General features: G+C 50.5%; 48 protein-coding genes (1 of these 48 cut by a window edge). 22 read left to right on the top strand and 26 right to left on the bottom strand.

Annotated features, from left to right (window positions below):
- The 4 genes in view from C2M34_RS09505 to C2M34_RS09490 are tightly spaced (at most 35 nt apart) and all read right to left on the bottom strand, a layout consistent with a single transcriptional unit that may run on beyond the window.
- Positions 1 to 545: the 5' portion of a glutamate cyclase domain-containing protein gene (locus C2M34_RS09505; protein WP_105258631.1), read on the bottom strand. The gene continues 313 nt to the left of window position 1, outside the view; the window shows 545 of its 858 coding nt (coding positions 1-545); its start codon is at positions 543 to 545; the stop codon falls past the left edge of the window.
- Positions 533 to 1261 (bottom strand): 5-oxoprolinase subunit PxpA, encoded by a 729-nt coding sequence (locus tag C2M34_RS09500; protein WP_105258630.1) that lies wholly within the window; start codon positions 1259 to 1261, stop codon positions 533 to 535. The genes C2M34_RS09505 and C2M34_RS09500 overlap by 13 nt, the downstream gene beginning before the upstream one ends.
- Before the next feature lie 8 nt (positions 1262 to 1269).
- Positions 1270 to 2064 carry a putative hydro-lyase gene (locus C2M34_RS09495; RefSeq protein ID WP_105201267.1) on the bottom strand — a complete coding sequence of 265 codons (795 nt, stop codon included), beginning with the start codon at positions 2062 to 2064 and terminating at the stop codon, positions 1270 to 1272.
- A gap of 35 nt (positions 2065 to 2099) precedes the next feature.
- Positions 2100 to 3905 (bottom strand): glycoside hydrolase family 3 N-terminal domain-containing protein, encoded by a 1806-nt coding sequence (locus C2M34_RS09490; protein ID WP_105258862.1) that lies wholly within the window; start codon positions 3903 to 3905, stop codon positions 2100 to 2102.
- A gap of 280 nt (positions 3906 to 4185) precedes the next feature.
- Between C2M34_RS09490 and C2M34_RS09485 the strand changes: the two genes are divergently transcribed.
- Positions 4186 to 7044: an FAD-binding and (Fe-S)-binding domain-containing protein gene (locus C2M34_RS09485; RefSeq protein ID WP_105258629.1), complete on the top strand. Its 2859-nt coding sequence runs from the start codon at positions 4186 to 4188 to the stop codon at positions 7042 to 7044.
- On the opposite strand, the gene C2M34_RS09480 is transcribed toward C2M34_RS09485, so the two are convergent.
- The 5 genes from C2M34_RS09480 to C2M34_RS09460 all read right to left on the bottom strand — a co-directional run bounded on the left by C2M34_RS09480 (position 7041) and on the right by C2M34_RS09460 (position 10737).
- Positions 7041 to 7406, bottom strand: a complete 366-nt coding sequence (locus C2M34_RS09480) for a DUF1232 domain-containing protein (RefSeq protein WP_105258628.1) — start codon at positions 7404 to 7406, stop codon at positions 7041 to 7043. The genes C2M34_RS09485 and C2M34_RS09480 overlap by 4 nt on opposite strands.
- 211 nt (positions 7407 to 7617) lie before the next feature.
- A complete protein-coding gene (locus tag C2M34_RS09475; protein ID WP_158677975.1) occupies positions 7618 to 8823 on the bottom strand; it encodes an ATP-binding protein in 1206 nt (401 codons plus the stop codon).
- The gene (locus tag C2M34_RS09470; RefSeq protein ID WP_158681416.1) at positions 8816 to 9505 is read right to left on the bottom strand and encodes a response regulator transcription factor; all 690 of its coding nucleotides are present in this window, start codon (positions 9503 to 9505) and stop codon (positions 8816 to 8818) included. Before C2M34_RS09470 ends, C2M34_RS09475 begins: the two co-directional genes overlap by 8 nt.
- A 2-nt stretch (positions 9506 to 9507) precedes the next feature.
- Positions 9508 to 9882 (bottom strand): DUF3019 domain-containing protein, encoded by a 375-nt coding sequence (locus C2M34_RS09465; protein ID WP_105258627.1) that lies wholly within the window; start codon positions 9880 to 9882, stop codon positions 9508 to 9510.
- Positions 9883 to 9897: 15 nt separating this feature from the next.
- Complete coding sequence (locus C2M34_RS09460; protein ID WP_105258626.1) at positions 9898 to 10737, bottom strand: MipA/OmpV family protein; 840 nt, start codon at positions 10735 to 10737, stop codon at positions 9898 to 9900.
- 379 nt (positions 10738 to 11116) lie between these two features.
- On the opposite strand from C2M34_RS09460, the gene C2M34_RS16005 reads away from it, so the two are divergent.
- Both C2M34_RS16005 and C2M34_RS09450 read left to right on the top strand, forming a co-directional pair.
- Complete coding sequence (locus C2M34_RS16005) at positions 11117 to 16690, top strand: S8 family serine peptidase (RefSeq protein ID WP_105258625.1); 5574 nt, start codon at positions 11117 to 11119, stop codon at positions 16688 to 16690.
- 155 nt (positions 16691 to 16845) lie between these two features.
- Complete coding sequence (locus tag C2M34_RS09450; RefSeq protein ID WP_105258624.1) at positions 16846 to 17520, top strand: M15 family metallopeptidase; 675 nt, start codon at positions 16846 to 16848, stop codon at positions 17518 to 17520.
- Here the strand turns inward: C2M34_RS09450 and C2M34_RS09445 are convergent.
- The 3 genes from C2M34_RS09445 to C2M34_RS09435 all read right to left on the bottom strand — a co-directional run bounded on the left by C2M34_RS09445 (position 17496) and on the right by C2M34_RS09435 (position 19335).
- The gene (locus C2M34_RS09445; RefSeq protein ID WP_105258623.1) at positions 17496 to 18308 is read right to left on the bottom strand and encodes an alpha/beta fold hydrolase; all 813 of its coding nucleotides are present in this window, start codon (positions 18306 to 18308) and stop codon (positions 17496 to 17498) included. The genes C2M34_RS09450 and C2M34_RS09445 overlap by 25 nt on opposite strands.
- Positions 18309 to 18408: 100 nt before the next feature.
- Positions 18409 to 18867, bottom strand: coding sequence for a hypothetical protein (locus C2M34_RS09440; protein WP_105258622.1), 459 nt, complete (start codon positions 18865 to 18867; stop codon positions 18409 to 18411).
- 3 nt (positions 18868 to 18870) lie between these two features.
- Positions 18871 to 19335: a hypothetical protein gene (locus C2M34_RS09435; protein WP_199774433.1), complete on the bottom strand. Its 465-nt coding sequence runs from the start codon at positions 19333 to 19335 to the stop codon at positions 18871 to 18873.
- A gap of 419 nt (positions 19336 to 19754) precedes the next feature.
- Here C2M34_RS09435 and cspE point away from each other — a divergent pair, with 419 nt between their 5' ends.
- Positions 19755 to 19967 carry a transcription antiterminator/RNA stability regulator CspE gene (cspE, locus tag C2M34_RS09430; protein ID WP_105189283.1) on the top strand — a complete coding sequence of 71 codons (213 nt, stop codon included), beginning with the start codon at positions 19755 to 19757 and terminating at the stop codon, positions 19965 to 19967.
- A 264-nt stretch (positions 19968 to 20231) separates the two neighbouring features.
- On the opposite strand, the gene C2M34_RS09425 is transcribed toward cspE, so the two are convergent.
- From C2M34_RS09425 to C2M34_RS09415, 3 genes are all read right to left on the bottom strand, one after another.
- Entirely contained in the window at positions 20232 to 20864 is a 633-nt protein-coding gene (locus C2M34_RS09425; protein WP_105201256.1) for an acyl carrier protein phosphodiesterase, read from the bottom strand.
- Between the two features lie 183 nt (positions 20865 to 21047).
- Entirely contained in the window at positions 21048 to 21218 is a 171-nt protein-coding gene (locus C2M34_RS09420) for a hypothetical protein (RefSeq protein ID WP_158677988.1), read from the bottom strand.
- Between the two features lie 357 nt (positions 21219 to 21575).
- Positions 21576 to 23102 (bottom strand): arylsulfatase, encoded by a 1527-nt coding sequence (locus C2M34_RS09415; protein ID WP_105201254.1) that lies wholly within the window; start codon positions 23100 to 23102, stop codon positions 21576 to 21578.
- A gap of 243 nt (positions 23103 to 23345) precedes the next feature.
- On the opposite strand from C2M34_RS09415, the gene C2M34_RS09410 reads away from it, so the two are divergent.
- Positions 23346 to 24842: an arylsulfatase gene (locus tag C2M34_RS09410; RefSeq protein ID WP_105213796.1), complete on the top strand. Its 1497-nt coding sequence runs from the start codon at positions 23346 to 23348 to the stop codon at positions 24840 to 24842.
- 62 nt (positions 24843 to 24904) lie between these two features.
- On the opposite strand, the gene C2M34_RS09405 is transcribed toward C2M34_RS09410, so the two are convergent.
- From C2M34_RS09405 to C2M34_RS09385, 5 genes are all read right to left on the bottom strand, one after another.
- A complete protein-coding gene (locus tag C2M34_RS09405) occupies positions 24905 to 25357 on the bottom strand; it encodes a methyltransferase family protein (RefSeq protein WP_234398787.1) in 453 nt (150 codons plus the stop codon).
- A 30-nt stretch (positions 25358 to 25387) separates the two neighbouring features.
- The gene (locus tag C2M34_RS09400; protein WP_158681415.1) at positions 25388 to 27562 is read right to left on the bottom strand and encodes a tetratricopeptide repeat protein; all 2175 of its coding nucleotides are present in this window, start codon (positions 27560 to 27562) and stop codon (positions 25388 to 25390) included.
- Positions 27563 to 27778: 216 nt separating this feature from the next.
- The gene (locus tag C2M34_RS09395) at positions 27779 to 28564 is read right to left on the bottom strand and encodes a hypothetical protein (RefSeq protein WP_105258620.1); all 786 of its coding nucleotides are present in this window, start codon (positions 28562 to 28564) and stop codon (positions 27779 to 27781) included.
- Between the two features lie 67 nt (positions 28565 to 28631).
- Complete coding sequence (locus C2M34_RS09390; protein WP_105258619.1) at positions 28632 to 29795, bottom strand: BamA/TamA family outer membrane protein; 1164 nt, start codon at positions 29793 to 29795, stop codon at positions 28632 to 28634.
- Between the two features lie 94 nt (positions 29796 to 29889).
- A complete protein-coding gene (locus C2M34_RS09385; protein ID WP_105201249.1) occupies positions 29890 to 30297 on the bottom strand; it encodes a hypothetical protein in 408 nt (135 codons plus the stop codon).
- 206 nt (positions 30298 to 30503) lie between these two features.
- Here C2M34_RS09385 and C2M34_RS09380 point away from each other — a divergent pair, with 206 nt between their 5' ends.
- Positions 30504 to 34445, top strand: a complete 3942-nt coding sequence (locus tag C2M34_RS09380; RefSeq protein WP_158681414.1) for a rhombosortase-dependent M36 family metallopeptidase — start codon at positions 30504 to 30506, stop codon at positions 34443 to 34445.
- Positions 34446 to 34501: 56 nt separating this feature from the next.
- On the opposite strand, the gene C2M34_RS09375 is transcribed toward C2M34_RS09380, so the two are convergent.
- Positions 34502 to 35455, bottom strand: a complete 954-nt coding sequence (locus C2M34_RS09375; RefSeq protein ID WP_158681413.1) for a HEAT repeat domain-containing protein — start codon at positions 35453 to 35455, stop codon at positions 34502 to 34504.
- 273 nt (positions 35456 to 35728) lie between these two features.
- Here C2M34_RS09375 and C2M34_RS09370 point away from each other — a divergent pair, with 273 nt between their 5' ends.
- From C2M34_RS09370 to C2M34_RS09325, 10 genes are read left to right on the top strand one after another with little or no spacing between them, the layout of a single operon-like run.
- Positions 35729 to 36415 (top strand): thermostable hemolysin, encoded by a 687-nt coding sequence (locus C2M34_RS09370; protein WP_105258616.1) that lies wholly within the window; start codon positions 35729 to 35731, stop codon positions 36413 to 36415.
- Positions 36412 to 37845: an AMP-binding protein gene (locus tag C2M34_RS09365; protein ID WP_105258615.1), complete on the top strand. Its 1434-nt coding sequence runs from the start codon at positions 36412 to 36414 to the stop codon at positions 37843 to 37845. The genes C2M34_RS09370 and C2M34_RS09365 overlap by 4 nt, the downstream gene beginning before the upstream one ends.
- Positions 37846 to 37851: 6 nt before the next feature.
- A complete protein-coding gene (locus tag C2M34_RS09360; RefSeq protein ID WP_105213787.1) occupies positions 37852 to 38541 on the top strand; it encodes a TenA family transcriptional regulator in 690 nt (229 codons plus the stop codon).
- On the top strand, positions 38538 to 39323 hold the full coding sequence (locus tag C2M34_RS09355) for an SDR family oxidoreductase (RefSeq protein WP_105189269.1): 786 nt from the start codon (positions 38538 to 38540) through the stop codon (positions 39321 to 39323). Before C2M34_RS09360 ends, C2M34_RS09355 begins: the two co-directional genes overlap by 4 nt.
- A 3-nt stretch (positions 39324 to 39326) precedes the next feature.
- The gene (locus C2M34_RS09350; RefSeq protein ID WP_234000072.1) at positions 39327 to 39989 is read left to right on the top strand and encodes a tetratricopeptide repeat protein; all 663 of its coding nucleotides are present in this window, start codon (positions 39327 to 39329) and stop codon (positions 39987 to 39989) included.
- A 15-nt stretch (positions 39990 to 40004) separates the two neighbouring features.
- The gene (locus C2M34_RS09345; protein WP_105258614.1) at positions 40005 to 40679 is read left to right on the top strand and encodes a response regulator; all 675 of its coding nucleotides are present in this window, start codon (positions 40005 to 40007) and stop codon (positions 40677 to 40679) included.
- A complete protein-coding gene (locus C2M34_RS09340) occupies positions 40676 to 41962 on the top strand; it encodes a sensor histidine kinase (protein WP_105258613.1) in 1287 nt (428 codons plus the stop codon). The genes C2M34_RS09345 and C2M34_RS09340 overlap by 4 nt, the downstream gene beginning before the upstream one ends.
- Positions 41947 to 42288 (top strand): cupredoxin domain-containing protein, encoded by a 342-nt coding sequence (locus C2M34_RS09335; RefSeq protein ID WP_234398808.1) that lies wholly within the window; start codon positions 41947 to 41949, stop codon positions 42286 to 42288. Before C2M34_RS09340 ends, C2M34_RS09335 begins: the two co-directional genes overlap by 16 nt.
- On the top strand, positions 42285 to 43013 hold the full coding sequence (locus C2M34_RS09330) for a hypothetical protein (protein ID WP_105258611.1): 729 nt from the start codon (positions 42285 to 42287) through the stop codon (positions 43011 to 43013). Before C2M34_RS09335 ends, C2M34_RS09330 begins: the two co-directional genes overlap by 4 nt.
- A complete protein-coding gene (locus tag C2M34_RS09325) occupies positions 43001 to 43690 on the top strand; it encodes a hypothetical protein (RefSeq protein ID WP_105258610.1) in 690 nt (229 codons plus the stop codon). The genes C2M34_RS09330 and C2M34_RS09325 overlap by 13 nt, the downstream gene beginning before the upstream one ends.
- A 60-nt stretch (positions 43691 to 43750) precedes the next feature.
- Here the strand turns inward: C2M34_RS09325 and C2M34_RS09320 are convergent, their stop codons facing one another.
- The 4 genes from C2M34_RS09320 to udk form a co-directional block, all read right to left on the bottom strand.
- Positions 43751 to 46966, bottom strand: coding sequence for a S41 family peptidase (locus tag C2M34_RS09320; RefSeq protein WP_105258609.1), 3216 nt, complete (start codon positions 46964 to 46966; stop codon positions 43751 to 43753).
- A gap of 119 nt (positions 46967 to 47085) precedes the next feature.
- The gene (locus tag C2M34_RS09315; RefSeq protein ID WP_105201236.1) at positions 47086 to 47853 is read right to left on the bottom strand and encodes a substrate-binding periplasmic protein; all 768 of its coding nucleotides are present in this window, start codon (positions 47851 to 47853) and stop codon (positions 47086 to 47088) included.
- Positions 47854 to 48255: 402 nt separating this feature from the next.
- Positions 48256 to 49479: a NupC/NupG family nucleoside CNT transporter gene (locus C2M34_RS09310; protein WP_105201235.1), complete on the bottom strand. Its 1224-nt coding sequence runs from the start codon at positions 49477 to 49479 to the stop codon at positions 48256 to 48258.
- A gap of 14 nt (positions 49480 to 49493) precedes the next feature.
- Positions 49494 to 50123 carry a uridine kinase gene (gene udk / locus C2M34_RS09305; protein WP_105258859.1) on the bottom strand — a complete coding sequence of 210 codons (630 nt, stop codon included), beginning with the start codon at positions 50121 to 50123 and terminating at the stop codon, positions 49494 to 49496.
- A gap of 304 nt (positions 50124 to 50427) precedes the next feature.
- On the opposite strand from udk, the gene C2M34_RS09300 reads away from it, so the two are divergent.
- The 3 genes from C2M34_RS09300 (at position 50428) to C2M34_RS09290 (ending at position 53247) form a co-directional block, all read left to right on the top strand.
- Positions 50428 to 51660, top strand: coding sequence for a phosphopentomutase (locus C2M34_RS09300; RefSeq protein WP_105258608.1), 1233 nt, complete (start codon positions 50428 to 50430; stop codon positions 51658 to 51660).
- A gap of 11 nt (positions 51661 to 51671) precedes the next feature.
- Positions 51672 to 52373, top strand: coding sequence for a purine-nucleoside phosphorylase (deoD, locus tag C2M34_RS09295; protein WP_105201233.1), 702 nt, complete (start codon positions 51672 to 51674; stop codon positions 52371 to 52373).
- Between the two features lie 217 nt (positions 52374 to 52590).
- Positions 52591 to 53247 (top strand): HEPN domain-containing protein, encoded by a 657-nt coding sequence (locus C2M34_RS09290; RefSeq protein ID WP_233998381.1) that lies wholly within the window; start codon positions 52591 to 52593, stop codon positions 53245 to 53247.
- Between the two features lie 121 nt (positions 53248 to 53368).
- Here C2M34_RS09290 and C2M34_RS09285 read toward each other — a convergent pair whose 3' ends face one another.
- The gene (locus C2M34_RS09285; protein WP_105258607.1) at positions 53369 to 53797 is read right to left on the bottom strand and encodes a GNAT family N-acetyltransferase; all 429 of its coding nucleotides are present in this window, start codon (positions 53795 to 53797) and stop codon (positions 53369 to 53371) included.
- A gap of 165 nt (positions 53798 to 53962) precedes the next feature.
- On the opposite strand from C2M34_RS09285, the gene C2M34_RS09280 reads away from it, so the two are divergent.
- The 3 genes from C2M34_RS09280 to C2M34_RS09265 all read left to right on the top strand — a co-directional run.
- A complete protein-coding gene (locus tag C2M34_RS09280) occupies positions 53963 to 54679 on the top strand; it encodes a hypothetical protein (protein ID WP_105258858.1) in 717 nt (238 codons plus the stop codon).
- An 893-nt stretch (positions 54680 to 55572) separates the two neighbouring features.
- Positions 55573 to 56472, top strand: a complete 900-nt coding sequence (locus tag C2M34_RS09270; RefSeq protein WP_105258605.1) for an OmpA family protein — start codon at positions 55573 to 55575, stop codon at positions 56470 to 56472.
- A 155-nt stretch (positions 56473 to 56627) separates the two neighbouring features.
- Positions 56628 to 57671, top strand: a 1044-nt coding sequence (locus C2M34_RS09265) for an Ig-like domain-containing protein (protein WP_234398786.1), incomplete at its 3' end; no start/stop codon positions are given.

Here is a 57671-nt window from a genome sequence, read left to right as displayed (position 1 = left end):
CCTATTTCATTACCGCCATCGCCAATAGCTATGCTGGTGCAGGGTGCGGTTTCAATAAAGGGATCGAAACTGGCACAGCCATGGCTGATATCCTCGCCACGCATATTGCAATAGCCGCCTTGCTGATTAAGCCCTGGGCGCTCTATGGCGAGCACACAGCCGACCTGCTCAGTAGCGAAGTACTGCTGTGCCAAGAGCTTTGCCTGGGGCAGATCGTTTAAGGGCAGTTGAAAACAATTAAAATCTTCACTTAGCTTGCTGTAAAGGGGGTTGCCACAGACCAACACAGGTTCTTTGCCAAGCGCCTTGAGAGCCAAATACAGGGCAATGGCGCCGACTGGCCCATCGGTTTCAAAGGTGCCGGCAACCCAAAAGCCGGTGCCGATCAGAATTTTACCTTCGGCCTGATACAGGGCTTTTGCGCTGCGCTGCACATAGCCCGGCTGCAGAGCCGGTTGTATTTGTGCCATACCACGCAGGTTGCGCGCCACCAAGAGGTCTTCGATGTGGCGACTGAGTTGCAGCTCTTTGTTTAACGGGCACATAGGGCGCGGATCTCGATAATGGCGTTGACCGCTTCCAGGTTGTCGCCGTGAACACACAGGGTGTCGGCTTTTAAAGGCAAGGTTTGACCGCCATGGGTTTGCACCGTACCCTCACTGACCAGTTGCTGCACCTGCTCTAACATCTCGGTTTTGGTTAACACACTGCCGGCCTGATTGCGCGGCGTCAGGGTACCGACGTCGGTATAACGACGATCGGCAAAGGCTTCCAACAACAGGCTGACGTCTTGCTTGGCCGCTAGTTCGCTGTAATTTTCGGTGTTGTTGCCCGCTAAAATCATTAACTTAAGGCTTGGGTCATATTGAGCCACGGCTTGCAGCACGCTGACAAACAACGACTCATTGGCCATCATATCGTTATACAGGGCGCCATGGGGTTTAACATATTCCACTTGCAGCCCTTGTACTTTGGCCATGCCAGTCAAGGCGGCAATTTGATAATGAAGATCGGCGATCAGTTCGGTGGGGCTCAGTGCCATGGAGCGGCGGCCAAAGCCTTGGCGATCCGGATAACTGGGGTGAGCGCCAATACGCACGCCATATTGTTTTGCCAACGCCAGGGTGCGTTGCATTACCAAAGGGTCACCGCCATGAAAGCCACAGGCGATATTGGCCAAGTCGATATGGGCCATGGCCAGTTCATCCTCGCCCATGGTCCAGCTGCCAAAGCTCTCGCCTAAATCACAGTTCAGTAACATGCTGCCTCCTAAAACGTCGCCAACGAGGTATTTTTGATGTCGAGCACCAGCATATGTCCTGGGCTATGGGTAATGCAAAAGTCCGGGCGGGCATTGCTAATGGCCACTTGTGGGGTGACACCACAGGCCCAAAATACCGGTACTTCTCCCGCCTTAATGCTGACCGCTTCGCCAAAGTCGGGGCGATCAATGTCCTTGATGCCTATGGCTGCCGGATCGCCAAAATGCACCGGCGCACCGTGCACACTGGGATAGCGACTGCAAATTTGGATGGCGCGAATGGCATCCTTGGGTTTCATCGGGCGCATGCTTACTACCTGATTGCCGACAAAGGGGCCGGCGCCGTTGCAGGCTTGATTGGTGATATACATGGGCACATTTTTATGTTCGCTGATATTGCGGATTTCTATGCCATCGGCCAGCAGCGCCTCTTCAAAGGAAAAGGAGCAGCCGATTAAGAAGCTCACTAGATCATCGCGCCAGATATCAATAACTTGAGTCGGTTCATCTATCAACTGGCCGTGTTCGAACACCCGATATTTTGGCAGATCGGTACGAATATCTAGGTCTTTAGCCAGAGTAGGGTGGCCCAGGGCGCCTGTTTCGGTTTGTCCCAGCAAGGGGCAGGCTTTGGGGTTGGCCTGACAAAAGCGTAAGAAATCGTAGGCGTATTTTTGCGGCAGAATAACCAGGTTTGCCTGGACAAATCCCGGCGCAAAACCCGATGTATGACCTGTGTAATCACCACCACGGATCAGCTTGCGGATATCCGCAGGGGTGTTTAGCGAGGCATTGGTATCCATTTTTATACGCCTTATCTGTAAATTAACAGCCTAGATCATTGTTTAATAGTAACAGGTAATTGTCCGCTTGGGATTTGTTGTCCAAGCAACACCTTGGCCAGGGCGCTAAAGGCTGGACCTTGCACCGTTTCGCCGTCATCCACGTCTATGTTATAAGCGTAGGTGGCCAGTATGGCATCGGCATAAGAGCCAAAGCGGGCAATATCATAGGGCGCGCGCAGGCTCACAAAAACCGTGGGCTTTTGTGTGTTTTTGGCCTGCTTTAATAAGCGCTCCAGGGCGTCTGGTTGCTGCGCCTGACTCAGGGCAAATGCGGCAATGGCATCGCTGTCGTCCATACCGCCAATTTCCACCGCGCTTTGCGCCGGGCTGGCATTTCCGGCGATGACAAGATCAACTTCTTCTATCAGCGCCTGCGCCTTAACGGGATCATGGCCTTGCAGGCTCAAGCAGTGGAATTGGGTGTCTTTCAAGTATGCTTGTAGCGCTTGCTCCAGGGCCATGCACTTGCGGGTGTCGGGCATAATAATGGCCACGCTTTTGGCGTTTTTAAGCATGCTCGCAGTGTTCTTGCCATTCTTTATATCCGTGATGGCGGCACTGGCAAGCTCAGCCTCTAAAGCACGATGCTTAGGGTTACCTAGCACTTGCTTGGCGACGGCCTGCTGTTTACTCAGCTTCTTGTGGTGTTTGGGCAGTAACTGATAGCTGGCCTTAAGCGCCATAATCCGGGATGCGGATTGCTCAAATTCTGTGGCATCCAGCTCGCCTGTTTGCACCGCTTTTTCTAGGGCATCAATGAGCGCGTTGAGCTTGGCGATATCGTCTTGGTTACGCACGGCTATGGGCATCAGGGCAATATCCACCCCGGCCTTAAAGGTGTTGATCACCGCATCTTCGGCGCTAAAAAAGTGGCTGATCCCGGCCATATCCAGCGCATCCGTGATGGTGACGCCGCTATACCCGAGCTCATCGCGCAGCAAGTCGGTCATAATGGCGCGGGACATGGTCGCCGGTTTGATCATGGTATCGCCGTCCTTGCTGACAAAGGTACTGTTGTCGAGCGCCGGATATTGAATATGGGCGGTCATGATCATGCCTGGAGCATGTCCGGCATCGATAATCTGTTTAAAAGGCGCTATATCCTGGGCCATCACCTGCGCCTTATCATGGGCCACCCGTGGCAAGCCGGTGTGGCTGTCGACATTGGTGTCGCCATGGCCGGGAAAGTGCTTTAACGCAGCTATCACCTGGTGCCGCTGGTAGGCATCGACCTGAGCGCCGCCAAGCTCGGCCACAAGCTGAGGGTCTTCACCGAAGGAGCGAACATTGATCACCGGATTATCCGGGTTCATATTCACATCGACCGTGGGCGCATAATTGAGGTTAATGCCCAAGGCGTTCAGCTCAGTGGCAATCACTTCGGCACTGCGGCGGGCAAAGTCGGTGCCATGGCGCGCATAGGTAGCGCCGATAGACATATTGCCGGTCATGGCGGTGCCTAATTCCCGGGGAATACGGGCAACCCGGCCACCTTCCTGATCGATACTGATAAAGAGCGGGGCACCAAGCTCACTTTGCTGTGCCGCTCTTTGCAATTGCTGGGTGAGTTCGACCATTTGTGCGCTGTTTTCAAGGTTTTCCGCAAACAGGATCACACCGCCGATTTGCTGCTGCGTCAGCAGCTCTGCCAAAGGCGCTGGTAAGGTGGTCATAGGCGCACGGCAGCGGGCGCTGCTAATATCCTTATCTTCGCAGTAGTAGCGAAAATCCAGCATGAGTTTTTGGCCGATTTGCTGTTTTAGCGTAAGCGCCGGGGCGGCTAGGCTAGATGCACTCATAAATACACATCCTAAAGTGGCGAATTTGGCTAGTCTGTTGGCTTGCAGGCGAAGCGTCAAGGCACTGACTAGGCGGCGGAAAATCATGGCGAGCTCCCTTGGAATAAAGTATTCAAGATTCTATAGTTATTAATACCATGAGCACAAGCGCTTTAGGCGCGGCTAATACACAGCATGGCCATCTATTCTTTATATATCAGTACTGATCTATGAATACGAGTTTAATAATATTTTATTCCCAGCTATGCTAGGGCAACCATGTTATAGCTAGTGCCTCATTATGTCAGAGTCCCCTAAGGCTATGGAAGCCTTCATTGATGCCATGACCACAGTCCTCGGCCGCGAGCAAGTGATCACAGATTATGCCTTGCGTTATGCCCTGGGCACGGATGCCAGCTTTTATCGCTTAACGCCTCAATGTGTGGTGCTGGTCAAAAGCGCCGAGCAGGTACAAAAGGTGTTGTTAAGAGCCGGAGAATATAAATTACCTGTCACCTTTAGGGCCGCCGGCACCAGTCTTTCCGGTCAGGCCATTAGCGATAGCATACTGGTACTGCTCAGTGATGATTGGCAAGATTATAAGGTGGGCGAGGATGGCAGTTGGATCAGCCTATCGCCTTCTTTGGTCGGCGCCCGAGTGAACCGCATTCTGGCTCCTTATGGGCGCAAAATCGGCCCGGATCCGGCCTCTATCAATAGCTGTAAAATCGGTGGTATCGCTGCCAATAATGCCTCTGGCATGTGCTGCGGGGTGAAACACAACAGTTACCACACCTTAAAGGACATGGCGATTATCCTTGCCGATGGCACCTGCCTCGATACCGCTGATGAGCAATCCAAGGCGGCGTTTCGGCAAAGTCACGCAGCGCTGCTCAATGCCCTTGAACAGCTGGCGCAGCAGGTGCGTGATAACCAGGGGTTAAGTGAGCGCATCGCTCATAAATATCGCTTAAAAAATACCACTGGCTATGGCCTTAATGCCCTGGTGGATCATCATGATGGCATAGAGATCATTAAACACCTGATGATAGGCTCTGAGGGCACTTTAGGCTTTATCGCCAACATTACTTACAACACGGTTATTGAGCCTGCCTTTAAACGCACCGGATTATTTACCTTTGCCGATGTCGACAGCGCCTGTGCCCTTATTGAGCAACTAAACGCCTTGCCCATAGCCGCGGTGGAAATGCTGGATAAAAGGGCGCTTTTATCGGTGCAGGGGCATGCGGTGATGCCGCAAAATGTCGCCGATTTCCCCTCTGAGGCCACGGCCTTGCTGATCGAAATTAGCGAAGAAAATCAGCAGGCACTTGATGGGCTGACGAGCTCGGTCAATACCATTTTGGCGCAATATCAAGAGCAGCTGGTGCATAAGTATCCCTTGAGCGACGATGCCGAGCTGGCACAGGCGCTTTGGAATGTGCGCAAGGGCACCTTTCCGGCGGTGGGAGCGGTGCGTAAAACCGGCACTACTGTGATCATTGAAGATGTGGCCTTTGCCTTGGCGGACTTAAGCCGGGGCATTAAGGCGCTGCATCACTTGTTTGATAAGCATGGCTACACGGAGGCCATTATTTTCGGTCATGCCCTGGCCGGGAATCTGCATTTTGTCTTTACTCAGGCCTTCGATAGCCCAGAGCAGATTGAGCGTTACGAGGCATTTATGGCCGATGTGGCGCATTTGGTGGCGGTGGAACTCAAGGGCTCTTTAAAGGCGGAGCATGGCACCGGACGTAATATGGCACCCTTTGTGGCGCTCGAATGGGGCGATGAGGGCTATGCTGTTATGCAGCAAATTAAGCAGTTATTTGACGCTCAGGGGATTTTAAATCCCGGGGTGATCATCAACGCCGACCCTCGCGCTCATGTGCAGCATGTTAAAGCCATGCCCGCCAGTGATGCGCACATAGATAAATGTATCGAATGTGGTTTTTGTGAGCCTGTGTGTCCATCCAAGGAATACACCCTTACGCCACGCCAGCGCATCAGCCTGAAACGCCATGAGCAACAATTGCTTAATCACGAGTTCAAAGACAAGGACGCCTATCGACGTCTGGCCGCTGTGCAACAGGGTTATCAACTTCTGGCCATAGTCAGCTGTGCCGCCACCGGCTTATGCGCCACTCGCTGTCCAGTTGGCATTGATACCGGAGCCTATATCAAGTCGCTGCGCGCCAAGCAGATGGCTAACAAACCTGTGATCACTAAAATCGCCAACTGGAGTGCAAATCACTTTGCCATGACCAGCGCTCTGGCACGAGTGGGTGTGCGCGGCGCTCATTTAAGCGCCAAACTGCTGGGGGCGCAGCGTCTTGAGCGTTTTAGTGCCCAATTGCAGCAGCGTTTTGGTACGCCGCTCTACTTTAGTGCCTGGCCCAAGGCGCAGCATGGCGAGCAGACTAGCGGCCAGGTTATCGACGGCGATAAGGTGGTGTATGTGCCCAGTTGCGGCAACCGTATTTTTGCCAATGCCACCGAGCAAAGTGTGCAGCAGACGCTGCAAAGCCTGTGCGACAAGGCAGGGCTGACCCTGGTAATACCCGAAGAGATAGCCGAGTTATGCTGTGGCATGCCCTGGCAAAGCAAGGGACTGGCGGAGGTGGCCACACAAAAACAGCAGCAATTACAGGAAATCATCACGCAATTGAGCGAGCAGGGGCGCTGGCCCGTGGTTATGGACGCCAGTCCCTGTGCCCTGCAAAGCCAACTCCAAGAAAAGCAAAGCCAGCACGAAGAAAGCAGCCCAATTCGGGTGCTGGATAGCCTAGGTTTTGCCAGCGAATATTTATTGCCTCGCCTAGCAATTGAAACCAGCGACCAGCCTTTGTGGCTACATATTACCTGTAGTTCGCAGCATTTGGATGCTGGTAGCGCCATGCTGAACGTGGCCAGGGCGCTTAGTTCCAAGGTCAGCACTACGGAGGTGAGTTGTTGTGGGTTTGCCGGTGATAAGGGCTTTACTCACCCCCAGCTAAATGAGCATGCTTTACGCCATGTTAGCGCCAGCAAACCCCAAGGTTGTACTGTGGGCTACTCTAACAGCCGTACCTGTGAGATTGGTCTAACAAGGCACAGTGGAGTGACCTTCTCTTCCCTGCTGGCTTTGTTGGATGAGCGAGCGGCGGCACTCGCTAGCTAGACGAGGGAGCGAGCCTTAAGCAGTAATTGGTGGGCTTTGAGTTCGGCAAGAACCTTGACCCTGGCATCGATAAAGGCAAGCAGGGACACGGCGGCCACGGCCAGCAATAAAATGTCGTCTAGTAAACCTAGGCTTGGGTATGTATCGGTGATCAGGTCGTAAGGAAAAGCCACATAGGCCAGAGTTGCGCATAAAGCGAGGCGGTGTAACGGGGTGCAGGTATCGCCACTGATGGCGTAGTACAGCAGTAAAATACGTGCTAGTACTGCGTGTGCCAAATTACAGAGCCAGCTTGTTGCTGCCTGTACGCCATGTGCCCTTGAAGCTTGAGCGCGTTCAGGTGTAACGGTTCTCTTGTTCATTTTTCCCCTCCTGCTGAAACAAAGTTAGCTCGGGAGGGGAGAAAATAATATTACAGCCAGTTACGCCATCGCTCTAGCGCCAGGCGTGGTCGAGTTAAAGGGCACAACAGTAAAGGAAATGTCTAACCAAGTTGATTCCTAACTATCCAAGCGCAAATACAGGTCTTGGTATTTGAGCCATCTCGATAAGTTGGCTTGATGAAAAGCTGGGCTAGATTTCGATTTGTCGCGGCCAGCTGATGCGAATATGGGCGCCACCGGTTTCGGGATGTTTGCCCAAAGTCATCTGTCCCCCATGCCATAAACAGATGCGCTCGACTATATAAAGTCCCAGGCCGTAACCACTGGCCACCGCGCTGTCTTTGGAAGATGAAAAGGGCGCTAACAAGGACACGGCGTCGTTGGGCAGGCCCGGACCGTCGTCGTAAACCTCAAGTACTTGCATCTGCTCCTGTTGTTGAAGCCTTAAGATCACTTGATGTTGAGCATACTTAACGCCGTTAAAAAGCAGGTTCTGCACTAGGATGGCAAAGCTATTTGGTTCGCAATAGAGCTTGTCCAAGGCCACCTTAGTCTCGATATTGACATCGGTAAAGAGCTGATTCTTTTTCGCTTCTTGATTAATAAACTCTTTTGCATCAAGTGCCTGCAGTTGCAGGGGTTGAGTTAGGTATTCGACCCGGGCAAAGTCCAGGTACTGGCACAGGCGGTTTTCTATCTCGTCGATATTACGTGCCATGGTGCGCTGAATTTCTTCATCGAGTTCGCTGTGCAGGGAGAGAATAAAGCGCATGCGCGACAGCGGCGTGCGAATTTCATGGGAAATGATCCGTGATAAGTCTTCGTGCAGTTGAATAAACTTGCTGATGCGCTCGGCCATATCGCTCAGGGTTTGCGCCAAGGGGTAGACGGTTGAACTCGGCTTTACCTTGGCGCTAAAGGCTTTCTTTTCTCTGGCGAAGCGTCGAGAGGCGCGCTTTAGTTCAGCCAAGTCTTTGAATACTGGCCAGATAAAAGACATCACAAGAAGCGCAATGGCACTATAGACTAACAAAAAATAGATGCTGTGCTCATCCGGTGGCGGCGCCACGGTAATGGGGCCGATGCGATACACAGTATCGGCCTTATCGCCGCTGCCAAGAACATAAACGAAGTTGCCCTCGCTTTGGATCACGGTCAGCATTTTCTGCTCGTTAAGTTGTTGTGCCAAGGCCGGTGGTAAGGCCAGATCCTGGCGCGCTAAACTAACCAGGTTGTCGCCCTTGTTATCAATGAGCGCTGGCCACTGGCTTACCGGCAGGGCGATGCTGGGGGATTGTTCAAATACATAGTTTTGGTAGATCTGCCCAAAGGCGATCAGCGCTGCGATAACACTAACAATGATAAATACGTAGAGGCGAAAAAACTGCTTACGCATCGTGCTCGGTCGGTACTTGCAGCAGGTAGCCTTCGCCACGAATAGAAATAATGTCCAGCCCTTCAATGCCATGATCGCGAATTTTGCGGCGCAAACGGCTCACTTTAAGATCGGCGGCGCGATCCAGGCCGTCGTATTCTCGGCCAATGATTTCCTTGAACAAGGTTTCCCGCGACAAGGGGGTGGGATAGTGCTGGATAAAAAGACTAAACAGCCGCACTTCATCGTCATTGAGACTGAGCTGTTGCTCTTTACAGTGTAAAAGTCGGTGTGTGGTATCGAGTTTTAATTGTCCTATGGCCTTGGTGGCCTCACCTTTGCCGCTTAAGCGCAGACTATTGTTAATGCGCGCTAGCAGTAGTTCGGGGCGAATAGGTTTGATTAAATAATCATTGGCACCCAGATTAAGCCCTTTTATTTGCGAGCGATCCGAATCGAGAGCCGTTAAAAATAAAACCGGGCAACTAAAGTGTTTTTTTAACTGAGGAAAGAGTTCAAAACCATTTCCATCCGGGAGCATGACGTCGCAGAGAATGATATCCGGCTGCAGTTGGTCGAAGTGAGCCTTAAAGGCGGCGATACTATTTACTATGTTTACATCAAGTCCATTTTTGCTTAAGTAACGACTAATTAGACTGGCTAACTCCTTGTCGTCTTCTATAAGTAGAACCTGGTGCGTCAATGTTAAATACCCCAACCAAAACGTCTTCTTACGCGATAGTTTTTTGAGGCGACTTTCCCCACCTCTAATTTTTGTTCTGCCAGTACCATTCCGGATTGATCGGTCAGGGTGATGGTGGTGTTGGTTTCAAGTGTCACCTGATAGGTCACCGACACCCGGTTGCCGTTAAAACACTCATATTGCCGCTTTGGCAGAGCAATACTGATGCACAGTTGCTCTGCTGCTGCCGATACCGCATTGACATGAATTTCCATGGTGCAGCTAGTGGCTTGTAGCTCGCCAATGCAGGTGTGTGGAGACACCTTAAGGGTACCCTCCACAGCAGATTGCATGGATGCCGGCAGCATTGATAAGGCAACAAAGTAATTAACTAGCATGAGATGTTAGTACTGCTAAAACTCAAAAGTAATCCCGGTAAAGCCAGTCATATACTGGTCTCGATCAAACATAGGTGTATCACTTAAATCGTTGTCAATCCACGTATTTGAGATATTTAGCATAGCACTTAATTGCTCGCTAAGGCGGTATTTGTACTCAAATTTAAGGTGATAATTTAGCGCACTATTCAAATCATATCTGGGGATGCGCGACAATGCCTCGCCCGGATGGATGCGATAGTAATACTCGATGAGTTCGGTGCTTTTATGGGTCACTCCGGCCTCCATGACAAACTGGCCGCCAAGCAAGTCTTGACTGTAATAGGCTATGAACTTGTTTTCCAAGCCATTATGCACACCGCTGATATCATGCAGGGTACTAAGTTCAAGGCCCCAGTTTTTTGCACTGTAACCGAGCGCCAGACCGCCTTCGTAGGCCAGGCTGCGCTCTATGGGAGTGAGTTCGATAGGTGTGGCGTTGGGTCTTCCCGGGAGCGGCGAATTGCGCACCGCCGAGGTGGCAAAGAGCTTATCTATGCCGTCAAGCTCGAAGAAAAAACCGTCTTCGTTAAAAGCACCGACAATATCCAAGTACCAAGATTTATCCTGGTGCAAACTGTAGCCCAGAGCAAAATCGTCGAAGTACCATTTCTCACCATAATAAGCCAGGTGCGGCAGAAGAACAGAAGTGACGTGTTCCGCCCCTTGAATTGGGTTTTCGATGCCACCGTATCCCACGGTGACTGACGCCTCTAATGTACCTACCTCAATATATTGTGCCGACTCGCTGGGCGCATCCTGGCTCAGTACCGAGGCGGAAAATAATGTACACGCAAGGGCGATATGTTTATTCATGTTTCAGTTGTATTCCTTCTCTGCGTTAACTGAATCTTAATTATTTGTCGATATTACGCAAGCCACGTTAGCGCAGTGCAGGGGGTTTGGCAAAGCATCAATCCAAGATAAATATTTGCTCGATAATGTATTCCAATGATTTATATGGAATTTTTAAATTGTTAACAGAATTCAATGTACAAATTGCTACATTAATCCCAGTCCAAGTTACCTTCTGTTCCCTGTGTTAATTTAGTGTGTCTATTTTGTTTTGTTGTTGTACAAAAGTGTACAAAGAGTTGTTGGTGATGGGTGTTGTTAATGTGGTTGAATCGGGCTGTTAAAAAATTTCGGCTGGTTCGAAATTACAACTTAATTACTTACTAAGTTAGGGTCCATCATGAAAAAAACAACCATCGCAACAGCGGTTGGTGTGGCACTGTTTAGCGCTACATCTTTGTATGCCGCCGTTAATGCTAATGACCATTCGGTCAGCGCAGAGAATAAACTTAAAGCACCTAGCCTTACCCTTGAAGGCGTTCAAGCACTACAACAAGAACTAAATACTCAAGGCTTGAACAGTGCCGATGTACAAGGCGTAAACGTACAACTAAACGCGCATGGAAGTAAGTTTGTTAAGGAAAACATCGAAGGTGAACATATCTACATCGTGCGTCTGCGCGATGCGTCTGTTGCCGTTGCCGCACAGGATCCCAATTCAGCGCTAACGCGTTCAATGGGTGACAACACGGGCAAACTATTCGAGCGTGGTCAACCGACTTCTAAAGCGGTAATCACTTATGAGCGTCAATTGCGTTCTAAGCAACAAAGCGTGATGCAGGAAGTGACGGCGGTAACCGGCCGCACCGAAATGCGTCGTCAATTCACCAAAGCTATTAACGGCTTCTCGGTGAAAATGACAGAACAGGAAGCGGCGCGCATTGCTAACTTGGGCAGCGTTGCCTCGGTTATGCGTTCTAAACATTACGATTTACTTTCAGATCAAGGCCCTAAGCAAATTGCTGCGGATCAGGTTTGGTCTGGCATGGCTTCTCCTACGGGAGTAAAGCACAAGGGGGAAGGTCAAATCATCGGTATTATCGATACCGGTATTAACTCAGACCACCCTTCATTCGCTGATATCGGCGGTGACGGCTATGACCACACCAACCCGTGGGGCGCAGGCCAATACGTGGGTGACTGTGTTGAAGATGCTGAGCACATTCAATGTAACGACAAGCTGATCGGCGTACGTTCATACGACATCATCACAGATTCATTTTCGGCTATGATCCCAGGCTGGCCAGCCATTGGTGAAGACTATCAGGGTCACGGCTCACACGTAGCCTCAACGGCGGCGGGTAACGTACTTAAAGACGTGCCTTATATGCTAGCTGGTACAGGTGAGGAGCAAGACGGTAAGATCATCAAAGAAGCCTTATTCCCAGAGATCTCGGGTGTGGCCCCGCACGCCAACATCATTGCTTATCAGGTGTGTCACTCATCAAATGAAAGCGGCTACCGCGGTTGTCCAGGCGAAGCGCTTGTTGCGGGTATCGAAGATGCTATCTCCGACGGTGTTGATGTTATCAACTTTTCAATCGGTGGTGCCGACTCAAATGTATGGGCCGATCCGGTACAACTAGCCTTCCTATCGGCGCGTGAAGCGGGCATCAACGTTGCCGCAGCAGCAGGTAACTCGGGCACAGGTGTCTGTGGTGGCTCTGAGTGTTTGGGTTATTTGGATAACTCATCACCTTGGCTGGCTCAGGTAGCGGCAACGACACATGGTCGCACCGTGGCTATCGATACTGCCATTGAATACGCTGGCTTTATCGACCCTGCACTGGGCTCGGAAGTACCTAGCTGGGCGGATATGGGCCTTGTTGGTGGTTCAATCAACAACGAAGAAGTAACCGGTGTTGTGGTATGGGCGAAAGACTACGCCGATATCAATGGTGAAAAAGACTTTGATGGTTATTGTGAGTCGGAATACCCGGCTGGCACCTTTGACTTCTTTAAAGACGGCACGGCTATCCCTGGTGCGGCAGACGGTTCTACGGACGTTATCGTAATCTGTCAGCGTCACGACCCACAAGATCCAAACGCCAATGCGCGTACTGCCAAGGTTGATAATGTAAAAGCCGGCGGTGCCGATGCCTTCATTATGTTCAACCGCAACCGCGACCAGGGCACAGTGCCTGAAAGCTACTCACTTCCTAGTGTGCACTTTACCTACAATCAGTGGAATGGTGTTTATCCAAATGATGGCCTAGAAGACTGGGTGGATAGCGCTAGTGAAATGGGTCACATGATCACCATTAAACCAACGGTTATCGAGCGTCGCATCAACGAAGAAGATGCCGATTGGTTGGCTAACTTCTCGTCTCGCGGTCCTTCGTACTCGAACGTTGAAATCCTGGCGCCTACACTAGCCGCTCCGGGTGTTAATATTTACGCCGCCTACTCTGATGAGCATCCGTTTGTGTCTACGCCTTTTGGTATGGATTACTCAATGAGCAGCGGTACATCAATGGCTTCACCACACGTAGCCGGTGCCATGGCCTTGATCCGTCAGGCAAACCCAGAGTGGACGGCGGCCGAGGTACAATCGGCGCTGATGATGACATCTGACAATGAAGTACAATACTGGCGTCTAAACCAAGAAGGCTCAGAGTCTAACAAAGCACAGATCTACCGCGCCGGTACCGGTCGTATTAACGTTGCTAATGCGGTTAAATCAGGCCTTATCATGGATGAGTCTGCTGAGAACTTCCTTGCAGCCGATCCATACAATGGTGGTACACCGCATCAGCTGAACATGCCTAACCTGGTTGATTTCTCGTGTGCTCCTGAGTGTCAGTGGGTACGTACGGTTAAAGCAACCAAAGACGGTACCTGGACGGTTAGCCACGAAGACGTAGTGAACTGGGCGTTTGATATGCGCTCGCAAGCGGCACAAAACGGCGTAAATATCGAGATTATCCCAGAGACCTTCTCTCTGAAAGCCGGTGAAACGCAAACTATCATAGTGAAAGCCTCGGTAATGGATACCCAGGATTGGTTCTCAAACTCAGAAGTTGAGCTGCACACCAACCTTATCTTCCAGGCTCAGGAAGAAGGTATTCCAGATGCGCATTGGCCAATGGCATTTAAATATGACCGTGGTGAATTGCCTTCACGCCTAAGTGCGGTAGCGCATGCGAACAACGACACCTATGTGGCTAAAGGCATCACTATGCCACTGGTAGACAGCCCGGTTGCGCGCGCTTACAAGCCGGTAAAAGCGGATGTTAAAACCATTACTTTGCCAAAAGATGATGACCGTACATTCCCTTGGGCAATGAACCGTACAACGGTGCCTGCAGAGGAAGACATTATCGATGAAGCAGTGCATACAGGTTTTGTGACCGTTGCTGCGAATTCGAAGCGCTTGATTGTTGAAACCTTAGGCGTGATCGAGTCTGAACTTGAAGGGACATTGAACATTGGTAATCCACTTATTTATGTGGGTAAAGACTACAATGGTGATGGTCAAATCCAGCCACAAGACGAGATTTTGTGTGTATCTAGCCACGTTAGTTATGCCAACTTCTGTAATATCAATAACCCTGAAGAAGGTGAATATTGGTATATGGTTTACAACAGCAACAAATCTGGACAAGCTGGTGTTGAAGAGACCTTTAAATATGCAGTAGCCGTTGTTAGTGATGAAGTTGACGGTTCAATTACTGCGTCATTACCAGCGAGCGACGGTATCAACAAGGTAGATATGAATATCGCCTGGAACCTGGACATGGAGCTAGATGATGTATTCTACAGCACCATCGAGGTAGGTACGTCTGAAGTCAATGCCGGTAACCTAGGTTCTATCCCGTTTAAGCTAGAGCGTGGCGTAGACCGTGTTCACTTAGATGTGCCGCAGACTAAAGCTAATATCGGTGATAAAGTACCGTTCACCTTCGAAGTGTTGGCAAACAACACAGGTATTGACCGTGAGTTCACCTTCACAGCGGATATCCCTGAAGGCCTGAATATTAGTGAGCAAAATGTCTTGAGTTCACGCGGTGACGTTAATATTGAAGTAGCAGATGGCAAACTGATTATCACTGGTACTCAAGAAGATACGCGTGACGTAGCGCCTGATTACATTGTGACTAACAACATCACAGACGAGTTCTGTCGTACACCGAACTTCGGCAATTCAAACCCGGGCGGGTACGTTGACCTTTCAAGATTCGGTTTAACACCTATCCTGTCAGGCTTTGATGAGAGCAACACCATCACTTATGACCGTGGTTATTCAATTCCAGTGAATACCTTGTTCAACGGTGTTAACGAAGTAAGTCTGTACAACAATGCCGAAGCGAAGAATGTTGAATTTGGCACTATGGCGATTCATGGTAATGGTAAGCTTAGTTTCGGTCCAGTAAGACACTTTAACCCGATTGTTTCTAAGTTCCCGTATGATAGCTTCCCATATGAGGCAATTGGTCCACTTTGGCGTGGCTGGTTCCCAGGCTTCCCGAACGATGTACTAGGCGTTGGTTTAAGTGCACAAGAGGGGATTACCCTGGCGACTACAGGTACCTGGGCCATTGTTGAATGGGATAATGCCTCCGACTACTCTTACTTAGGTTATGACCGTGCAACAGGTCAAAACCAGTGGGAGAAAAAGGACAGCTCTTTTGACTTTGAAGTTATCTTTACGCCGCATACTCGCTTCGGCGACAACCAGCACGAAATCTACTTGGCTTATGACAACATTGATTTCGGCTCAACTAATACTCGCGGTAGCATCGGTGTTCAGGGCTATAAAGGTCAAATATACCAACGTGGCCCTCTTGAAGGATACCTAGGTCGCTCTATCAATTTCAATGAGGTTGATGAAGTGGTTAAAGACGGCATGGTTATCTGTATGGACTATGTGGGTCCTGAGTCATCACAGTTCGAAGTAACGGCATGGGCCGATATCACTTCTGCATCAGCGGGTCGTGATATGGAGTTCACTGCAACAATCGAAGTGGATGGCATGGAAACCATGGTTAAGTCACACACCCTGTCTGTTTCAAGTAATATCACAGTGATTGAGTTGGAAGACATGACTACCAATGAAGGTGAGTCAATTACCTTTGACGTGACCTACATCGACGAACTTAACTCAGCGAATGAAGTTATCGTCAGTGGCGACAACATGGCCGCAGAAGTGGATGGCGATACCGTGACTATTACTCCTGCGGAAGATTTCTTCGGCGAAATCGAAGTAACCGTAAAAGTTGCTGATATTGAGAACCCATCTGATGCTGTGAGCACAACATTCATTCTGACCGTTGAGAATGTAAATGATGCGCCAACTGCTGAAGTAGCTCAAACCGCTATCTCGGCGGTAGAAGGTGACAGCATTACTTTAGATGCCAGTGCTTCGACGGACGTTGACGGCGATGAAATCACATTTGAGTGGGAAGGTCCGGGTACAATTGAGTCTCCAAACTCGGCTGTAACCAATGTGACTGGCCTGAGCGAAGGTGAGCATACCTTCACTGTAAGTGTAAGTGATGGCGAGATAGTTACTACAAGCGAAGTAGTAGTGACTGTTGAGAGCGCAAACACAGCACCAACTGCTGAAGTAGCACAAACAACTATCTCAGCAGCCGAAGGTAACACGGTGACTTTAGATGCCAGTGCTTCAACGGATGTTGACGGCGATGAAATCACATTTGAGTGGGAAGGTCCGGGTACAATTGAGTCTCCAAACTCGGCTGTAACCAATGTGACTGGCCTGAGCGAAGGTGAGCATACCTTCACTGTGAGCGTAAGCGATGGCGAAATGGTCACGACACGTGAAGTAGTTGTAACTATTACTGCTGAGCAAATCACAGTAGTGCCAGAGCCAGAGAGCAAATCAAGCTCAGGTTCACTAGCCTGGTTATTACTTCTTAGCCCGCTAGCCTGGTTACGCCGTAAAAAAGCTTAACTAACCCAACCTAGTTAACAGCTTAATGCCGCTTACCCTATCGGTAAGCGGCATTTTTTATGCCTGTTAAAACCCAAGGGATGCAGTGACCTTTATCCACTGTTTTAATTGGGGTATGTTAAATAAACAACTCTCAAGTGATTAGGCTTGGCTTTATGAAAAAGCAGATTATCTTCTGTATTGCTCCATTATTATTTTCTGCATGTGCTAGCTCGAACAATGTTATGCCCGAGGACTTTACTGCCCTGGGCGAGCTGGACCCCAGCATAGCAATGGATATTCGCTACTTTGGCAGTAATAATTTTGTCGGTGCCAAAGTGGAGGGTTATGAGGCGCCCAAGTGCATTTTACAGCGCAACGCAGCTAAGGCGTTGGCGCAAGTGCAGCAGGCGGCCAAAGCGCGAGGTCTTACACTAAAGGTATTTGATTGTTATCGGCCGCAGCGTGCGGTGGATCATTTTGTGCGTTGGGTTAAGGATGGCGCCGACACAAAAACCAAGGCCGAGTACTATCCGAATTTAGCTAAGGATAAGCTATTGGGAGGCTATATTGCCGCTCAGTCCGGCCACAGTCGTGGCGCCACGGTCGATTTGACCCTGGTGGACGGCAGCAGTGGCAAAGAGCTGGATATGGGCTCGCCCTTTGATATGTTCGATACTTTATCGAACACAGACGATCCACGCATTAGTGAGGCGCAGAGAAAAAACCGTTACTTGTTGCGGGATTTAATGATGGCCCAGGGCTTCGCTCCTTACCCCTTGGAATGGTGGCACTTTTCATTGAAACCCCAGCCATATCCCAATACCTATTTTGACTTTGTAGTGCGCTGAACCAGCGCCTTAATTTCCTCGAGCACCATCTCGGGCTCATCCCGTTGCGGAAAATGGTAGCTTTTATCCGTGAGGACGATTTTCCCTTGCGGGAAGGCCAAAGCCCAATCTCTGTGCAGTTCGCCCCACATCACTCTGGCCTTATCGGTATAAAATAACAGCGGCGGATTTTCATAGCGCTTAATCGAGGCGATTACCGTTACCGGAATATCGGCTATCTCCGGGTGATCGGGCAAGGGACGTTTGGCCCAAAAGTCGAGGTACTGATTCGACATACCGTTTTTCATGTCATCACGCTTTACCTCGGCTATTTCCTGCTCCGCCTTGGCTAAATCGATCTGGCGCATAATATCAACATCATGCTCGGACGCCGGCTCGATAAGCATTAGCGCCGCTACTTTTTCTGGATATCGAGCGGCGAAGGTACGGGCAATATAGGCTCCATACGAGTGGGCGATATAAATAACCGGACCACCAATGTTCAGGGCATCAAGCAGTGCCAGCGCCTCATCGGCGTATTCTTCTGAGCTGTAATTTTTGCGCACCGCGGTGGAACCGCCGTTACCAATACGTGAATAGCGCAGGGTACGATACTCGCTGGTAAGCCGGTCATAGATGGGGTTCCAGTCTTCTAGGCCAGCCGAGCCACCGGCCTCGAGCAGCAAGATGGCTTTAGAGTCGCCTCGCAATTCGTATTCGACCCGATAGTCACCCAAGGCCACATAAGCGACTTTGGCATTGAGGCTAAGGGAGATAAGCAGCAATAGAATGGCACTAAATTTAGTCATCCTGACATCCAAAGTTTAATTTTTAACTCTATGAAATGTATTCGGGTAAGTGAGGAAGGTAAATCAAGGTGGCCTATAGGCCACCTTGGGTCGAGATTGCTCAGGGCTCTGGTTTATCCAGATACACTTGCTGATAGGCATTTTTCACCGCTAAGTCGGTGATCGCCTTGGCAATACCACGGCGCAGGCCGGTACGCCAGCGGTCAATATGGCGCTGCTCAACTTCGCAAGGTGGCTTTTTACAGTCATTGTTAACGCTTGAAATGGCCTCAAACCAAATCTTTTCGCTGTTGTAATGGATATCGACGCGCAGCACGTAGCCCTTGTAGTCCAGTTCCGCCTCGATTGTGTCCGGAGTTTGGTTAACACTGCGCCATTGATATTGGTTCATGCCCAGTTTGATCACCTTGGCGGGTTCGGTGACATAGGGTTGCAACAACAATGGATCGTCATACAAGGTAAATGATTGATTTGTTTCTGCGTGAACCTGACTAACTAAGGTGCAGCTCAAGGTGGCAGTGAGCAATAACGACGACAAGGTGCTTTTTATATTTTTCATGCTTTAGACTCCCTGCAAGGCGATTTTCAACTGCTTGACCAGCGAGCGGTTGTATTTGTAATAGTTTCTATGTGTTTTGTAGCAATAATCGCCGACCAGTTTTTCACATTGGTAATCGTTTAGGCCACCTGCATATTTGATTTGTACCGCTTCGCCGTTGTATTCAATGCGATGAAAAATGGTGTGGCCCTTGTAATCCCAGCGCGCCAGAATATAGCCGTCGCCTTCTTGCTCCAGTAGCCAGGCAACGCCCTTGGTTTTTTGCATGCCTTGGAGAATAGCCAAACGCGCCTTGGCTGCATCGCCACTGGGGTTAGGGATCAGATCATAGACGCCGCGCATCTTAGATTCGGATGCCATGCCTCGTCCTTGTTTTTGATATTCGAATGGTTCAGGGGCAGCGCTTAACGTGGTGCTTAACAAAGCCGCCGATAGGCCCAGTGCCATTGCCGCAAGTTGATGTCGCATAAGAAGTCCTTTGTTCTTGTTATATCTAAGGTTAGGGAATGTTTAACTCGATATAGTTAAAACTAAGTTTAAACCTGAACATTAATGTAACACATTGATATCAGATTCATAATAAACACCAAGCAAAGTCGGTAACAAGGGCTCGGCAACGGGGGTTATGAACTTGTTGGGTGAAAATTGTACAAAAAAATGACGTAAACCTTAGGTGATCTCGTCCCCTTGTGTTAGGATGCTCGCGTCTGATGAGTTCTACCCAGATTCGATTTTGCTTTTGTACTTCAGTTCTTCGTGTGTTCTACCCAGTTAGTGTTCCACCCGAATTTATGCAGCGTAAGCCACTCGTGTTAGCTAGTACTTAGTTCGGCAATTCTGATGTTGCAACGCAACACATTATTTAATTTAAATATTTTGGAGACACTATGTCTAAAACAACTGGTACAGTTAAATGGTTCGACGAAGCAAAAGGCTTTGGTTTTATTACTCCTACTGATGGCGGCAAAGACGTGTTTGTACACTTCCGTGCTATCGTTGCTGAAGGCGGTTTCCGTACCCTTCAAGAAGGTCAGCAAGTTGAATTTAACGTTGAAGAAGGCGCTAAAGGCCCTCAAGCTTCTGACGTTACAGCTATCTAATTAGCTGGCATATCCAGGTGGGGCGCCCTCGCTCCACCCGTTTACCTTCCTCTTTACCACTATTTTTACCTCTCGCTTTTTATTAAAGCTTTCTTAAGCTTCATCCCCTAGCTTGCTTTGAGCATAAAAATTGAAATTGCTATAAAAAAGCAATAAAGCCCTTAGTAACCTTACTTACGCCCTTTGTCATCTTCATCTCGATCGTTCTTGAACTGTTAACTCTAAGCCTTGCAGCCCTGTGTATTAGCTCTGTGAGCGGCTACTTTATGTCCGATATTTCAATGGCGCGGGCAAGGCGTTCGAATCCATGTTCACCAATTCAAGGTTATGGGTTTGCACATGGGTGATAAGCTCGGGGAAGAAGGCCAAAAAATGGGCTTCAAAGGCATCGAAATGGCGCTCAATATCTTCGATTGCGCCAGTAAAGTCATTGCGAAAACGGATCCGGCTAGCGATCCTATCCAGTGCCAGGGCAACGCCATCGAGTTCGGCATAGGTAGCAAACCAGTCTTGTTCGCACATTTTCCCCACCACATGTTGCATACGCTCGGGCATCAGCTCGGTGCGAGTGTTGAGAAGCTGGTAACTTTGCTGGCAAAAATCGTTAAATTCGCTGCTGGTAAAGTCTTGCCAATGACGGATCAGCAGATGATCAAACAGCACATCCAATGCTACCGGCGCGAAGCGTCGTCGTTGTGGCGAAAATAAGCTAGTTGCGGCACGCACACTGCTGTGCTTATCGGTAAACCTGTCCACCAGTAAATGATTCTCTAAACCTAATTGCACCGCCTTGGGCCATTGTTGATTAACCAGGCCGCGGCGAAAATCACCGAGCAGGTTGCCAAAGTGGGAGTCGGCAGTGGGCTGAGCTAAATACAGATGGGCGAGGTAATTCATGGCCACTGATCGCCTTGCTATAAACAGGAGTATGAGTGTAACGCTTTTAAGGCGCTCAGATAAGGGGCGACGCGCAGGTAGATTTTACCATTTTTGAATGTGCGCGGTGAAAGTTAACCGCAATTAGGTTTGCCTCGGGTTTTAAGGCATAAAAAAGGGAGCTAAACGCTCCCTTTTTTGGTTTTAGGCCTGGCCCTTTAGCCACTGCATAAAGCCTTGCATATCGGCGTTATTTGCAAACTCGATATAGCTTTTGCCTTGATGGTGACTAATGGCCATGCGGCGTTTGTTGATAGAAATACCTGCGATCGGCAAGGTAATATCAATACGTTGATTGTTATATAAATAGGACATAATAAAACTCATTTATTGGCGCCGTAGGGCGCATTCAAATTGCCTTATTATCGTCTGGAAAGCGGCGTCAATTGCGCGGCATTGGGGCTAGCTGCTGTTACAAAACGGCAGTACCCGGTTAATCTTTGTCAGACTTTTAAGGCGTTATAAATTTCGGGATGGAACTGACTGGATCAAGGAAAGGCATCACACGCGCACATTTAATATGTGCATTGCTTACTGATTGAGGATGAGCAAGCAATCCAACAATATACCCATGTAAAAAAGATAAAGCAAGTACTTTATTTAGCTGTCGCTACCGAGTGTGCTTTATCGCTCGAAATCAGGCAGGGGATGAACCCTGCCTGTGACGTATAACTAGCGGCTAATAGCCTGGTTATTAATAAACTTGCTGACGTCATCTACCTGCAAGCTCATGCTCTTCTGAGTCGGTGGAAATTCTTTAAAGGTCTCAACAAACTCCGCAATTTGCTTGCCGGCTGGGCCTAAGATCCAGCTGCGATTTTCCGCCCATTCATCATAGCCGCGGGCTTCGTGGAAGCGCTCGAACGGATCGAGTTTGAGGTTAGTGATATAGGGGGAGGTTAACGATTGCTGTGTAGCCCTAAACCAGTGATTCTGCTCTTTAAACAATAATTTCCAATCGCCATGACGTAATCCATGAAACGTTGCTTCGGTAAAGTAGTAGAAGTCTTTACGCTTGGTTTTGCCCTGATTAAGGAGCAAGTCGCTTTGATCATAGCCATCGAGGTGCACCTTGTATTTTCGGCCATTGATCTTTTTACCCTTAAGCAGCTCCTCTTTAAGGTTGCCCTGACCAACCCAGGCCATTAGGGTGGGTAGCCAGTCTTCCATGGTCATAAATTCGCCGGTGCTGACGCCCGCGGGGATTTTACCCGGCCATTTAACAACAAGGGGAACGCGGAAACCGCCTTCCCAGCCGCCTACACCTTTTTCACCATGGAAGGGTTGATTGCCGCCATCGGGCCAGGAATTAGAGGCGGCACCATTGTCGGTCGAGAACATTACTATGGTGTTATCAGCCACTTTTAATTCGTCGAGTAGGTTAAGTAACTCGCCCACATCATCATCCATTTCCATCATGCCATCGGCATAAATGCCGTAACCACTGCGGCCTTCATAATACTCATTAAGGTTGGTGCGATAGTGCATGCGGGTGGTGTTATGCCAGACAAAAAATGGCGTATCGGCTTTGACCGCATCGCGAATAAAGCGTTTGGACTCAACCAGAACTTCTTCATCGATATTACGTTGTCTTTCTTTACCGAAGGGGCCTAAGTCTTTGATTTCTTGCTTGCCATTTGCCAAAGCCTTGGAGTGAGTAACACCGCGCATGGGGGCTAAGCCAACGCGCTCTTGCGTCTCTTTATCTTGTGGGTAGTCATATTGCTCAGCATATTCACCGGCATTGAGGTGATAAAGAATGCCGTAAAACTCATCAAAGCCGTGGTTGGTCGGTAAGTGCTCGTCACGGTCACCTAGGTGATTCTTACCAAACTGACCTGTTGTATAGCCTTGTGCTTTAAGCATAGTCGCTAAACTTGGATCGGATGTTTGTATCCCCTCCTTGGCACCGGGTAAGCCCACAGTACTCAAACCTGTACGGATAGGGTATTGGCCGAGAAGGAACGCAGCGCGACCTGCGGTACAGGAAGCCTGCGCGTAATGATCCATAAACATCATGCCTTCATTAGCGATACGGTCGATATTTGGGGTGCTGCCCCCCATCATGCCGCGGTGGTAGGCGCTGATATTCCACATACCCACATCGTCGCCCCAAATCACCAGAATATTGGGCTTATCTGCTGCAAAACTGGGAATACAGGTTAATAGGCAGGATATAAATACAGCGAAACGTAACATAGCTCTCTCCTTGAAATTATATGAGTCCCCATAAGTTATAGCAGTTCCCGGTATTACAACAAGGAAACTGATTATTTTATCTAGCCGATGCCTTGGTATTTGATTTTAATCACAAAAGATGTCCCTTTTTTTGATAAATCATCGTTATTTCTCAACCTTCGTCTATAGTTACTAGGGCTCAAAATTTATTTATCGATGTAGTTTAAAACTTATTTTTATCTTGCTAATAATCAAGGAGAAGTTATGAAATTGCCATTGATAGGTGTAATGGCAGGATTGTTATCGCTGGCGGTAAATGCGAAAGATGATCCTAATGTACTTGCCATTATGGTCGACGATGTTGCGCAACTGTCACTGAGCGCATACTCGCACGGCATGACCTATAACACCCCCAATATCGATCGTATCGCCAATGAAGGCGCGCTGTTTACCGATCACTATGCCCAGCCCAGTTGCACCGCCGGACGTGCGGCCTTTTTAATGGGTCAGTTGCCGGTGCGCACCGGCTTGACCACGGTCGGGCAGCCGGGTAACCCGCTGGGCATTAAAGAAGCGGATCCGACCATGGCCGAGTTTTTGAAAGAGCGAGGCTATATGACGGCGCAGTTTGGTAAAAACCATTTAGGCGATCTGGATGAGCATTTACCCACCCGTCATGGCTTTGATGAGTTCTTCGGTAACCTCTATCACCTCAATGTTTCCGAGGAGCCAGAGCAGGAGGATTACCCCAAGGGCAAAGACTTTAAGAAAAAGTTCGGCCCGCGTGGGGTCATAGAGGCCTATGCCGATGGTCGTATTAAAGATACCGGCCCGCTCACTCGCAAGCGCATGGAAACATTCGATGAAGAGGTGCTCGCTCGCAGCCTGGATTTTATGGAGCGTGCGGTCAAAGCGGATAAGCCCTTCTTTATTTGGCATGCGCCAAGTCGCATGCATGTGTATACCCACCTTAAACCCGAAAGTCGTCATCTGGCCACGCAGATCAGCTCGGAAGAAGATGTGTTTGGCAGTGGTTTAATCGAGCATGATGGCCATGTGGGCCAGCTTTTGGATAAGCTTGATGAGCTTAAGATTGCCGACAACACCATAGTGATCTACACCACGGATAATGGCCCCGAGCAAAGCTCCTGGCCCGATGCCGGTACCACTAAATTCCGCGGTGAGAAAATGACCACCTGGGAAGGCGGTGTGCGCGTGCCCTTTATGGTGCGCTGGCCTAAGGAGATCCCGGCGGGGTTAAAACTCAACGGCATTTCTTCACATGAAGACGTGTTCCCCACCATAGCCGCGGCTGTGGGGGAGAAAAATCTGCGTAAAGCCATGGAAAAGGAATTTAATGTCTATATCGATGGTGAAAATAACCTCGCGTACTGGCGTGGCAAGGTAGAAAAGTCGGCGCGTAACCACTTTTTCTACTATTACGAGTCACAGCTGACCGCGGTACGCGTTGGTCCGTGGAAGATGCACTTTGCCTCTAAACCTGGCGGTCGTTATTATGAAGACCTGGTAACGCATACCATGCCCAAGTTATTTAACCTGCGTAAGGATCCCATGGAGCACTATGACGGGGTCACCGGTTTTCATCAGATCATGAAGAAAAGCTGGGTATTCCAACCGGCCATCGCCTTGTTGACGGAACATATCAAGACCTTTGAAAAGTTCCCGCCACGTCAAGAGTCGGCTTCGCTGAATATTAACGAGGCCATCAGTAAGGCCAAATCGGCATCGACTAACCGCTGATAGTTCATCCTCACTCGGCTGCACTGTGGCCGAGTGAGGTTAACTGATAATCCCTTAAGACCTTAAAACCAGCGCCGCACTCGGCGGCAATAGCGCTTGTATTTATCCCCAAAGGTTTGTCTGAGAAAATGCTCTTCCGGCCGTATTTGAAAACGGTTGAGGTAGATAACAAACAAAGGCAATACGGGGACGGTCGCTAGGTTAGCAAGCCAAAGAGCCCACCCACTCAACATAAGCAAGAATCCCAGGTACATGGGGTTGCGACTCATTTTATAAATGCCGCCGCTGACCAGGCGCGCCGAGCGCTGTGGGTAGCGTGGGTCGACCGTGGTTTGGGCCAGGCGAAATTGCAGCACGCCAAGGGTGGCGATAGCTCCACCGGTTGACACCAATGCCAGGGCAAAACCTAGGCGTCCCCAAAGTTGGAAGGTCAAATCCGGAGTCAGGATTGCGACCAGCCACATTATCAGTGCAGCGAGCAGCACCAGAACCAAAGGTGGGATTTTTAGCGCCACTCTTGTCTCCTTATTTTTATGAGCACTCAGCTAGGGCGTGACCGACTGCATCAGGGTAAGCTTTTCTACCAGTGCCGCTATTTGAGGATCTCGTGGCACCAGCTCTTGTAGCCGGGTAGCATAGCGCAGAGCCTGGCGGTAGTTTTGCTCGTTTATGTGGATTTGTACCAGGGTATAACACAGATCCGCGTTATTGCTATCGACGGCGAAGGCCCGCGCTAATTGTGTTAAAGCGCCCTGAGTCTCACCCATTTCGCTCAGGAGTAAGCCGTAAGTGTAGATATGATTTACGCTGCCATATTGGGCGGCGAGTGCAAGATGCTCTTTGGCCTTGGTTCTGTTTTTCTCTCTCACCCAACTCATGGCCAAGGCGTAATGCACATCGGCATTGTCGGCATCCTGTTGTAATGCTTGTGTGAGTACTGCCCGTACCTTGCCTTCATCGCCTTGGCGCCGGTATAGATCCGCGAGGTTAACGTAGGCGGGGATATAAATGGGTTCCACTGCAATGGCTTGTTCATAGTGTTGGTGGGCCACTTGAATTTGCTCCAGCTCCAAGGCCAGGTTACCTAAATTGGTATGGCTACTGGCGCGCTCGCTATTGTAACGCTCCGTTTGTCGGTATTCCTCCAACGCTTTTGCCAACTCGGCTCTGGGCGCATCCTGTAAGTTATTTGGAAAGGGGACCACCAGCATCGCCGCCAGAGCGCGGGCTGCACCGGAGCGAATAGCCAGACGCGGGTCAGCCAACAAGGGTTGTAGCAGGGTATAGCGTTGTGGCAATGGAAACCCCCTTGCGGCCTCGATGGCCCCCAAACGCTTTAACGGCTCTTCATCCCTAACGGCTCGGCTGATTGCGACCAGGGTATTTTTATCCGGGTAACGGGCCATACGTGCCAGCGCCGAGGCGCGGATAATATCCGTATACTCACTGCTTTGCGCGATACGGGTCAGCAATTGAGACGCCGTTGGCAACCCTTGGTCTGCGGCATAAAAGGCTTGAGAAAAATGGCTTTTTCCCAAGTAGTTAGAGTCTGGATGCCAAGTCTTAATGGCGTTAACGGCCCATTGTGGGGTTTTATCCTGATGGCAGCCGTTACAGGCATTCGGTGCCTGTGTCTGTATGCTGAGATCCGGGCGCGGTACGCGCAGACTGTGATCGCGGCGGGGATCAACCTGCATATAGGTGGTGCTGGGCATATGGCAGTCGACGCACTGGCTGCCGGTGCTGCCAAGGGTATGGCCATGATGCTCTGTGCTTTGGTATTGACTGTTGTCATGGCACTGCGTACAGGTTTGGTTGCCGTCCAGCTTTAGTTTGCCCGAGTGGGGGTTATGACAGTTACTGCAGGTGACGCCGGCGGCGTACATCTTGCTTTGTAAAAAGGAGCCCCAGACATAATCCTCGTCGAGGATTTGTCCATCCACATGATAAAGCTGCGGTGTGAGCAGGGCGGGCTTAAAGGTATCTAACAGCTCGGCGTGAGGTTCACGGTCCGCGAGCTGCGAGCGCCTGGCATGGCAGGTGGCACACTGAGCGATCTGCTCGGTCTGTTTTACCTCTCCTTGAGGTAATAGGCTGCCATCGGCACCGCGGCTAAAAAGCGCTATCTGAGTGCTTATGTCTTTACTAAAGCCCTTATGTGCTATGTTTTTGTCGCCTTCGGCCCATTGCAGGTGTTGCTGGCTATCGCCGTGGCAGGCGGCACAATCGACATTGATGGCTGCATAGCTCGATGCGAAGCGATTCGATTGAGAGGAAAATTGCTTTTTAAAGTCGGTACTGTGGCAGTCGGCGCACATATGGTTCCAGTTTTGTCCCATTTGGGTGTGATGAAATTCATCCGTGCTGCGCTGCTGCGGGTGTAAGATAAACCAGCGTTGGCCGCCTTCTTCCTTGGTTCGGCTGTCCCACGCCAGAGGGATAAACTGATAGCCGCCGCGTTCGTCTGCAACCAGATATTGTTGCAGGGGCTGATAACCAAAGGTGTAGTGAACCTTTTCACTCTCTTTGCTGCCGTTTGGATATTCACGGTGCAGTACAAAATCATCCCCTTCCTTGCTAAGGGTCAGCATCTGCTGCTCGAAGGCAATGCGCTGCCCATCAAAGGCACCGAGGACAAACTCGGCGGTGGCGGGATTCATGGCCCGGAAATGATGGGAGGCTTGCCAGTCGGCAACCTGTTCCTGATGGCAGCTTGACACTGCTGGGGCTCGGCATAAGCACTGCCGAGCAAGAGAAATGACGTGAAAACGAGTGCTATGTTCCTTAATAAACCCAAATACATGACGATAATTTTCCCTAACCCTGAAAATGCATAGTTGACGCCCTTCGGCCAGTATAAGGCTATATATCAGCCTGTATTCAATAACTTATCCTGCCGAGCGCGTCAGCGCAACGTGATCAGGGGTCAACTGAGCCTAAAGCTGGTAATTAAACTCGATGCGGTGATCGCCATCGAAAATATCGACGTTTTCCTTCCAGTTGGCAAAGTAACGCACATTCATGCGTGGGGTGATCTGATAACTGGCGGCAAACTCATGGGTTAAAATACTACTCTCGTTGGGGCCGTAATAATTGTCCTTGTAGGTGCTTGAGCCGGTGAGGGTTGTCAGCCAAAAAGGGTTGTAGTTCAGCCAGATCTTATCGCTTAAATTAACCTTGGCATACATGCCAATCAGGCCGTAGCCGCCCATTAACGAGTAACCATCGTCTACGCTGCCATCGCTTTGACGTTCATCCTTACCGACTGAGGCGCCTACGCCGGCAAGGGGGTAAAAGTTGAATGCCCCCTTAGGTGGCAGTGCCTGGATAATAGAGTAGGAAATGTCGGCACTTTCATCGGCGACCAGATTGGCGCGAAAGTTATAGTTCACATCGAGTTGGGTGGCGCGCAGGCTCTTTAGCGTCACGGCGAAGTTGCGAAAACGCAGCGAGTCGAGTGACTGGGTGGTGTGACGCTCTGAACGCCAGCCCAGGGTATCGCCGAGCAGGCCCTTGGCCTCAACCACAAACTGGGCGGCGGTGGTATCATCCCCGGTGTCGTAGGCCTTACCCAGTTTAAAGTTCAGTCCCTTGTCGGTGGCGCCGCCACCAACCTGGGTATAAATTGCCAGCGGGTCCGACATATCGGCAACGTCTTGCTCTTGAGCTAAGGCACTATTACATAGGGGGAGCGCACACAGGGTCAATAAAGCGTATTTCATTTCTCTATCCTTATTAGCAAAGTCCCTTACTGCAAACAGGGTAAGTAAATTTCATAATTGTTGTGGCCTACCAACTGCTGCCGGCTTGAATATATATCGCATTTTCTTCTGGGCCATGGGCGACATCTATGCCCATGCGAAAGCCATATCGCGGCGAGACCAGGTAGCGAAACCCAGCCCCAAGCGTGGTTTTGCTGCTTGCCGCAGACATTTTATCCCACCCATTGGCGGCACGGCCTATGCCGCTAAAGGCAATCAGCTTCCAACGGTCGTTGAGGTGATAACCGAGCTCAAGTTCGGCAACAGCTATATCTTCACCCTGGTAGCGCGACTTGGCAATACCCCGTAGGTCGATATAGGGCAGCACATAGACGGGTAAATTGCCTGCGCCCTGATTGCTTACTCCCTCATAATCCAGGCGTAGGGCAACGCGTGCTTTATTGGTCAAATGCCAGTAGTTTAGGGCGCTAAATACATAGCTGTGGTAGTCGCTGTCGCTGCCAAGGGCACCATCAAAGATCATGTATTCCAGATTGTAGTTATAGCCGAGTTCGGGGCTAAAGGGGCTATCCGTGGAGTCGTATTCGGCAACCAGGCCCAAGCCAGAAGTGTTGTTCTCCAGCTCTATTTGCTCAAGAGCATGATTTACCTCATCGACCCAGCGGCCTTCAAAGGCATGCAAAGGTGACTCGGCCAGGCTGATGTCGACATGGCGATAGAGTTGTTTGGCGCCAAAGAACCAATTTGAGTCGCGCCAGCGGGCGCTGAAGGTTTGTATTAACGCCGGTCCGCGTAAGTTGAGCTTTAGCGGCTCACTTAACTGCAGCTTGCCTAGGCTGTAAAAATCGAGGTTGATATCGCCATAACCCACAGCGCCGCGATAACGTAGGGTGTCCTGGCGCCAAAATGCAAGGTGACCCAGGGCAAAAAGGTGGGAGTGATTGCTGGTATAGGCGCCGCCAATCACGCTGATGCCGCTTGGCATAATAGGCGTATCTGTGGTGGCCTTGTCCTGATTGCTTTTGCTGTCGTGGAAAAACAGCCCGGCCAAGCCCAGTCCAGCGCCAACCGCTGGCTCGGTAATAATGGTGGGTACTGGTAAAAAGCGTCGTGGCTTTTGTTCAATTTGAGCCGGGCTTGAGTCGGGTGCTTGTTGCGCCCAGCTCTGGGACGCTCCGCCTAGAAGTAGCAATAACCAAAAAGTGATGCGTTGAGGCCAGGTGCCTTCCATAGTCTCTGTCTTGTTCGCAAATTAAACCGTTAGTATAGCAAATTATTTTTACATTCAATGCGTTACTAATCTGGTAAAAGAGGGTGAAAGCGGCCTAATATTGAGGTAGTTCGGTCAGAGGACTGTAATCAATTTGCAGCTCGACCAAGGTGAGCTCGGGCATGGTTTTTAAACGAGTCAGTTCGGCGGCCATATCCAGAGTCACTGTGGCGCTGAGGCGATAGTTGTCCCCGGCAATATGGGTAACTCTGTACTCGGGCGTCAGTTGTTCATAGGGCAGCGCCGAACTGGTGACGACAAAATCTCTGCCCACCAGTCCTGGTTCGCCGTTGCTGAGGTTGTCGATACGGGTTCCTGGTAATAACTTTTGTCCCCGCCAGCGGATTTTTTCGCCATTGTTGTCTAAGGTGAAATAGGTCTGTGCAGATGTGCTGGGCTGGGGTGATGATTGCTTTGGCTCGTCCTCACCACATGCGGCTAAGGTTGTTACCGTTAAAAGCATTAACAGGGATCGTATTAGCACCTTATTCGCTCACTTTTCTCTTGCTCTACAGATAGGGTAGTTGCATTGGTTTCAAATAGGCAAGGTATATTATGGTTATAAAGCAAGGTATTACTCCTAGGAACAAGCCAGAATCAGGTGTGGTTTTGGGACCGGTCAAGACGACTGCCACGACTTCAGTTCCGACGACAGTCACGACCCGGGTCATGACGACACTTTTCCTCACCTTGTCGTTGAATATGCCGATGGCATATGGCGCCTTTGCGCCAGGAGATCATTATCAGGCGCAATCGCAACCGCCCAAGTTGTTGGCCAAAGAACAACAGCGATTAGCCCAGCAACAGACCAAACTCGGTATGTCCTCGCACTTTGATCCCTTGCTTAACCGAGCCACCTTTGTCTGGGCACCGGCTACATCGGTACTTAACTTCACTTCTCAGGGTTCACTGCAGCAAAAAGCCCAGGCACATATGCAGCGTTTAAGCGGCATTGCCAACAATAAGTCGGCTCAACATCAAGCTGGGCATCAAGCTCAGCTCAGTCACTGGCATGACCCGGGTCAGGGCGCGGTGATCGGACGCTATCGTCAGTATGTGCAGGGTATTGAGGTATTTAATCGCCACTATAACGTGATGCTCGACCGCCGTGGCGAGCTAGTGGCCAGCTCCGGCTATTTTGCCGAGGTGCCTAGCGAGGCACAGAATTTCAGTGCCCTCACTGCTTTTGGCCATGCCTCTACCGCGGTGCGCCATGCCTTGCATCAGCTTAGTGGAGCTGCGCTGCAGCTTGAATCAATGGGCACACAACAGGGCTATAACTGGTTTAGGGTAGGCAGCAGCCACGCCGATGAGCTCTTTGCTGGAGTGCGCGCCAAAGCCGTGTTTTATCCCCTTAACGGAGAACTATTGGCGGCTCACTATGTGGAGGTTGAACGGCAAAACCGCGACACCTTGGTGAGTGATTACTTTGCCTATGTTATAGCCAGCGGCACTAACAAGGTGCTGTTCAAGAAGAATCTGCAAAGTCATGCCACGGCATACAACTATCGGGTGTATGCCGATGGACAAAGCGGCTATCCGATGGAAGGCCCTCATGGTGACGTGATCCCGGCCATGGGGCTGGGGCAGGAAGATGAAACTTCAGTGCTCAACGCCAATCTCGTGTCTCTCAGTTATTACTCAGGGCTGTCCACCGCCGATCCTTGGTTAAGCGACACGGCCACCCAAACCCAGGGTAACAATGTCTATGCCTATGCCGATATCACTGCGCCTCAAGGCTTTAGCGCCGGTGATCTCAATGCCGAAACCACCTCGGCTTTTACCTTTGATTATGTGCTCGACCCAGACTTACCACCCAGCGCCGAGGTCAATATTAAGGCTGCGGTGGTGAATCTGTTTTATATGAATAACTTTCTCCACGACTTTTTCTACGACCATGGCTTTGATGAAAGTGCCGGTGTGGCGCAACTGAGCAACTATGGTCGCGGCGGTGTTGAGGGCGACCCGATTAATGCCGAAGCACAGGACTACAGTGGCCTGAATAATGCCAATATGGCAACGCCTGCGGATGGGGCCAGCCCGCGCATGCAGATGTTTGTGTTTAACTCCAAAGACGCCAGGGTAGGAGAGGACTATGGGGTGATAGGCCCCGGTGGAGTGTTAACTTCGTCGCGGCGTTCGCAATTTGGCCCGGATGCCTTTGATATCAGCGCCGAGCTGGTGCGCTATAACGATGGCAACGATGTGGATTCCGCTAGCGTCTATGATGGCTGTGAAGTGCCCCTCGATCCCAGCCTACTGGTGGGCAAGGTAGCCATTATCGAGCGTGGTAGTTGTACCTTTGTGACCAAGGTGAAAAACGCCCAGAACGCAGGTGCTGTAGGGGCTTTGATCACTAATAATGTTGATGACGGGACTGCGGCGCCCATGGGCGGTGTCGATGACAGCATCACCATAGGCAATATGGGACTCAACTTTGCCGACGGTCAATCACTGTATACTGCCTTGAATAATGGCGTGGTCAATGTGCGTCTGTTCGACACCAATGCCCTCAAGGACGGCACCTTTGATAACGGTATTATTGCCCACGAATGGGGGCATTATATTAGCAATCGCCTGGTAGGGAATGGCGCTGGCTTAGTGAACTTTCAGGGCCAGGCCATGGGCGAGGGGTGGGGAGACTTTCATTCTCTGATGTTTATCGCCAAGGAAGAAGATGCGTCCATTGCGGGTAACAGTGATTTTACTAAGCCCTATGCCATCAGTACCTATGTGTCAGACTTTTACTTTGGTCTTCGCCGTGTTCCTTACACCCCGGATCAGACTATTAACCCTCTTAATTTTAGACACATTAGCGAAGGTGCCGGTGCCGATGTCAATCTGCCGCCGACCTCGGTGGCCTCGCCCCATGACCCGGGGGAGTTATGGGCGTCGGTGCTATGGGATACTTATGTGGCACTCATTAACCGTCATGGTTTTGCCCAGGCGCAACAACGCATGGCCCGTTATCTGATTGGCGGTTACAAGATGACCCCGGTTGCACCGCTCTACACCGAGGCGCGGGATGCGCTACTGGCTACCATAGCCGCCGAGGATATGACCGACTACCGCTTGGCCTTGGCCGCTTTTGCTAGGCGCGGTTTAGGCTTAGGGGCGCAGTCGCCAGAGCGTTACAGCGTCACCTTGGCCGGTGTGGTGGAATCATTTGAAACCGAGTTGGCCGCGTTCGCCGTCCAGGGAGTTAAGCTCGACGCCGACAGCGATCTGTATTGCAGTTTGGATGGCTTTTTAGACGTGGGAGAGCGTGGCAGTCTTAGCGTACAGCTCACCAATACAGGTAGCGAAACTCTAACCAATATACCGGTACAATTTACCCTTATGTCCGCTCAAGGTGTGATTTTAGGTAATGGTGGCAAGAGCACAGTGGCAGAACTAGCTCCCTTTGCGTCGGCCTGGAGCGAGCCCATCAGCATTGACCTGCTTAATGCCGAAGTGGCCAGTGAGCTCGAGATCGAGGTGAGCTTCCCCGAGCAAAGCGTTGGCGACGATATCGTCGAGCCACAGGCGGTGATCGAGCGTTTCACGGTCAACTTTAGCTTTACTGACGCGCCGCTTGTTAGCGCCAGTCAAGGCGATGATATGGAAAAGGCGGTGCTCAGTCGCGCCAATTTGCCCCTACTCTTGCTGAAGTCAGACCCCCGTGCAGAAAACACCTTGCGCTTTGATAACTCGGAACAAATCGCGCTCTTTGAGCAAGGCGGTTTCGAGCTGGGAGAGCAGGCGTTGTTCCTCAATAACAATGGCTATGAGTCAGATGTGGCGCTGACAACTCGATCCTTTATGGTGTCGACGCAGAGCGAATTCAGCCTGTCATTTTGGCATTACTATGCCTTGGAGGCATTCTGGGATGGCGCGGTGCTTGAAATTAAGGTCGATGATGGCGACTGGCAGGATGTGACCGAGGCCGGTGGTCAATTTAGTGTTGGCTACAACGGCACGCTTAACGAGAGCCCAACGCAATCTCTACAGTTGCGCAACGCATACACGGGTCGTAACAGCAGTGGCGGTGTGCTTGGCAACGAAGAGCAGGTGAGCTTTGGCACCCTGTTGGCAGGAAAGCAGGTGCAACTGCGTTTTCGCATCAGCACAGATATTAACGCTAATGACAGCGGCTGGTGGATAGATAACCTCACCATAGCCGGTATGGACAGTGCCGCCTTTTACCAACTCAGCGCCCCGGATCCAGACAATTGTGATAACCGCGCTCCTACCTTAGTGGAGTTGATGGCGCAAACCGTGGATGAAGGCGACGAAGTGACCTTAACCGCTCAGGCCGAGGATGTTGATGGTGATGAGCTCAGTTATCAATGGCGGCAGACACAAGGGCCCAGTGTGACCCTCAGTGGCGCACAAACCGCCAGTGTCAGCTTTACCGCGCCTCAAGTGAGTAGTCAGCAGCAGTTGCATTTTACCCTGAGCGTGAGCGATGGCGCGTTAAGCGCCGAGCAAAGTGTGGTGGTCACGGTCAATGATGTGCCCGTAGTAACGCCTCCACCCCCTCCTCCCGTCTCTAGCTCTGGCGGCGGAGGGGGCTCCTTTGGTTGGTTCTCTCTCGCCTTGTTTACCCTGATCCGCTTGTTGCGGAAATAGCAAAGAAAAAGGCCGCAAGAGGATGCGGCCTTTTTATCTTGCAGGGTAATTACAGCTTATAAATAAAGCTGAATGATTTCGCGATTCCACAAGCCTTCTTTAGAGCCGTCACTTTGCAGCACTTCGTTTTGCTTTTGCAAATAGCTATAGCTCACGGTGTTGCCTATATCACCCAAGGCCTTAAGCGCCATGGCGCGATCCGACCAGGAGCCGGTACCTTCATACAGGTCAATTAAAAGTTGCACACTGGCGTCGTCTTTCATATTACCAAGTGATGAGATGGCGGCGAGACGAAGGTATTCATCCTCAGATTTAACCAGTTCGCGCAAATAAGGCAGGGCGATTGGGTTATTGCTAAAACCAAGCTCATACACATCCAGGTAGTTGGCTTTAACGCCGGCACCCTTAATGCTGTCGATCAGAGTCTGGGTTTTTTCATCGGACAACTTGCCGCCCATAAGTTGCTGATTAATTTTCGCGCTTAATTCTTTAACCACCAGGCTCATGGGTTCATTCAGCGTTGGCTCAATAATTTCGTCAAAGCTCCACACCGGCACCTTGCCGCGCTTCACATAGACGGCAACGGGATAACTGCCTTTAGTCGTCTCCAGTTTGCCTTTGAGCATGGTGAAGGTAATAAAAGGAGTGAAACCATTGGTTCTATGGTTGCGCATATTAAAACGCAAGATCTCTAGCTTGTTTTCGCCCTCACCTAAGGTGATGGGCAAATCACGGGCGGCAAATTCTTCGGCTAAATGTGCCTCGAGGAACTCCACTTGCTTGAGTACCGTGCCTTCATACATCAAGGCGCTGGGCAAAATACCCGAAGTGAAGGGCGCGCTTTTATCGCTGCGCTGGTCGATTACCTGTATTTTTTGCTGGTTGGTCTGAGCCGTCGCCTCATAGGCATTTGGCGAAGGTTGTGGCTTACTCAGCTTGTATGAGCTGGGCGCACAGCCTTGAAGTAAAAGAGAGCAGGAAAGTGCAACTGTTATTGTTATTGTTTTCATTGTAAACATCATAGGTCCTTCAATTTGCTTAATAATTAGCCGCATGAAAATAGCAAACCGCTGAATCTAAAGCAACGAGTTTGTTACCAAGATGTAAACTGGTCTTTTGCGAATACGGGAATAAAAGGGTGTCAGCGATCGTCAACGGCTGTGCACGGTAAGCGCGTGCAGGCGCAGCAAATTAATTATTTTCTCTTTTTTAAGTTTCTTAAGACTTTCTTAAGTTTCGCTTTCTAAATTGATTCCATCGCCTCATCTTCAGTAGGGTTTGTTATGGAATCTTTATCGCTCAGCTACGGCACAATGCAGTCGCAAAATCTGTTACCCGAGCCCGCGTATCTCGCTCAAGGTTATTTTGTTGCCAATTCAGAGCAGCCCATCCATCGTAGTTTGGCGACCCGTATTCAAGCGGGGTTTGCCAAGCATTATGGCGCCGATGTGCAGGAGTTTATGCCGCTGTTGGCCTGTCTTGGTTACTCCGAGCAGCGCTATTGCTGTTTTGGTTTGCGCAGTGCCAGCCAGCCTTTGTTTATTAACCAATATTTGGATCAGCCAATAGCCGAGCACCTGCAGCAATGGCAATGCCTGCCGTCTCAGTGTATCGAGCTGGGTAATTTGGTGTCCACCCACAGTCAGGCAACGCTGGCACACTTTGTAGTCTTGGCCAAAGCGCTGCAACGAGCCGATAAACGCAAACTGGTATTTTGTGCCACCGCCCATATTCGTAATCTGCTTACTCGCATTGGTGCCCCATTTGAAGTGCTTGGCGACGCCAAGCCGGAGCGCCTGGCAGATTGCGGACTGAGTTGGGGTAGTTATTACACCAATACACCTCAGGTCTGTGTGGTGGATGTGGCGCAGGTTTGTAAGCATGTGGATAGCACCGACACCCTGTCCTATTTTGCCAAGTCCTATCAGAATGATATCGCTAATCTGGCCGCTGAGGTGGCGCATTTATGATGGCCGAATTAACCAGCCTTTGGCACGGCCAAGTGGTCGATGAGCAACAGCACATGGATGCAGCGCAGTTTTGGCAGCAAGTGGAGCGCCTGGCTACGCACCTAAAGGACATGCAGTTAAGCTGTGTGGCGGTGGCGCTGGATAATGGCCTGCCCTGGCTGGTGGTTGATTTTGCCCTGATGCAGGCGGGCATAGTGTCCTTGCCTTTGCCAGCCTTCTTTTCGCCCGAGCAACGCCAGTTTGCCCTGGATAAGGCGCGTCCCGAACTTATTATTGGCGCCGCCGACCAGGCAAAAAACGCCGCACAAAATGGCATAGAAACCTGGACTATTGGCAGTGAAAGCATAGCCCTGCAACCGAGTAATCTGGCGGCTCCCGAGCATGCAGTGCCCCAAGGGACGCAAAAAATTACCTTTACCTCTGGCTCTACCGGTCAACCCAAGGGCGTGTGTCTGTCCGCGGCGCATATGTTTGATGTCGCCGCGTCCTTGGTCAGTCGCACCGCGGTGGATGCGCCCAAGCATTTATGTTTGCTCCCCTTACCCGTGTTGCTTGAAAACGTAGCCGGGGTTTATGCGCCCATGTTGGCCGGTGGCGATATTTATGTGCCTTCGCTGACAAGCTTAGGCTTCGACGGCGCCCGGTTAACTACCCCACAAAAGCTCTTGGCCACCATTAGCGAGGTAGAGCCCAATACCCTGATTTTGGTGCCGGAATTATTAAAAGCCCTGGTGCAAGCCTGCGCTTCGGGTTGGCAGGCACCCAGTTCTTTAACCTTTATAGCCGTCGGTGGTGCCAAGGTTGCGCCCCAGTTAATTGCACGAGCCCATGATCTGGGTCTGCCCGTGTATCAGGGCTATGGCTTGTCTGAGGCCGGCTCGGTGGTGAGTTTAGCAACGGGCAACGGCGCCGGTGTGGGCGAGCCATTGGCGCATGTTCGTTATGAAATACGCGATGATGAAATGATCATCAAGGCACCGACCTTCCTTGGTTACCTTGGCGAGCCGAACACCCAGTCACAAGGCTTCGCCACCGGCGATCTGGTGCGCATGGACAATGGCGAGTTGCATATTCTTGGCCGTAAAAAGAACCAGCTTATTCTGAGCACCGGGCGCAATATTTCCCCGGAGTGGCCCGAGTCGCTCTTGCTTAGTCATGGGCCCATATTGCAAGCCGTGGTGGTCGGTGAAGGTCAGGCTTTTTTGAGCGCCCTTATTTATTGTCATGAGGCCGTCGATGACGCCCAGCTAGAGGCGCTTATCGACGCCACTAATGCGCAACTGCCCGAGTATGCGCAAATCGTTAAAACCCTGCGTTTAAGTGCGCCGCTCAGTGCTGCCGAGGGTTTGCTCAGTGCCAATCAAAGGCCCAAGCGCCCGGCTATTAATGCGCACTTTTCACCACAAATTTCTCAGTTATATCAGGAGTAGTCCGCTATGTTATTTTTCCAAAAACTGGTCGAACAAACCGAACAAGAGCGTCAATACCTGTTGTCTGCCGAGGTGATCCAAAAGGCGTTGGCCGGTCAGGTCAGCGTCGACCTTTATGTGGCCTTTTTACAACAAGCCTTTCATCACGTTAAACACACCATCCCACTTTTGATGGCCTGTGGCGCCCGCATTAGCAGCGAGCAGGAATGGTTACGCGACGCCATTGCCGAATACATAGAAGAAGAATTGGGACATCAGGAATGGGTGCTCAATGACATCAAGGCCTGTGGTTTTGATAAAGAGCAGGCCCGTTACAGCGAGCCCAATTTTGCCACCGAGATGATGGTCAGCTATGCCTACGACAGCATAGCGCGTATTTCGCCGCTCAGTTTCTTCGGCATGGTTCATGTGCTTGAAGGCACGTCCATTGCGCTGGCCGACAATGCCGCCGACACCATACGCACTAAGCTGGGGCTGCCAAAAAAAGCCTTTAGCTATCTCACCTCCCATGGTGCCTTGGATATAGAGCATGTGAAGTTCTTCCAGGGGCTGATGGACCGTATTACCGACGAGCAGGATCAGCAGGTGATAGTGAATGCGGCGAAGCGTTTTTATCGTCTCTACGGCGACATGTTCCGCACCCTGGATACTAACCATGGACTGGCGCCCCTGAGCGCCGAAGTGGAGGCGTTATGAGCGCGCCGATTGCGGTTTTGACCGGAGCCAGCGGCGGTATCGGCGGTGCCATCGCCAAACGATTGGCGGCCCGCAATTACCGGATGATCTTACTCGGTCGCGATCTACCGGCCTTGGAGCAGGTGCGCCAACAGTTGCCAAGCGACGAGGCGTCTTATCATCTGGCCTTACAGGTGGATTTAAGCAACGACGCCGATATTAGCCGGGTGGTTGATCTACTTGGCGATATTGGCCGCTGTGATTTGTTGGTCAACAACGCCGGGGTGAACACCATGGTGCCCTTTGAATCCCTGAGCAAGTGTGATCTCGACGCGGCGCTGGCGGTCAATGTCCGTGCGCCCATGTTGCTGTCTCAAGGGTTATTACCTCTGCTGCGACAAGGTGGCGGCACCATAGTGAATATTGGCTCCTCGTTTGGCGCCATAGGTTACCCGTTACAGGCCCAGTACTGTGCCACCAAGTTTGCTTTGCGCGGTTTTAGTGAAGCGCTGGCCAGAGAGCTAAGTGATACTCAGGTGCGGGTTAAATACTTTGCCCCGCGTGCCACACAAACGGCCATCAACAGCGACAAGGTCACGGCACTCAATAAGGCATTGGGTAACGCCATGGATACGCCGGAGTATGTGGCCGAAGAATTTATGCGTTTACTCGACTCTGACGAGCGCCGCCGCAGTGTCGGGGCCAAAGAGTCCTTCTTTGCAAAAATCAATGCGTTACTGCCCAAGGTGGTGGATAACGCCCTAGCGAAACAACTTGCGACCATTAAACAATTAATGAGGTGAACTATGAAACCCTATTTCGCAATGGCTCTTGTGGCCGCGGCCCTGTCTCAAAGTGCCTTTTCTCAAAGCACCTTGTCCAGTGCCGATGAGCAGATGAATCTGCAACAATTGATGCGCCAATGGGCCCATGTAAATTATGAGCTCAAGGGCGACGATCAAGAGGATGCCTTCGCCAAGCTGGCGAAGAGTGCGCAAAGCTATCGTCAGGCACACCCGGATGAGGCCGAAGGCCATATCTGGTCCGGCATTATTCATTCCAGTTACGCCGGTGCAAAGGGCGGCTTGGGGGCCTTAGGTCTGGCTAAAGAAGCGAAAAAAGACTTTGAAATGGCCATGCGCATCAATGGCGAAGCACTGCAAGGTTCGGCCTACACCAGTTTAGGTACCCTGTATGCGCAGGTGCCGGGCTGGCCTATCGGTTTTGGCGATGATGAGAAGGCTCAGGAGCTGTTTAAAAAGTCCTTGGCTATCAACCCTGACGGCATTGATATTAATTACTTTTATGCTCAGTTCCTCTATGATGAAAGGAAGTATAAACAAGCGAAAGCGCATTTATTGCGTGCCCAGGCAGCGGCGCCACGCGCCGAGCGTCCACTGGCCGATAAATATCGCCAGCAAGAGGTGGCTCAGTTACTGGCTAAGGTGGAGCGCAAGCTAAAACGCTAACAAAGGAGACAGGGATTGCGGTTGTTACTGGTGGAAGACGATGTCATCGTTAATGAAGGCTTGAGCCGTACCCTGGCTCACGAGGGTTATGCGGTGGAATCGGTGACCTGTTTGGCCGAGGCGCGGCCCATGGTGGCCCATGATGATGTGGATCTGGTGATCCTCGATCTCGGCCTGCCTGATGGCGATGGTTTAAGCCTGCTAACGGATATTAAACGTCGTGCCAAGCCCTTACCGGTGCTTATCCTCACCGCCCGTGACAGTCTGGATGACAAAATTCAGGGCCTGGATTTGGGTGCCGACGATTACCTGGTCAAGCCCTTTGCCGTGGACGAGCTATTAGCACGTTTGCGGGTGCTGGGTCGGCGCGTCACTGGTGTGGCATCAAGCGTATTGCAATGTGGTTCGGTGCAAATGGATCTCGGTGCCCATCAGGTCAGTGTCGATGGCGCCTTGCTCAATCTGCCGCGCAAGGAGTACATGCTGTTGAAGGCGTTAATGGAAAACCAAAGTCGGGTGCAGTCCAAAGAGCAGCTGGAACAAAAGCTGTACCAATGGGGGGAGGAGCTCGGTTCTAACGCCATCGAAGTGCATATTCACCATTTACGTAAAAAGTTGCCGGCCAAGATGATCAAAACCCTGCGGGGCATCGGCTATGTGTTGGCCACCAATGAAGGCGGCGAACCTTGAGCATACGCACCAAGCTGATGATGCTGTTGTTGGCCATGCTGGTGCTTATCCTGTTTTTAGCCCTGGCCCAGGGCTATCAACGCAGTTTGGCCCGTGCCGATGCCTTGTTTGACCAGCATCTCCAGGCCCGCACCCAATTGCTGTTTGCCGTTGCTCCCGAGGCCCTGCCCAAGCAACAGGCGCAATTTTGGCAGCGTTGGCAAGGCGATACTTTAGTGGGGGGAAGCGAAAGCTTACTCGCCAAGGTGCCGCCCCAGGGCCTGCAAACCATCAACAGCCAAGGGCAACGACTGCGTATCGCCACCTATTGCCGGCAAATAGATTGCGTGGTGCTGGGCGAGCCCATCAGTGAGCGTTTTGCCCTGTCGGAGCAATTGATCATCGCCCTGATGTTACCCATGTTGCTCGGCATTGCTTTATTGGCGGTGTTTATCAGTCTGGCGGTGAAGCGCGCCTTACAACCCCTCACCTTACTCTCTCGCGAGCTCAAAACACGTGCCGCCAATGACTTTTCCATGTTGCGCACCCAAGCCAAGGCCTCGGAAATCAAACCCGTGGTGGACACCCTGAATGCCCTGTTGCGGCGCACCGAGCAGGCCTATTTGCGTGAGCGCTACTTCGCCAGCGATGCCGCCCATGAGCTGCGCACACCCTTGAGCGCGATGAAAATCAACCTGCACAACTTATTACAGCGTCATAATGATGAGGATGCCAAAGCGCTGAGCCTGAGTGTCGACCGCCTTAATCATTTGGTGGAGCAAATGCTGGCCCTGGGACGGACTTCCTCCCAGCAGTGGCAGGACAAACTGGCCAAGCAGTCGCTGGCCCATATTTGCCAGCAGTTAATCGCCGAGCTCTATCCGCAAATAGCGCAGAAAAATCTGGATATCAGCTTAAGCGGCGAGTGTCGCGAGGTTATCGGTGAGCCCTTTACCCTTAATGTGATGTTGAAAAACATCATTAGCAACGCGGTGAAATACACCCCGGCTAATGGCCGTATTGCCATTCACTTGGCCGACCGAGGTGATAATATTGAGCTGCGGGTGGCCGACTCCGGCCCCGGCATTGCCAGCGAGTTACGGGAGCGCATTTTTGATCGTTTCTTTCGCGTTGGCGGCGACTCGCACCCAGCTCATATTCCCGGTGCGGGTTTGGGCTTGGCCATAGTCCAGCATGTGATAGGTCTCTATCAGGGCGAGGTGCAACTCAAGCAAAGTGAATGGGGCGGATTAGAAGTGATCATTACCATGGCGGTACAGCGGGAGACATTATGCAGCGATTGATATGGATATTGATGCTGCTGAGTATGCCGGCGTTCGCCGAGCTCAAAGAGTTTAAGCTGGTGCTCAAGGATCACCTTTTCTATCCGGCGCGCATGGAAGTGCCGAGCGGTGAAAAAATTCGCCTCTTGGTACACAACCTCGACGGCGACCCGGAAGAGTTCGACAGCTTTGATTTAAACCGCGAGAAGGTGCTGTTCCCCGGGCGCATTAACGTTATCTATGTCGGCCCTCTGGCCCCCGGTGAGTACTTCTTTTTTGGCGAATTTGCACCCGACACCGCACGGGGAACCCTGGTAGCGGTGCCATTTGCGGAGCAAAGGCTATGATCAACAGTTTATTAGTGACCATCAATCAATTGTTGCCGCCGGCGGTGTTGCTGGTGTTTGCCCTGGTGTTGCACGTTAAGCCCCTAGGTCGAAAGCGCTGGCTTATTTTATCCTTGTGGCTGGTGGTGCCGACATTGAGCTATATCCTCGCGCTTGAGCAGATCAGCCAGTGGTTTGATTACCTGGGCTTTGAGTATTCACAAATGCTGCTGGTGGCCCTATTGGTGCTGGCGGCGCTCAGCGGTTTGGCGCTGCGGCTATGGGCCAGTTTTGTGTTGCTGTTGGCCAGTGCCAGCTGTTTATATTTGAGTCACTACTTACCCTGGCTGCTGCAAGGGCAGATGGAGCTGGCTCGTGCCCTGGGGGTGTGTCTCGGGGTGGGCATAGTCGGTAGTTTTGCCATTTTATTTTATTTCTTTCTTACCTGGTTGGCCGATCACTACGGGCCCTGGGGGGTACTCGGCCTGTTTAGCATGCATATTGCCGGCTCCATGGTCGGCATGCTGGATATTGCCGCCGGTGCAGGCTTACTAACCATGCCTTCCCCCTTGGTGGATCTGCGCACCCTGTTGGACGAGCACAGTATTTTTGGCCGTTTGGCCAAGGTGGTAGTGGGTTATGAAGCGACCCCCAGTTCGCTGTCATTATGGGTGTATATATTGACGCTGTTGGCGCTGCTAGGGGCAGCAAAATGGCAACGGAGTAGACAAGAATGCGATATTTAACCTGGGCTTTATTGCTGCTGAGTGCCAGCAGTTGGGCCGATGGCATGGTGGTCGATAAGGTCTACCATCCCTATGTCCTGCCCTATGAGAGGGAGCTGGAATGGCGTCTGGTGTCGCGACAAACCGATGAAGGCAATGTGCTGGCGCAACGCTTTGGTGTTGGCGGTGCCATTAGTGAAACCCTGAGCCTGGAAGTCTATGGTGTCGGTGAGCGCGACGATGAAGGCGACTTTGGTCTGGCCGCCTATGAAGCTGAGTTGCGCTGGCAAATGGTCGAGCAGGGGCGTTATTGGGCCGATTTTGGCGCCCTATTTGAAATAGAAAAGCAGCACAAAGAAGATAACTATGAGATCACTTCCGGTCTCTTGTTCGAAAAAGAGTTCGGCATCACCAGCCTCACCGTCAATGCCTTCTTGGTGTATGAGTGGGGCAGTGATATTGATTCAGAGTGGGAGTCGGAGTTTCGGGCGCAATATCGTTACCGCCTGCGCTCGGCGTTTCAGCCGGCATTAGAGCTCTACAGCGGCGAAGACTTTGTCGGTGTAGGCCCGGGCTTTATCGGTTTGCATCGTTATGACGGTCAGCATCAGCTTAAATGGGAAGCGGGCTTTATCAGTGAAGTGGGGCATGGTGGTAAAGACCATAGCTTTCGCCTGGCCCTTGAGTTCGAGTTTTAACAGTACTTTGCAGCTGTTATCAGGGCCTGCATCTCTAAAAGACAGGCCCTAACGCTCTAGTTAGAACTTACTGGGTGCCGGCGGCACGCTCAGTGGTTGTCTCGGCTTGGCCTCAAGTTCCTTGAGTAGCTCTTCAACGGCGCGCTCAATGGAGGGATCCTTACCCTGATAAATAAGCTCAGGACGATCTATCACCTCGATATCCGGCGTTACGCCTTCGTTCTCGATGATCCAGTTCCCCTCGTTATCTAGGATGCGGAAGGTCGCCGCAATCACCTGGCCGCCATCGACCAGATTCGGGTTGCCGGAAATACCGATTAAGCCACCCCAGGTACGAGTACCAATCAGCTTACCTAAACCCGCCTGACGGAAATAGTAAGGCAGGGCATCACCGCCAGAGCTGGAATAGCCATTGATCAGCATGGCCTTAGGACCATCGTGGGCAAACTGCGGGGTTTTTGTCGGCTCAACACCACGGCGTTTCCAGTAGTTCAGCGGCTTACGTGCCAGCCAGGTGATCATATGCTCGGGAATAAAGCCACCGCCATTGTAGCGGTCGTCGATGATCATGGCGTCCTTGGTGGTTTGCGGCATAAAGTTTTTGAACATGGCGCGGTTGCCCTCGTAATGGGTGTTGGGCAAGTGCACATAGCCGATTCGGCCATTGGAAAGCTTGGTCACATAGTCGGCGCGCTCGTGCACCCATTGCAGATAACGCAGGCCTTGCTCGCTGGCCACTGGCTTGACGCTGACCTTCCAGGCACCTTTTTGGCTTGGTTTGGAGTTTATTAGCAGCTCAACTTGCTCTCCCTGGGTGTTTTCCAGCAATTCATAGAAGTTACTCACCTGGGTGACTGGGCGGCCGTTAACGGCAATAATGAAGTCTCCCTCGCTGGCTTTAACGCCCGTGGTGCCCAGTGGTGAACGGAAGTCTTCATGCCAGTTTTCGCCTTGGAAAATCTGCTCGATTTGCACATAACCCGAGTCGTGGCTCGCCAGTTTGGCGCCCAGCAAACCGTGTTTTTTGCGCTCGGCCGTAGGCATATCACCGGATTGCACATAGATGTGACCGGCATTGATCTCACCGGCAATTTCGCTCAGCACATAGTCAAGATCGGCGCGGTGCGCCACGGCATTGGCCAACGGCTGATATTTGGCCAAGATAGCATCCCAGTCCTGACCATGATGGTTTTCATCGTAGAACCAATCACGCAGGGTGCGCCAGCCTTCCACATACATTTGCTGCCACTCGATTTGCGGGTCGATTTTCAGCGTCATCTTGGTTAAATCCAGCTTGGCCGCGTTCAAATCCTGATCCGCTTTCGGCGCAATAACGCTGTAGTCCTTACCGGCACGCACCAAAACATGTTCACGGTTGCTGGACAGGGTATAGCCACTAACACCTTTGGCCACGGTTTTCAGTTCAGCGTCGTGCTCTGTGCCAAGCAGCTGTAAATCGCCACTGCTCATGATTAACACGCCGCCTTCGACGCCGGCTAAGGCGTTGTAGTCTCCCGCTGGAGCGTTAAGAACGGTCACCCGTTGCATAAAGCCACTGCTTTGCAGCTGGTTTTTCTTGCTTGTTTCTTTGCTGTCGTCATCGTCACTAAGGATGGCCGCTTCATCGCTTTGCAGGGCAATTAAGGGTGTGATCTTGCTGTTTACCGCGGCGGCATAAATGCGCGTGGCACGGTTAAACATGTAGTCAAACTCGTAGCTGCTAAAGGCGAGGTTGAAGTCGCGCTCAGAGGTAAAGTACAGGTATTGGCCATCCGGTGAGAAGGCCGGGCTGTGCTCATTGGTCATCTCGTCGGTTAAGCGCGTCACCGTTTGCTCATCGGTATTGTAGTGCCATAGCGAGGCATAGCGGTTTTCGTTGTTTTTCACAAAGACGATGTCTTCGCTGTTAGGCGACCAGATGTACTGTTGAATACCATCCTCATCGTACAGGCCGGTATCTATCTTGTACTGCTTACCGGATTTTGCATCCAGCCACCACAGGGTGTGATTTTTATCGGCAAACAGCAGTTTTGAGCTATCCGGCGACCACACCGGGGTAAAGCGCCAAATGGTGCCGTTGTCGGTGAGTTGTTTCACCGCATTGTTGTTGGCGCGATCTTTTAGGTAAATCTCATATTCGCCACTTTCATCGCTCATATAGGCAATGTAGCGACCATTTGGCGACCAGCTGGCGTCAATTTCACGCCCCGTTGGCGTATAGGACAGGTTGCGTGTGGGCCCTTGTTTCACCGGCACGCTAAAGAGCTCACCACGGGCGGTGAACAGGGCGCGTTTGCCATCATGAGACAAGGACATGGAGTCGATAAACTCACTGACATTCTTGCTGTAAGGCATGGCATACTGGCGTAGACCGGCAATATTAATGGTGAGCTTGGTGCTTTGCTCAGTAATTGGGTCGAAGCGATAGAGGTAGCCGCCATTTTCATAGACCAGGGCGTTAGGGCCGGCCGATGGCCAGAGCACGTCAAAATCCTGGTGATTAGTCAGCTTTTTCGCCTCGTCCCCCTCGCGGTATTGGTACAGATTCAGGGTGTAGTCGCTGTCGGAAACAAAATAGATGTTGTCGCCCACCCAGGTCGGTTGCTGCTCGGTGGCGCGACTGCTGGTCAATTGCTTGGAGGTGTTGTTTTCTAAGTCATACACCCACACATCCTGGGCACGACCGCCTCGCGAGCGCTTCCAGGTACGAAACTCGCGGTCGATGGGGGTGTACACATACTTACCGCCATCGGGAGAGAGCATACCCCCGCCTGTTTCCGGGATAGCCAGAGGCTGCTCTAAGCCACCATCCGCCGGCACCATATAGGGACGGCCCATACGCTTGCCCCAAGGGGTACGGTTGGCACGAAAGACCACGTTTTTGCCATCTGGGGTCCAATCCAACACCCGGTAATCATAACCACCGCGCGGCGGCATAGGGCCAACATCGTTATAGTAAGTCAGTTGTTTTAGCCCGGAACCATCGCGGTTGATCACGTAAATTTGGCGGCTGCCGTTGTACTCGGCGGCAAAGGCGATGCGCTCCCCATCCGGTGAGAATTTAGGAAAGGTCTCAAAGCCAACATGATCGGTCAGGCGTTGGCTGGCACCGGTTGCGGTGTTGGCCACATACACATCACCGGCGTAAATAAAGGTGACATGTTCGTTGTGAATATCGGGGAAGCGCAACAGGCGCGTGTCTTCGGTTTCATAGGCCGACACCCAGGGGGCCAGCGTGGTTGCCACGGCCAAAGCCAAGGTCGTTATTGTTTTCATGGTTATCCTATCCTTTTGGGGAGACTGTTACATCATAGCAAGGGAGCGGATAACTGCGACCGAGGTGCGACTAAAAGTTTGTTAAAAATTATGTAGATGCTTGTTTTTGTGGTGGCGCACTAGTCATTAAAGGTTTGCAGCTCATGATAGGGGTTGCGCAGCTTTTGCTGGTACCAGGTCGTGTCTTCAATGGCGGCGAAGGCCTCTTTGATGTTGGCGACCGTGGTAGCGTCCATGTCTTTGTTGGCTGCCAAGTAGCCGTAGACGCTAAGCTCTTCGATGGCGCTGATAAAACGCAAATGACTGGCGGGCAGATTAAACTGCTGCGCCATGGCACCGACATAGTTAGGGTCATCGATGATCAGATCCACCTTACCGGAAAGCAAGAGGCGGTAGGAGTGCTTGATATCTGTGGTTTGCAGCACGGTAAAGCCGCGTTTTACAAAAAACAAGGCGCTGATATCATCGCGCTGCACCGCTATGCGATAGGCTCGGGCGTCCTCGAGTTGTTTGATGTTGATGTGTTTGCTTGACGATAAGCTGACAAAGCCCAAACGAAAATAGGCGACCTTGCCCAGCCAGTGAAAGAGCGGCTCGCGCTCCGGTGTTTTCGCTAAACTGTAGATCAGCGTATTGGCCTGCTTTTTGGCGAGGTAAAAGGCCCGTGCCCAGGGGTAGATGTTGATATCGGCATCCACATTCGCTTCGCTGAGCACATGACGAACGATATCCGTGCTGCTGCCGCCGATATTGTCATTGATTAAAATCTGGTTGGGCGGGCTCAGTTCGGTCACCACCTGCACGGTGTCATCCGCAGCACTGTTAAAAGATAGAAGTGCGCATAGGAAACATAACAAGGGGAGTGACGTTCGCAGCAAGGGGGGCATGCTCTTTCCTTAAGCCAATAATTCCCCTAAGCATAGATAAATGCAATGAAGAATGCACCTAATAACGAAGAAAATATTCCTCATTTGGGTACTTTAATGGATTTATACCAATTCTGTTAAGTATGTGAGCAGATATAGCGCCGGATAAATGATGTGATAACAAGGCGGAATTTTTCTTATGTAGTTACTCTACATCGAAAAATTCCAACGCCGTGAGCATGACATTTAGCCCGCTAGAATGATTAGCTATTTAAGTGAATTGGTATTAGTAGGGCGCAGAAACGATAAAAGGGCCTTGCGGCCCTTTGGTGAAGTATCGTTCAAGTTAGCTGCTGCCTTAACCCCTTAAGGCAACAACCTAGGTCTGAGACCCTGTTTTGCAACTGTGGCTTCTCTTTGTTTCTAAGCAATAGAGAGGAAAAACCCAGCAATTGCGGCGCTCATAAGGTTGGCCATAGATCCTGCCAACACTGCTCTGAGCCCTAGACGTGCGATGTCCTTTCGCCGGCTTGGCGCCATACCGCCAATCCCGCCTAGTAAGATGGCTATCGATGACAGGTTAGCAAAACCACACAGTGCAAAGGTTACGATTGCTTGTGTGTGCTCACTTAACTCATCACGATAATTAACAAAGTCCAAATAAGCGACGAACTCATTTACGACTAATTTCTGGCCGATAAAACTACCGGCTCGCATGGCTTCATCCCAAGGCACACCCAATAACCAGGCGACCGGGGCGAAGACATAACCTAAAATCTGTTGCAGCGTCAGCTCCGGGTTATCGAAGAAGCCGCCAAACCAGCCTAATACACCATTAAGCAGGGCGATAAGCGCTACGAAAGCCAACAGCATGGCGCCTACGTTCAGGGCCAGTTGCATACCGCTTGAGGCACCAGCGGCCGCGGCATCGATGACGTTAACCGGCTGCTCATGCTCGGTATCGAGCTCTGCCAGGGTTTCCTTCGGGGTTTCCGTTTCCGGCACTATCATTTTGGCCATCAGGAAACCACCGGGGGCGGCCATAAAGCTGGCAGCAATCAGGTAGTGCAGTTCAACGCCTATCTTTACATAACCGGCCATGACCGAGCCCGCTACCGTGGCTAAGCCACCTACCATGACCGCGAATAATTCCGACTTGGTCATGGTGGTAATAAAAGGTTTTACTATCAAAGGCGCTTCGGTTTGGCCAACGAAAATATTGGCGGTGGCCGAGAGCGACTCGGGGCGCGACGTTTTCAATAGCTTTTGCAGCGCGCCACCTAAGAATTTAATCACCCAATCCATGATGCCGAGGTAATACAAGACCGCCACCAGGGATGAGAAAAACACGATAACCGGCAACACCTGAAAGGCGAATAAAAAGCCTAGAGTGTCTTCCTTGGCCAAGGGACCGAATAAAAAGCTGATGCCATCGGTGGCATAGCCAATTATTTTGGCAACCGCCCTAGACATGGCTTCAAGTATGTTTTTGCCAAATTCAAAAAATAATACAAAGCCACCTATGATGACTTGCAGTAAAAATGCCACGCCGACTGTGCGTGGATTTATCGCTTTACGGTTTGTTGATGCCCCGTAGGCAATCGCCAGTAGCACCAGCATACCGATCAGGCTCATTAATGTTGTCATTGCCGATGTTCCCGTTATTCTTGTAGTAGGTGTTTGATTTTACTTTTTATTATGTCAATTGCTACGCGGTTTTTACCACCTCGGGTGACCACCAAGTCGGCGTTGTGCTTGGACGGCTCGATAAACTGGTAAAACATAGGTCGCACGGTGCGCTTATACTGTTCGACAATCGACTGGATTGTGCGACCGCGCTCTTCAATATCGCGTTGCATACGGCGCATCAGACAGATGTCCAGCGGCGTATCGATAAACACCTTGATATCAAATTCATCTCTCAGTGCCGGATCGCTTAATAACAAAATACCCTCGACGATGAGGATCTTTGCCGGTAAAACGCGGCGTGTTTCCTTTGCGCGGGTGTGCTCGTTATAGTCATAAATGGGCACATCCACGGCGCACCCTTCACGCAATTTGCGCAGGTGCTCGACCAACAATTCGTGCTCAAAGGCATCGGGGTGGTCATAATTGGTTTTGACGCGATGCGCCATAGGTAAATGTGATTGATCCCGGTAGTAGGCGTCTTCCTCGATAATGGCGATCGCCCCAGGCTCTAGCTCATTGACCAGTTCGTTATAAATAGTTTGGCTAAACAACGACTTACCCGACGCAGACGCACCGGCAATGGCGATAATGGTTTGTGTCACAAACAAAGCATCCAGACTGAAATTAGACAATTGATTACTTTAGCAAATTCGCCACGAATAATCTCAATTGATGCCATCCATTAGCGCTTATGCGCGCCAAAAGTGACGCAAATCCTCACGTTATTTCGACAAATGTAGCCTTTATAACGGGTTTTTATTAAGGACTTATGTCCGCTTGAAAAAACATCAGCGGCGAACCCCGTAGGCCCAGAACAAACCTATAATTAGTGTAGGACTTTTGTCCTGTTGGTAAATTTATCAAGTGGTTAAAGTGAGCAACATAGCGTAATAGAGCGAGGCAAGTATGGCACGAGCAATGATCTTGATGGCCGACAGTCTGGGTATTGGCGCGGCACCCGATGCCGAGGCCTTTGGCGATCTTGGTGCCAACACCCTGGGTCACATTTTAGATGCCTACCAGCAGCAATGGGGTGAACCCCTGGCGCTGGCAAACTTGTCGCGACTGGGTTTGATCGATGCCTGTGAGGCGGCGTCTGGTCGAACCCTTAACGTTGCCAATCGCCAACAGCCAATGGCTGCGTGGGGTTATGCCAAGGAGTTATCCAGTGGCAAAGACACGCCGTCGGGGCATTGGGAAATGGCCGGAGTGCCGGTGTTGTTTGATTGGGGTTATTTCCCCTTAACCACACCCAGCTTTCCCGCCGAGTTGATTGATGAATTGGTAGCGCGCACCGGCATTCCCGGGATCTTGGGTAATTGTCATGCTTCGGGCACGACCATTATTGCCGAGCTCGGTGAGGAGCATGTGCGCACGGGTAAACCAATTTGTTATACCTCGGCCGATAGCGTGTTCCAAATTGCCGCCCATGAGCAAAGCTTTGGTTTGGATAAGTTATATCAGGTCTGTGAAGTTGCACGCTCACTGCTTGATGACTACAACATTGGCCGCGTGATTGCGCGCCCCTTTGTTGGCAATGACAAGGATGATTTTAAGCGCACCGGTAATCGCCGCGATTATTCGGTGTTACCGCCGGCCCCGACTGTGCTTGATAAGCTGGCGGCCGCCGGTGGTGAGGTGATCAGTATTGGCAAAATTGCCGATATTTATGCCCATCAGGGGATCACCCAAAAATTTAAGGCGCCGGGCCTGGAAAACCTGCTGGCGAAAACCGTCGAGGTGTTTAAACAGGCGCCGGACAACAGCTTGGTATTTACCAATCTGGTGGACTTCGATGAACTCTATGGTCATCGTCGTAACGCCGTGGGTTATGGCGAAGCATTGAAAGTATTCGATGACTTTTTGCCCCATGTATTGGCGCAGTTAAAAGAAGATGATCTGCTGATCATCACCGCCGACCATGGCTGCGACCCCACCGCCCCAGGCTCGGATCATACTCGCGAGTATGTGCCGGTAATCGCCTATCGCCCGGGCATGCAAGCCGTGGCGCTGGGTGAGCGTGAGAGTTTTGCCGATATCGGCCAGACCCTGGCGCAATGGTTTGACCTAACAACACTTGAATATGGTAACGGCTTTGTTGCGGCGCTTTCGCTCGATACGCCGGACACAGCACAGTAAGAGGACAAGATATGAGTACGCCACATATTAGCGCAGCCCAGGGCGATTTTGCCGAAACGGTATTAATGCCGGGCGACCCACTGCGTGCCCAATATATTGCCGAGCACTTTCTCGACGATGCCAAACAAGTGACTGGCGTACGCAATATGTACGGTTTTACCGGCACTTATAAAGGCAAGCCGGTGAGCATCATGGGCTCGGGTATGGGCATTCCATCCATGTCCATTTATGCCCGCGAGCTGATCGTCAGCTACGGCGTGAAAAACATTATTCGTATTGGTACCTGTGGCGGCATCGCCGCGGATACCAAAATTCGTGACGTGATTTTTGCCCAGGGTGCGAGCACCGACTCCAATGTCAACCGTGCCCGTGTGCGTGGCTACGACTTTGCCGCCCTGGCCAACTATGGCTTGCTTGAAAATGGCGTACGCGCCGCTCGTGAATTGGGTATCGATGCCAAAGTAGGGAACGTGTTTACCACGGATACCTTCTATCAGGCCGACTCCTCGTTTTACGAAGAGCTGCATAAGCTAGGTGTACTGGCGGTGGACATGGAAACCGCCGGCCTTTACGGTGTGGCCGCCGAATACGGTGCCAACGCCATGGCGCTGTTTACCGTGAGCGATCATGTGATCACCGGTGAAGCAACGCCAGCCGAAGAGCGTCAAAGCACCTTTAACGAGATGGTGAAAATCGCCCTCGAATCAATCTAATTTATGCACCTAGGGGCCACCCTAGATTGCAACATCAGTGTTCCTTGGTAATACGTGAAAAACGTTAACCTCAAAGTCCCCGCTTTTTAGCGGGGCTTTTTTATGCCTGCAGATAAGGAGAGCGCTTTGTCTTTTTTATAGTGGGCGTTTGACTAGGGGGAGCAATTAACTTATTAATATTGAGGGTAACTTGTTTGAATTGCCTTAGGTATTTGATATGGAAGTGACTTACCAGAGCTTAAAAGCGCGACAGCGTAGCGAACGAAGTGAATACTCTGAAAACATAGGTTTGCGGGTGCACAGGGCACTGAGCTGGCTGCATAAAGCAGAGCAGATGGAAGGGGATAAAGACTCCCAGTTTATCTTTTATTGGATAGCCTTTAATGCCGCATACTCAAATGTTATTGACGATTGTTACCGTTATACCGAGCAAGATACATTCCGTAATTTTATCGAACGCTTATGTCAGCTGGACGAGCAAGGCCGCTTAGCAGATCTGGTCTGGAATGAATTTGCCAGCAGTATCAGGGTATTGTTAAACAACAAATTTGTGTTTCAGCCCTTTTGGGATTTCCACAATCATAAAAAGTCCGAACAAGAGTGGGAAGAGCGCTTTAAAGCCGCAAATTCCTACGCTAATAAAGCACTCGGCGGTAAAAACACCTCCGCCGTATTATCGGTCATATTTTCTCGCCTATATACATTAAGAAACCAGATTATCCATGGTGGCGCCACCTGGAATAGTTCAGCAAACCGGGCTCAGGTCCGTGATGCGGTTACCTTCTTATCCAAGTTTATTCCGTTCACAATTGAAATCATGATGGATAACGCCCAGGAGTTTTGGGGAGAAGCAAGTTACCCCGTTGTAGAATAAAGCAAATTACCAATACACCCATCTCAAAGCTTAAAGTATATGAGTGGGTGTCTTGTTTATTACTCAGTTTTTCTAGCGCCTCTCGTTCAGCCCTTGGGCTCTTTAACTCTCTTGGTAGCTTTTAGTCCAAAGCTTCCACGATAGAAAAGTGATGGCTGGCTATTCGAAAGCCCTCCCTAAGGTAAAATTTATGGGCGGGAAAGCGTTGCACGCCTGAATCGAGGTGGATCTGCGTACAGCCGACTTTTTTCGCATAGCTTTTAAACCAGTTCATAAAAAAAGTGCCGACGCCTTTTGAACGGTATGCTTCATTGGTAACCAGATCCTCAATATATATATGCTTTCCCCAAGCGAGTTTTTCGCCCATGCTGAACCCGGCAACCGCCAACACCTCGCCCTCCGATATCACATAGACTAGCTGATAGCCCTGCGCTTTTTGTTTCTCTATCTGCACATGCAAACTTTCACGACTGTACTGCGGGCGCAACTGCAAGAGTACATCAAGCACCTTGTCTTGAAGGTCACCTTGACCCATAAACCTAACTTCCATCTACTTCTCCATTTTGGTGTCTTTAAGCAACGAACGTCATCGTACATAAAACTTATCTCAAATCCACATTGTCGACAATTATATTCGATATGCATATAAATAAATTGTTTAAATGGGTTTATAAATTAATATTGTCGACAATGTCAATTTGGGAATTAGATGCTAATGTGGTTTAACTTTTTCGGAACGCTCAATACTTGCTTCATCTTATTTAGTTTAATAGGGGTGTATTCTCAAGTGCGTACCATATGGCGAAGGAAACAAGAGCACATACAAAATCCAACGCATATCCTGTCGCTGAAAATGTTTATGGTTAGCTTCTTCGCCTACTACTCCTTCTTTGTATATGGCATGTCGATAGAGCCTTTCAATCACTATATTGTGTGGCCTAGGTTATGCGCCTCAGTGCTGGTTAGTATCATTCTTTATGAAATATGGCGAGACAGGAAGACACGGCCGTCGTTTCTATGTTTTTCAGCGGCCCTGGCGCTACTTTTGATAGGCGCTTTGTTTGGTGTCATAGGAACTGCTTATGAAGATCAAGGACAGCAAATAATGGCGGTAATGATAGTCTGTATTACCGGGCTCATTGCACATGGCTATCACAGTCAGATCACCTTGGTGCTTAAGGCGGGGGAGACCGGGGCGCTGGATAGAAAAATTAGTGTGTTTATTTTACTGATGGACATTTCAACTATCGCATTTTCTCTGAGCATGGGGCTTACACAAGGTTGGCCGCTATTGCTGTTGGCGAGTGTCAGTGCCATTACAAAAATCGCCGTGCTTTATTTATTCAGGTGGGTCCGTTTTAGCCCGATAGCAAGGGCCCGACGAGCCGCTCAAAAAGAAGGATTCTGTATGACAGAATCGAGCCAACAATGAGCAGGGAAAAATTACCAAGACACCCATCTTTAATCTTAAAAAATTACCAAGACACCCACCTCTGACTGTGAAGAATAAGAGTGGGTGTCCTCGATAACTCCCACTCGAGAACTTAGATAACTCTTTTTTCAATATTGACTGTTTTTCGAACTGAAAAACGTTGTTTTATTTCAACGCGCCACATTGAGTGGTTGTTCGATAAATGAGCAAATTACAACTAAGCTTCTCATTTGAGTTGAAACAGTGCTTTCTGAAGGTTAGCGGGTCCCGCCGCTATTTAAGTACGACCAAGGCGCTCGATCGGGTGAATATAGAATTCAAATGTCACATTTTAGTTAACGCACTATTTACAAAAAAGGCATCTTGCCTATCGTTGGTTAGCGTAATGATTATGGAAATATCGGACGTCAAAAAGTACTTGATTGCGGACGGTGCTGACTATTTGAAATTACAGGATAACCTTGTGGTTATAGGCGAATAGTTACTTTATCAAGCCTAATGGAAACTAAAGCCTAAGCTATTGAGTGCGGGTTAACTGGTTGTATTTAGTTTGTTAATCAAGTTTTGCAATATGGAAAACGTGCTCCAGCATAAAAGCTCTATTGTCCTACAGTTCCGAATATTGAAAAATGAGAATAATAGTCTTCACTTCACTTTAACCTTCTGTTTTTAAGAGTTAATTCTCCCAAAAAAGCAAAAAAACAAGCCTTGAATAGTAATCTTAAAGTATTAGTACTTTTTTATCATTTCGTCCTTGACGATTGAGTGCTTATCGTACAATACTATTTTTAACATAAGTTAAGAACTTAACGCTTGCTTAATTGGTGAAGTTAATTTTTCTGTCAGTCCACAAGTAAGTGTGGTGTTTCACACGCTCCCGAGAAAAGTAAAAAATGAAAAGTTATCTAAAACACGTTCAATTACTCTGTATGCTTGTTTGCGCTGCAACATTAGTAGCCTGTACCACCTCAGGTTCTCTATTAACTGGCCAACCGCTCAAAGCTTCTTCTCAGATTAGTGATGCAGAAGCTACTGCAAAAATTGTATTTTTCCACGATGGTCCTGTTGATGCCGAGACCTTACGAACGAACTCGATCGTTATCTCAACTCAAGGAAAAGTCATTTCCGGGCTGCACCCGCAACAATACACAGTTATTCAAGCCTGCAGTGGTATGCAAACTTTCCAAATCGCTCGAGGTGGCTCAGCAGCCGTCTCAGTAGAGTTGCCTATTGCTGAAAACTCTGTGTATTACGTCAAGTTGCAACCAAGCACACAAGCATCCGGAGTTACCTACCAGGTTTCGACGCACCGCAGTGTTAGCGATGTCATTGATGGCCGCGAAGCGCGCTCATTTTTGGTGGCGCGTCACCAAGCTAACTGTGCCACACCAGAAGAACCTGTAACGCCAGAACCTCTAATGTCTACTTTTGATTCAGAAGCGCTCTTCGCTTTTGATGGAGCGGAACTTACCGACGTCGTAGCCTCGCATCCTTTAGATGAAGTCGTGAACTTTATCGAGGCCCACTCTGACCACTCTATGCGTATTACTGTATCTGGTTATACCGACCGTCTGGGTGCTCGCGACTACAACCAAACACTCTCTGAGAAACGTGCACAAACCGTCGCCAATTACCTTAAAAACAAAGGTTTTAGCGGCAGTCTCCAAGTATTTGGTTTTGGTGCGGCGGATCCAGTTGTAACGGATTGCCCTTCTTCGTTAAGCCGAGATGCCTTGATTCAATGTTTACAACCGAATCGACGCGTAACAGTGCGTGTTTTATCGGCTAACTAATTCTAATTTACAAGCGCACCTACTAAGCGAAAGCGCTTGCTGGCTATTTTTATAAAATTTACGGAGATGATGTCATGGTCAAAGGGTATGAAATCATTGTTTACAGCGGTGAGCGCGTGGTCGAGAACCACTCTTTAACTACTGACGGGGGAGCATTGACAATCAATGCTCAAAACGACGTTCGTTACGAGCTACTTGACCCTGCAACAGGTGTCGCGCCCCAACAAGTTCTCTTCAAACGTGAAGGCGAAAATTTGGAACTTCACTTTGGTGATGCGGCGCCAGACGCAATCGCAGACGTTATTATTACTGGCTATTATGACCTGAGCACGCCACCCAAGTTTTTCGGTTTAGCAGAAGACGGAGATTACTATTCCTTCGTTCCGCAAAGCGGCTTGACTGAAGACCTGTTAGACAAACTTGACGAAGACGACGAGACTTATCAAAGCTTAGGCTACGAAGATAGCGACTCAGGTATAATGTGGTGGCCATTAGTGTTAGGCGGTGCAGCATTAGCGGCATTGGCGCTTGATGGCGGAAGTGACAGTGACGACAAGGTCAGTATTGCTCCAGACAGCCTTGATATCGAAGCTCCAATCGTCACTTTTAACGACTTAATTACTAATGATACAACGCCCGAGCTCAACGGCACAGTCAATGATCCAGATGCGAAAGTGGTCGTTATCATTAACGGTGTTGAGTATGAAGCAACCAACAATGGCGATGGTACTTGGACAATTGCTGATGACGTCGTTGCCGAATTAGAAGATGGCACCACCGCGGTTGTTGTGATCGCGACGGATCCAACTGGTAACGAGGGGGAGGCTGAAGGCGAGGTTGTTATTGATACCGTAGCGCCAGGTAATGGCGATGATGGTAATAGCATCATCTTCGATGATGGCGGTGATAACCTATTATCCGCTACGGAAGCGGCCGATGCCACTTTAAGTGGCCAAATCGAAACAGGCGCATCAATCATCCGCGTCGTGATCAGTGACGGTACCACCGACATTGAGGTTGACCCTACAGCAATTAGCGTTGATGAAAACGGTAACGTGACCATTAGCGGACAGGACCTCAGTATTTTCGCCGACGGTGAGTTGACAGTTACCATGACGGTTGAAGATGCTGCTGGTAACCGAGGAAACGTGACCGATACCACCACCTTGGATACGGGCGCACCGAGCACGGGTGATGGT

The organism is Pseudoalteromonas sp. T1lg88, from assembly GCF_002964765.1.
Classification (GTDB): Bacteria; Pseudomonadota; Gammaproteobacteria; order Enterobacterales; family Alteromonadaceae; genus Pseudoalteromonas.
Note: the sequence above shows the minus strand (reverse complement) of the source record. Positions and strands in the feature narration are given on the sequence as shown.

Coding starts and splice junctions, on each gene's coding strand:
- C2M34_RS09380 (WP_158681414.1), top strand. CDS start 30,504: ATGACGACACTTTTCCTCACCTTGTCGTTGAATATGCCGATGGCATAT.
- C2M34_RS09490 (WP_105258862.1), bottom strand. CDS start 3,905: ATGAGTGCATCTAGCCTAGCCGCCCCGGCGCTTACGCTAAAACAGCAA.
- deoD (WP_105201233.1), top strand. CDS start 51,672: ATGAGTACGCCACATATTAGCGCAGCCCAGGGCGATTTTGCCGAAACG.
- C2M34_RS09465 (WP_105258627.1), bottom strand. CDS start 9,882: ATGCTAGTTAATTACTTTGTTGCCTTATCAATGCTGCCGGCATCCATG.
- C2M34_RS09435 (WP_199774433.1), bottom strand. CDS start 19,335: ATGCGACATCAACTTGCGGCAATGGCACTGGGCCTATCGGCGGCTTTG.
- C2M34_RS09365 (WP_105258615.1), top strand. CDS start 36,412: ATGATGGCCGAATTAACCAGCCTTTGGCACGGCCAAGTGGTCGATGAG.
- C2M34_RS09445 (WP_105258623.1), bottom strand. CDS start 18,308: ATGACTAAATTTAGTGCCATTCTATTGCTGCTTATCTCCCTTAGCCTC.
- C2M34_RS09320 (WP_105258609.1), bottom strand. CDS start 46,966: ATGAAAACAATAACGACCTTGGCTTTGGCCGTGGCAACCACGCTGGCC.
- C2M34_RS09450 (WP_105258624.1), top strand. CDS start 16,846: ATGAAAAAGCAGATTATCTTCTGTATTGCTCCATTATTATTTTCTGCA.
- C2M34_RS09355 (WP_105189269.1), top strand. CDS start 38,538: ATGAGCGCGCCGATTGCGGTTTTGACCGGAGCCAGCGGCGGTATCGGC.
- C2M34_RS09270 (WP_105258605.1), top strand. CDS start 55,573: ATGAAAAGTTATCTAAAACACGTTCAATTACTCTGTATGCTTGTTTGC.
- C2M34_RS09440 (WP_105258622.1), bottom strand. CDS start 18,867: ATGAAAAATATAAAAAGCACCTTGTCGTCGTTATTGCTCACTGCCACC.
- C2M34_RS09360 (WP_105213787.1), top strand. CDS start 37,852: ATGTTATTTTTCCAAAAACTGGTCGAACAAACCGAACAAGAGCGTCAA.
- C2M34_RS09390 (WP_105258619.1), bottom strand. CDS start 29,795: ATGGAAGGCACCTGGCCTCAACGCATCACTTTTTGGTTATTGCTACTT.
- C2M34_RS09300 (WP_105258608.1), top strand. CDS start 50,428: ATGGCACGAGCAATGATCTTGATGGCCGACAGTCTGGGTATTGGCGCG.
- C2M34_RS09480 (WP_105258628.1), bottom strand. CDS start 7,406: ATGAACAAGAGAACCGTTACACCTGAACGCGCTCAAGCTTCAAGGGCA.
- C2M34_RS09280 (WP_105258858.1), top strand. CDS start 53,963: ATGTGGTTTAACTTTTTCGGAACGCTCAATACTTGCTTCATCTTATTT.
- C2M34_RS09425 (WP_105201256.1), bottom strand. CDS start 20,864: ATGAATTACCTCGCCCATCTGTATTTAGCTCAGCCCACTGCCGACTCC.
- C2M34_RS16005 (WP_105258625.1), top strand. CDS start 11,117: ATGAAAAAAACAACCATCGCAACAGCGGTTGGTGTGGCACTGTTTAGC.
- C2M34_RS09325 (WP_105258610.1), top strand. CDS start 43,001: ATGCGATATTTAACCTGGGCTTTATTGCTGCTGAGTGCCAGCAGTTGG.
- C2M34_RS09330 (WP_105258611.1), top strand. CDS start 42,285: ATGATCAACAGTTTATTAGTGACCATCAATCAATTGTTGCCGCCGGCG.
- C2M34_RS09410 (WP_105213796.1), top strand. CDS start 23,346: ATGAAATTGCCATTGATAGGTGTAATGGCAGGATTGTTATCGCTGGCG.
- C2M34_RS09485 (WP_105258629.1), top strand. CDS start 4,186: ATGTCAGAGTCCCCTAAGGCTATGGAAGCCTTCATTGATGCCATGACC.
- C2M34_RS09395 (WP_105258620.1), bottom strand. CDS start 28,564: ATGAAATACGCTTTATTGACCCTGTGTGCGCTCCCCCTATGTAATAGT.
- C2M34_RS09475 (WP_158677975.1), bottom strand. CDS start 8,823: ATGCGTAAGCAGTTTTTTCGCCTCTACGTATTTATCATTGTTAGTGTT.
- C2M34_RS09385 (WP_105201249.1), bottom strand. CDS start 30,297: ATGCTTTTAACGGTAACAACCTTAGCCGCATGTGGTGAGGACGAGCCA.
- C2M34_RS09315 (WP_105201236.1), bottom strand. CDS start 47,853: ATGCCCCCCTTGCTGCGAACGTCACTCCCCTTGTTATGTTTCCTATGC.
- C2M34_RS09290 (WP_233998381.1), top strand. CDS start 52,591: ATGGAAGTGACTTACCAGAGCTTAAAAGCGCGACAGCGTAGCGAACGA.
- C2M34_RS09420 (WP_158677988.1), bottom strand. CDS start 21,218: ATGTCCTATTTATATAACAATCAACGTATTGATATTACCTTGCCGATC.
- C2M34_RS09415 (WP_105201254.1), bottom strand. CDS start 23,102: ATGTTACGTTTCGCTGTATTTATATCCTGCCTATTAACCTGTATTCCC.
- C2M34_RS09370 (WP_105258616.1), top strand. CDS start 35,729: ATGGAATCTTTATCGCTCAGCTACGGCACAATGCAGTCGCAAAATCTG.
- C2M34_RS09310 (WP_105201235.1), bottom strand. CDS start 49,479: ATGACAACATTAATGAGCCTGATCGGTATGCTGGTGCTACTGGCGATT.
- C2M34_RS09350 (WP_234000072.1), top strand. CDS start 39,327: ATGAAACCCTATTTCGCAATGGCTCTTGTGGCCGCGGCCCTGTCTCAA.
- C2M34_RS09375 (WP_158681413.1), bottom strand. CDS start 35,455: ATGAAAACAATAACAATAACAGTTGCACTTTCCTGCTCTCTTTTACTT.
- cspE (WP_105189283.1), top strand. CDS start 19,755: ATGTCTAAAACAACTGGTACAGTTAAATGGTTCGACGAAGCAAAAGGC.
- C2M34_RS09495 (WP_105201267.1), bottom strand. CDS start 2,064: ATGGATACCAATGCCTCGCTAAACACCCCTGCGGATATCCGCAAGCTG.
- C2M34_RS09285 (WP_105258607.1), bottom strand. CDS start 53,797: ATGGAAGTTAGGTTTATGGGTCAAGGTGACCTTCAAGACAAGGTGCTT.
- C2M34_RS09500 (WP_105258630.1), bottom strand. CDS start 1,261: ATGTTACTGAACTGTGATTTAGGCGAGAGCTTTGGCAGCTGGACCATG.
- C2M34_RS09460 (WP_105258626.1), bottom strand. CDS start 10,737: ATGAATAAACATATCGCCCTTGCGTGTACATTATTTTCCGCCTCGGTA.